Genomic DNA, 47,157 nt, shown 5'->3' on the forward strand with positions numbered 1-47,157 from the left:
GGGGGGGTTAAAAAGACTAAAGAAATTTAATCTTAATTTAATCTTTTTGAAGCGCTTTTTAAATCTTTGGCGTAATCGTTTGGGTGATAAAGCGAGCGATTCTTTCTCTTAAATGCAACAAGGGTTCTGAACCTTTCGCTAAAGCTTTTAGGCATAAATGAGAACTAGCGATTTCACTTACGGCTCCATCCACCCCTTCGCTTTCTTCAATGCATTCTCGCACACCAGAGAGCTCTATGGGGCAATTGACAAGCACCAAATTCAAATAATGCGTATAGCCATCAAACATGCACATGTTATTCATATCGGTGGTTTTGGGATCTAAAATCGTATTATCATAATAGATGGGCTTCTCATCTTGTAAAATAGCGATTTTGGTGTGCAAGCGGTTGAATTGGAACAACTCATTGCGCGCCACTCGCCCAGCAACAATGATTTCACTATAAAGCAATTGAGAGCTAGAGCGTAAAGAAATCGTGGTATTGCCCTTAAAATGCGCGTTTTCAAAGGGGATTAACGGGAAAGGCGCGAAGTCTAAAAAAGCGTTTTCCCCCACAACGATATGCATGTCTCTGCTGGCAAACCCGTCTTCAGTGTTATGGATTTTTTCAAAGGACTGCGAAGTGATCCTTAGCTTGCAATTTTGACCGATGTTTAATTGCACATCTTGCACATCGCCTTTCATTAAGCCAGGGCTTACCGCTAAAAGCATGATTTCAGCTAAATCGTCTTTAGGGTAAAAGGGTGCCATAAGCTTAAAGGGGGGCGTGAAAAAATTGTCTTCAATCACGCACCGCCCATCAGTCCCTATTTTGGTTTTTAACCTGAGTTTGGATTCTTGAGCGTAAGTGTTCATCAATCTTCCAATAAAGCGTTGCGCTTAATCCATGCGATCACATCGTCTAGGCCTTCTTTAGCGCGGATATTCGTAAAAATAAAGGGTTTTTCGCCGCGCATTTTTTTAGAATCCCTTTCCATGACTTTCAAGTCCGCTCCCACATAGGGGGCTAAATCAATCTTATTGATGACAAGCAAGTCTGAGCGCGTGATTCCTGGGCCGCCTTTCCTAGGGATTTTATCGCCCTCAGCCACATCAATCACAAAAATCGTAAAGTCCGCTAGCTCTGGGTTGAAAGTCGCTGAAAGGTTGTCGCCTCCGCTTTCAATCAAAAGCAGTTCCAAATTAGGGAAACGGCCATGCATTTCTTCTACCGCTTCTAAATTCATAGAAGCGTCTTCTCTAATAGCGGTATGAGGACAGCCTCCAGTTTCTACGCCAATAATCCTCTCTCGTGGCATCACCGAATTTTTACACATAAACTCTGCGTCTTCTTTCGTGTAAATATCATTAGTGATGACCGCCATGTCATAATCTTTTGACATGTAGCGCGTTAAAGCTTCAATCAAGGCGGTTTTACCGCTTCCTACAGGACCACAAACTCCAATTTTTACCATAAAATTCCTTTCAATTTGAGATTAAAATTCAAGACATATAAAGGCGCGAGTATAAAATCTCATGCTGCATCGCCTTAATGTCGTTTTGAACGCTTGCTGCGCACAAGTGGCTTTCGTCTAATTCTAGGGTTTTTTCTATGAGCTGGTTGAAAGGGTTTTGCAAGCTCAATAAGATTTTTTGCCCGTCGTTTTGAGATAGTGGGACGCTTTTAACGCAGTTGATCACCATGTTAGAAGTTTGCGCATAAAGATAATGCCTTAAAGCCTTTTTCAATTCCATATTCAAACTCGCCGCAAAAACGCCGTAGCTAGTGGCATGGGTGGGATCTTTGGTTTTTTGAGCGTAAGCACTAAAAAATGCGCCCATGTTTAATTCGTTCATGGCTTGTAAGGTTTTAATGAAGCGATTGCCTAGCTTTTGATTGGCTAATCGTAATTCCATGGGGCTTGTGGATAGCATAATGATTTCTTCAACCTCTAAGATCTTTTTTAAATCTTGTTGGAGGGTGCTTTCATAGGTTAATTTCAAGCTCAGCATTTCCGTATAAAGGAACTGGCTAGAGAGATTGGCTTTTAAATATTCTAAAGCGCTTTCTTTATTGCTAACCTTTTTTTGCTGTATGTAAGTTTCTAGCCCAAAAGAATGCGTGTAAGATCCAATGGGGAACACCGCATCATTGACTTGTAAGATCAGAAATTCATTATCCACATGAGCGTTGTTGTCTGTCTTTGGAGTTTTTAGGGGCATACCCACGCTTTTTTTGGTGCTTTTCACGCTCTTTCCTTTATCCATTTGTTATTTTTCTATTTCATGACCACTTTAAAATCGCTCGCCAGTGAGACCTTAAAATTAGGCTCACTATGGGGCATGCTCACGGTTAAGCGATCTTTGGAATCCAATTTTGAACTTAAAACACGATTTTGAACCCCTAGCTTTTCTAGTAACGCTAGTGTGGGCTTTTCAAATGGTGTTTTAAATTCAAATTGAGACTCGCCATAGTATAAAGCCGCATGGCGGTTTCCTATTTCGTAGCATATTTTCGCTACTTCTGCCACGCTCTTAGCTTGGATGTGAATGACTTCAGAATCCAAGATATTAACGGCGATAATTTCCTTCTCTTCTTTGAATAAAATATCCCCTTGAGAGAGACCCAACTTGGGAGCGTCTTTAAGGCGTATGGCTATGTCTTTGCCTTTCCTGGTTTTAAAACGAGCGATTTTTTTCCTCGTTTCAAACCATTCCAAATCCACATAATCCACGCTGAAATCCAAGGGGTTTAAATCCCTTAGATTGCCTATTAAACGCTCTATGATCATCTCACACCCAGTGTTGGATAAAGAGTAACCAAGCAGGGATCCAAGCGGTTAAAATGCCCTCAATGATAGCAAGCCATGGAGTGAATTTCCCTAAAGGGATTTTCAAGATGTTTTCAATGAAAGCGGTAAGCCACAAAACACCCCAAGCCAACCAAATGATCGCCCACCAATCGCCTTCAGTGATGCCTAACACTTTGTGGTCATCAAGCATATCGCTATAGTGGGATAAAATCGCAGCAGGAACAGTGTTGATCGCTACGAATAAGCTATACCAAGAATACGGCCTCCAATCCAAACCAAAAGTGTGGTTGATAGCCGCATACAAGTAGGTAAAACCAAACAATAACCCAGTCGCTGGCCCATAGAAACTAGTCAAATGGTGCGATACTTGAGCAATATCTTCGGCACCTTCTACAGGGGCTGTAGGGTGGAGTGCAGAATAAGTGATGACCACCACATTACAAACAATGGAAAGTCCGCCCACAAAAAAGTTCATCACCGCAGTGCTTTTAGGATCGACTTTGGTTAATCCGCAAATCCCATTGCTGATTAAAACAATCCCAACATATAACAATACAAGTCCTAGCATTGCCTTTTCCTTCCAAACAAAAATTTTTACAACAAACGCACCTTACGAATAACTTTTGTTGCTTGAGCTAATCATAAAGAAAAATAGTAAATTGACAAAAAATAAAAACAAAAAAAAGCCCCCAATTTTTTGATAAACAAAAAATCAGAGAGCTAAAAACTAAGGATTTAAGGAGCGTTGCTCCTAAAAAATCCTAGAAAATGCTAAAGAGTTGTGCCAAGCTCACTTTATTGGCTGGTTTAGAAGTTACTTCTTTGCCATCCACGAACACATGGTAAGTTTCAGGATTGACTTCAATGTGAGCGGTAGTGTCGTTGAATTGCATGTCTTTTTTAGTGATGTTTCTGCAATTTTTTACCGGCAACACTTGTCTTTCAAGCCCCAATTCTTCTTTAATGCCTTTGTCATAAGCCGCTTGAGACACAAAAGTGATGTTTGCATCGTATTTGGCTTTACCATGATGAGCGAACATTTCTCTGTAATAAACCGGTTGTGGGGTAGGGATAGAAGCGTTCGCATCGCCCATTTGACTCAATGCAATGAACCCACCTTTAATGATCATGTTGGGTTTTACGCCAAAGAATGCTGGACTCCACAATACCAAGTCAGCCACTTTGCCCACTTCTACAGAACCTACATACTCGCTAATCCCATGAGCGATCGCTGGGTTAATGGTGTATTTAGACAAGTAGCGTTTGATTCTGAAGTTGTCGTTATCGCCTTTTTCTTCTTTCAAGCGGCCAAATTCTTTTTTGTTTTTGTCAGCTGTTTGCCAAGTTCTGGTGATAACTTCACCCACACGACCCATAGCTTGAGAGTCAGAACTAGTGATTGAGAAAATCCCCATGTCATGCAAAGTGTCTTCAGCCGCAATGGTTTGAGGGCGGATCCTTGAATCAGCGAACTGGACATCTTCTTTAATGCTTTTATCCAAGTGGTGGCACACCATAAGCATGTCCATGTGTTCTGCTTCTGTATTCACAGTGAAAGGGATAGTGGGGTTAGTGGAAGCGGGCAGAATGTTGTGTTCGCCGGCCACTTTAATGATATCAGGAGCGTGTCCGCCGCCAGCGCCTTCAGTGTGGAAAGTGTGCATAGTGCGTCCGGCAATGGCTGCCATAGTGTCTTCTACACAACCGGCTTCATTCAAAGTGTCTGTGTGGATAGCGACTTGCACATCGTATTTGTCCGCAACATCTAACGCATGATTGATTGCAGAAGGAGTTGTTCCCCAGTCTTCGTGGATTTTAAAGCCAATCGCACCAGCTTCAATTTGATCGGCTAAGCTCGCATCATTAGATGCGTTACCTTTAGCCAAGAAACCTAAGTTCATAGAATATTCTTCAGCCGCTCTGAGCATCCATTTTAAATTTCTTCTGCCTGGAGTGATAGTGGTTGCGTTAGTGCCATCAGCAGGGCCAGTTCCGCCACCAATCATGGTTGTTACACCGCTTGCAAAAGCTGTAGGGATTTGTTGAGGTGAAATGAAGTGGATGTGTGTGTCAATACCACCAGCAGTTACAATCAAACCTTCACCGGCTAAGGCTTCAGTAGCAGGACCCACGCTAAGATTGTTTTTAACGCCATCTTGCATGTCTTTGTTACCGCCTTTACCAATGCCAGCGATTTTGCCATCTTTAATACCAATATCCGCTTTATAAATACCGGTGTAATCCACGATTAAAGCGTTAGTGATGATTAGATCCAGTTCTTCTTTGCTGGGGTTGTTGGATTGGCTCATGCCTTCTCTTAGAGTTTTACCGCCACCGAATTTAAGCTCTTCGCCATAAATGGTGTAGTCATGTTCTACTTCAGCGATCAAGTCTGTATCGCCCAATCTCACTTTATCGCCTGTAGTAGGACCATACATAGAAACATATTCTTTTCTGCTAATCTTTTTCATTTCTTACTCCTTAATTGTTTTTACATAGTGGTCATCGCTTTTAGCGCCATGAAAACCACGCTCTTTAGCTCTGTGTAAAGCAATTTTTTTGCTTTCGTTGTCTGCTTGCCTATCAACCAACGCGTTAAATCCAAAGATTCTCCTGTTACCGCCAATGTCAATCAATTCTACGGATTTTTCTTCGCCAGGTTCAAACCTTACCGCTGTCCCGCTCGCAATGTCTAAGCGTTTACCGAAAGTTTTTTCTCTGTCAAAGTCTAAGCATCTATTCACTTCAAAGAAATGGAAGTGTGAGCCGATTTGAACCGGTCTGTCGCCAACATTTTTAACTTTCACGCTAACGGCTTTTTTGCCTTCGTTGATAGTGATGTCTTCATTTTTTAAGAACAACTCACCAGGAACTAATTTACCATTGGCCTCAATAGGGGTATGCACGGTTACGAGTTTGGTTCCATCAGGAAACATCGCTTCAATACCCACTTCATGGATCATGCTTGCCACGCCATCCATCACATCATCAGGTTTTAAAAGAGTGCGTCCTTCTTGCATCAATTCAGCCGCAGTCTTTTTACCAGCTCTCGCTTCTTCCATAATATGGGCACTAATCAAAGCTACCGCTTCTACATAGTTAAGCTTAATGCCTTTTTCTTTGCGTTTTTTAGCCAATTCTCCAGCATAGTGGAGCATCAACTTGTCTAACTCTTTTGGGGTGAGTTTCATCTCATTCTCCTATTCTTAAAGTGTTTTTCCTTGAAGACATAACGAAATCAAGGTTGGAGTAATTGTAGCAATGTTTTGATTTACTAAGATTAACAGAAGCGTTCATTAACTAATTATTATTTAAAATAAATTAGTGTTATAGTTTTGAAGCGCTATAAAATCGTTATTAGAAGCGCGTTTAATACCCCTTTAGAATTTATAAAGATCAAAAACTTGCAAAAAAATGAGAATTAGGACTGGGGTAATAATGGTGGCCACGACTGGACTTGAACCAGCGGCCACTACCATGTCAAGGTAGTGCTCTACCAACTGAGCTACGCGACCTTTTATTTTAAAAAGAGTGATTATGCCTTAATTTTGTTTTGTTTTTGCTTAAAAAAGAATTGTTTTAACAATAAAACGCCCACACCCACATCTATCATGACATCAGCGAAGTTAAAAATGGCAAAATCAAACCCATAATGATAATACACATAATCCACTACGCCCCCATGCACAAACCGGTCTAAAACATTAGAAACCCCAGCACCAAACACCATGCCAAACTCTATCGCATGGTTTTTAAAAAGCTCCCTTTGGCGCATTAAAAAGATAAAAAGTCCTAAAATCAAAAGGATTTGCAAGTATTTCAAACCCCCCTCTAAAAAACTGAGCAAGGAAAACGCCACGCCTTTATTGAACACTAAAACAATATCTATTATCAAACTTTCATAGCGAAACCCCTCTAAAATAGCGTATTTAATCGCTTGATCCACGCCAAAAATAAGGAAAAAAACCCCTATAAAAATCAACAGGCTTTTTTTTGTGGTTTTTAGCACAAATGCCCTTCAAAAAACTCTTTTAATTCTTGCATTTTGGATTCTAAAAGTTTTTCATCTTTAGCTTCTAAAAGGATTCGTAATTTGTTTTCAGTGCCGCTATAGCGGATCAAATGGCGGATCTCTAGTTGGTCTAATTCTTTTAAAAGAGCGCTATAACCTTTCAGGCTTTCTAAAGGGGGCTTTTTTTGGACATTCAAATTCACTAGGTTTTGAGGGTATAATTCAAAGGGGTTTAACGCAACAGAGCTCACTTGCTTACTTTCTAACACAAGTGCGCTCACTTGCAACGCGCACACCAAACCATCGCCGGTTTTAGCGTAATCGCTAAAAATGATATGCCCGCTTTGCTCGCCTCCAAAATTGGCTTTATTCAATCGCATGCATTCGCTCACAAACTTATCCCCAATCGCACAATGCCTCAATTCTAAATCTTGGGATTTCAGGTATTCTTTAAGGGCTAAATTGCTCATGTTTGTAGCGACAATCGCTTGAGAAGAAAGGGCGTTTTTAGATTTTTGATAAACCCCTAACACCCCTAAAAGCTTATCCCCATGCACGATATTCCCTAAATTATCCACCACCACTAGCCTATCCGCATCGCCATCAAAAGCAAAGCCTAAATCCGCACGGTATTTTTTCACTTCCTGGCTCAATTGGTTGGGGTGTAAAGCCCCGCATTGCTCATTGATGTTACACCCATTAGGCTCATCATTAATCACTAACACATCAGCCCCAAGCTCGCTAAAAACGACCGGAGCCACCTTATAAGCCGCACCATTAGCCGTATCTAGAACGATCCTTAAACTCTGTAAATTCAAATGTTTGGGGAAAGAGTGTTTTAAATGCACGATATAGCGCCCTATGACATCATCTATCCTTTTAGCGCTACCGACGCTCTCGCCCACTTTATAGCTAGAATGCAGTAATCCTTCATCATGAAAGATTTCTTCAATCGCTTTTTCTTCTTCTTCTTTAAGCTTATAGCCATAAGAATTGAAAAACTTAATACCATTATCTTCAAAAGGGTTGTGGCTCGCGCTTATCATAATGCCCGCATCACAGCGCATGTCTTCGGTTAAAAACGCAATCGCAGGGGTAGGCATAGGCCCTATTTGAATCACGTTATAGCCTATGGAAGTGAGAGCGCTCACTAAAGCGTTTTCTACCATGTAGCCGCTTTTTCTGGTGTCTTTACCGATTAGAATTTTATTCGTTTGAGAATGTTTTTTAAAATACAATCCGGCAGCAACGCCCAAACGCATCACAAACATGGGGGTGAGTTTCACCCCTGCTTTGCCCCTCACGCCATCAGTCCCAAAAATTTTCATCGTTATAAAATACCTTTTAAACTATTTTTAATCAATTTTTAGATAGAATTATGCCAAATTTTACATTACAAAGGGATTAAAACAAGGCTATGGCAAATCATAAGTCCGCAGAAAAGCGAATCAGACAGACCATTAAAAGAACCGAACGCAACAGGTTCTATAAAACTAAAGTTAAAAATATCATTAAAGCCGTGCGTGAAGCGGTCGCCATCAATGATGTAGCAAAAGCTCAAGAGCGTTTGAAAATCGCTAATAAAGAGTTGCATAAATTTGTCAGCAAGGGGATTTTAAAGAAAAACACCGCTTCTAGGAAAGTCTCAAGGCTTAACGCTTCAGTGAAAAAAATCGCTCTCGCTTAGTTTTAGGGCGTTTTTGACTTCTTTAAGCTCAGTAATGGGTTTTTATTATTGGGCTTCTTTTTAAGTTTTGCGTTTTTTAGATTGTTGCATCTTTTATATTCACATCTTTTTATAGGTAGTCTTGCATGTCCATTCTAGCTGAAAAGCTTTCTTCCATTCTCAAGCGATACGACGAACTCACAGCGTTGCTTTCTAGCACTGAAGTGATTAGCGATATTAAAAAACTCACCGAATTGAGCAAAGAGCAAAGCTCCATTGAAGAAATCTCTATAGCGAGTAAAGAGTATTTGAGCGTTTTAGAGAATATCAAAGAAAATAAGGAGCTTTTAGAAGACAAGGAATTGAGCGAACTGGCTAAAGAAGAGTTAAAAATTTTAGAAATCCAAAAAAGCGAGCTAGAAACTGCCATTAAACAACTCCTCATCCCCAAAGATCCTAATGACGATAAAAACATTTATTTAGAGTTAAGGGCCGGCACAGGGGGCGATGAAGCGGGCATTTTTGTAGGGGATTTGTTTAAAGCGTATTGCCGTTATGCGGATTTGAAAAAATGGAAAGTAGAGATAGTGAGCTCTAGCGAAAACAGCGTAGGGGGCTATAAAGAAATCATCGCTTTGATTAAGGGCAAGGGCGTGTATTCAAGGCTCAAATTTGAAGCAGGCACGCATCGAGTCCAAAGAGTCCCCGAGACAGAATCTCAAGGGCGTATCCACACTTCCGCTATCACAGTAGCGATCATGCCTGAAGTGGATGATGTGGAAGTTTCTATCAACCCTAGCGATTTAAAGATTGAAGTGTTTCGTGCTGGCGGGCATGGGGGGCAATGCGTCAACACCACAGACTCTGCGGTGCGCATCACGCACCTTCCCACCAATATCAGCGTGAGCATGCAAGATGAAAAATCCCAGCATAAAAACAAGGACAAAGCCCTAAAAATCTTAAAAGCGCGCCTTTATGAAAAACAAATTGAAGAGCAGCAACTCGCTAACGCCAAAGACCGAAAGGAGCAGGTGGGTAGTGGGGACAGGAGCGAAAGGATCCGCACCTATAATTACCCGCAAAACCGCTTGAGCGAACACCGAATCAATTTAACTCTGTATAGTTTAGAAGAAATCATGCTTTCAGGGAATTTAGATGAAGTGATCAACCCTTTAATCGCCCACGCCCAAAGCCAGTTTGAATGAGATTTTTACACGATACGACAAAAGCGATAAAACGCCCAAGCCTTTTTTAATTGATATTATTATAGCCTTATCACGATAGCCACCCGCTACTACCAAAAACCCTAACATGCTTCAAATTTTCGCCCCACACAAAAATAGCGTAAGAGCTTCCATAAAATCTAGTTAAATATAATTTTAAATTATTTATATATATAAATACATTTTTAAAAAATAAAACGATTTATTTAACCCATTCTTAACGAAAAATTCACTTTTTTGTGATATAACTCCAAAGCTTAATATTTGTAAGAGCGAATTGTATTCTGTAGAAGCGAATGTATGAGGACAACTCTCAAATTTTGATAGCTCCCTATATTTTTGCACCATAGCATGAATGCAATAAAAGAATGCAATAAAAAAAGAAATCCTTAGGATTTCTCACATTAAGGAGTTTTAAATGAAAAAAGTTTTTTTAGGTATGGCATTAGCCTTTAGTGTGTCTATGGCAGAAAAAAGCGGCGCGTTTTTAGGAGGAGGGTTTCAATATTCTAATTTAGAAAACCAAAACACCACCCGCACCCCAGGCGCTAACAATAACACTCCGATAGACACTTCAATGTTTGGCAGCAATCAAACAGCTCCAGCCAAAGAAACGCAGAGCGCTTCCAAACCGGACACTAAAATCAATCCAAGTGCAAGCTGGATGAAAAAATAAGGGAGGAAGTCATGAAAAAGTCATTCAAAAAATTAGGCTTTTTCTCTTTAGCAACGAGTAGCGTGCTTTTAGGGAGCATGAACGCTACCGATTTACAAACCTACGCAGCCTTGCAAAAACCATCGCATGTTTTTGGTAATTATGCTAAAAAGGATAAGGATAGTAAATTAACAAGCGATTCACCAACGCAACAACAAGCCCAAACTCAAGCCCAAAACACCGCTTCAAGCGACAAAACAGAAGCAACAACGCTTGAAAACACCGCTTCTACTGACAACACAACCGCCACAACTGATGAAGCTTATACAACAAGCACTGACACTACTGTATCTGGTGCGGCTCAAAAAGTAGAAACCGATAACATAGCCGTTCAAACAGCTGAACAAGCTTTAAAAAGTGCTGTAGAAAAAATTCAAGCTGATGCTAACGCTAAAGATTTTAATGAAACAACATTTAAAACCGATCAAGCAGCCGAGCAAACCGCTGAAAAAGCTTTACAACAGGCTGAGAGCAAACTCAACACCGATCAACAGACTTTAAACACAGCGTTACAAGATCAGACGAAAACACCAACCCCATCAACCCCACCAACTAAAGAGGAACCAAAACACACCGCTTCAAGCGGCACACCAGCTCCATCAACCCCACCAACTAAGGAGGAGCCAAAACACACCGCTAGTGCACCAACCCCAAGCGCTAGTGGCGTGGCAAGCCAGCTAGTTAAAGACACCACTACGGTTAATAGTCTTAAGAGCGTGAGCGTGAGTGGCATGAACACCACTTTAAGTGGGGTAGAAACCATGTCTCAACAGAGCGCAACGATTGGCAACCTTTTGAATAGTAGCACCGATTTAAGCAGTGTGATTCCCAACGCTCAAGGGCTAAGTAGTGCGTTTAGCGCATTAGAAAGCGCTCAAAACACTTTAAAAGGCTATTTAAATTCTTCTAGCGCGACGATTGGGCAATTGACAAACGGCTCTAATGCGGTTGTGGGCGCGTTAGATAAAGCTATCAATCAAGTGGATATGGCTTTGGCCGATCTTAGTGCAACTGATACGCAAAAAACGCAAGCCGTTGCGCTTGCAGCTGCTAGTGATAGCGCAACGACAACGACAGATGCCATCAATTTCTTAAACGCGCTAAAAACCAATCTAATGGCTCAAAAAGACGCTTTCATGAATGTGCATAAAAACATTCAAACCGCTGTCGCTCAAGCCCAAGCAACCTACACGCCAAGCGTGATCAACACCAATAATTACGGGCAAATGTATGGGGTAGATGCGATGGCAGGGTATAAGTGGTTCTTTGGTAAAACCAAACGCTTTGGCTTTAGATCTTATGGATATTACAGCTACAACCATGCGAATTTAAGCTTTGTAGGGAGCCAGCTTGGAATCATGGAGGGCGCGTCTCAAGTGAATAACTTCACTTATGGCGTGGGCTTTGATGCACTCTATAACTTCTATGAAAGTAAAGAGGGCTATAACACAGCAGGGTTGTTCGTGGGCTTTGGATTAGGAGGGGATTCGTTTATCGTTCAAGGAGAGAGCTACTTAAAATCTCAAATGCACATTTGCAACAACACCGCCGGCTGTTCAGCGAGCATGAACACGAGCTATTTCCAAATGCCTGTGGAATTTGGTTTTAGGAGCAATTTCTCTAAACACAGCGGGATTGAAGTGGGCTTTAAATTGCCTTTATTCACCAACCAATTCTATAAAGAAAGGGGCGTAGATGGATCGGTAGATGTGTTCTATAAAAGGAACTTCTCTATCTACTTTAACTACATGATCAACTTCTAAGCCTTTTTCTTCTTTTCAATAGAGGGTTTTCTCTCTGTTGGTTTCTTTTTTCTTTTTTTGCGGTGTTTGTTTTGTTGTGTTGGGGGGTTAGGTTTTTGTTTAAGAAAGTTTTTTAAAACTAAAGAAGCGTTTAAAACAGAACCTTTTGTTTTTTAGGTTTTATTTTTTACTTTGGCTTGTTTTCAAAAGTCATTTTGATTTCTAAAAATAGTCTATAATGCTCGCAAGAGATATTTTTTAAGGTTATCAATGAAAGCTATAAAAATACTTTTTATAATGACACTCAGTTTGAACGCTATCAGCGTGAATAGGGCGTTGTTTGATTTAAAAGATTCGCAATTAAAAGGGGAATTAACGCCAAAAATAGTGAATTTTGGGGGTTATAAAAGCAGCACCAAAGAGTGGGGAGCTACTGCTTTAAACTATATCAATGCGGCTAATGGCGATGCGAAAAAATTCAGCGCGTTAGTGGAAAAAATGCGTTTTAACTCCGGCATCTTGGGGAATTTTAGAGCGCATGCACATTTGAGGCAAGCCCTAAAATTGCAAAAGAATTTGAAATATTGCCTTAAAATCATCGCTAGGGATTCTTTTTATAGTTACCGCACCGGTATTTATATCCCCTTAGGCATTTCTTTAAAAGATCAAAAAACGGCTCAAAAAATGCTCGCTGATTTGAGCGTGGTAGGGGCGTATCTTAAAAAACAACAAGAGAATGAAAAGGCTCAAAGCCCTTATTACAGGAGCAACAACTATTACAACTCTTACTATAGCCCTTATTATGGCATGTATGGAATGTATGGAATGGGTATGTATGGCATGTATGGTATGGGCATGTATGATTTTTATGACTTTTATGATGGCATGTATGGGTTCTACCCTAACATGTTTTTCATGATGCAAGTTCAAGATTACTTGATGTTAGAAAATTACATGTATGCGCTCGATCAAGAAGAGATTTTAGACCATGACGCTTCTACTGACCAACTTGATACGCCTACTGATGATGACAAAGACGATAAAGACGATAAATCCTTACAACAAGCAAATCTCATGAGCTTTTATCGTGATCCCAAATTCAGCAAAGGCATTCAAACCAACCGCTTGAATAGCGCTTTAGTCAATTTAGACAACAGCCGCATGCTCAAAGACAATTCGCTTTTCCACACTAAAGCCATGCCCACTAAAAACGTGGATGCGATAACTTCTCAAGCCAAAGAGCTTAACCATTTAGTGGGGCAAATCAAAGAAATGAAGCAAGATGGGGCGAGCCCTAATAAGATTGATTCAGTGGTCAATAAAGCTATGGAAGTGAGAGACAAATTAGACAACAATCTCAACCAACTAGACAATGACTTAAAAGATCAAAAAGGGCTTTCAAGCGAGCAACAAGCCCAAGTGGATAAAGCCCTAGACAGCGTGCAACAATTAAGCCATAGCAGCGATGTGGTGGGGAATTATTTAGACGGGAGTTTGAAAATTGATGGCGATGACAGAGACGATTTGAATGATGCGATCAATAACCCTATGCAACAAACGCCTATTAACAACATGGACAACGCCCATGCAAATGACAGCAAAGATCGAGGGGGTAACGCACTCATAAACCCTAACAACGCCACCAACGATGATCATAATGATGATCACATGGACACTAATACCACTGACACCGGCAACGCAAACGACACACCCACTGATGATAAAGATACTAGCGGCAACAATACCGGCGATATGAATAATACTGATACCGGCAACACCGATACCGGTAACACTGATGATATGAGCAACATGAACAACGGCAACGATGATATGGGTAACGCTAATGACGACATGAACAACGGCAACGACATGGGCGATGACATGAACAACGCCAACGATATGAACGATGACATGGGTAATGGCAACGATGATATGGGCGATATGGGGGATATGAACGACGATATGGGTGGCGATATGGGAGACATGGGGGATATGGGTGGCGATATGGGGAATTGAGATTAACCCCCAACATCAAAGAGTGATAGCCAAAACTTAATATTTTTATTTATAATTCTTTTAAGGGGGATAGGGGGATACTTTGGCGATGAATACCCCCCCCTTTAACTCCCAAACCAACTCCCCTTAAGAACGCTTTTTAAAATCCAACCAAAGCTTTTTATCATCAAACTAGTGCAAAAAACTCCGTTCTTTAGGGTGCAAGATGTAAGCACTTAGGCTATATTCAAGCTAACAAAATACCTCTAGTCTTTTTAGGGTAAGAAATGCCCATGCAGACCTTAAAGAGCCTTTCGCATTAGCGTTCGTTAGGGTGCTTTAGTTAAAAAAACCCCTTGCTTTAGGCGGTTTTATATTTTAGACACTCAAAATTAAAAGCAGAAATCAAAATTTCTTCTTGCTCACATCTTCTAAAATATTTTGGGAGATCCCATCAATTTTAGTGCTGACTTGTAAAGAATAATTAGCGATAGTTAAATTATCCTGCACATCTTGTTGCAAGGCGTTAATGGAGTTGTGGATGTTTTCTACGCCCTTATTTTGCATTTTGATAGACTCAGCGTTATCGGCGATGCTTTGAACTAAAATATTGATATTGGCTTCAATCTCGCTGAGAGATTTTTGCGTCCTTTCAGCGAGTTTCCTCACCTCATCAGCCACCACCGCAAAGCCTTTGCCATGCTCGCCAGCTCTTGCGGCTTCAATAGCGGCATTCAGGGCTAATAGATTCGTTTGATCGGCAATATCTCTAATCATATCCACCACGCTTTTAATGTCTTCGCCTTGAGAAATCATCTCTTGACTTTTAGAATCAATCGTTGTAATAATATTAGTGATTTCTTCTAAGGATTGGGTGGTGTTTTTCAGGCTTCTTTCTTGCTTGTGGGCGGTTTTGGTCAAATTGTCCACGCAAGTTTTTAAATCTTTGGATTCATGATTGAGCGCGTTCGCAAACCCTAAAGAAGCTTTAAGCATGCTAGAAATTTCTTGCCCTAAAGTGTTGAGCGCTTTTTCCATGTTGGCTTTAGGATTTTGGATGTGGTGGGTGAAATCCAGGTTTTTATAATGCTCTAAGGCGTTATTTAGGGATTCAATATTGGCGCCAATTTGGTTACGAAAATACTGGATAATGCTATTAATCGTGTTTCTTAAAGCTTGCAAATCTTTGTTTTTAGGCACGCATGCGATTTCTTGCGTGAAATCCCCACTTTCCACAAAATTAGCCACTTCAATGCTGTTTTGAATGGCTTTATTATCGGCTTGAATGTTTTCTTGGGTTTTAAGGATATTTTCATTAATGGAAGCTTGCATCTGCCCGATTTCATCATAAGCGCTTGGGGGCGTTAGGCTTATGGCATGGTTATTTTTGGGGTTATTGAGCAAGTTGAAAAAATCATTTAGGGTGTTATTGACCCTACTGATGCGTTTGGTTATGAGGCTAGAAATGATGATAAAGACTAAAAAGGCTAACACCAGCACGCCTAAAATCAAAGTGGTGATAATAATGAATTTGGTGTTTGTCGCTTCTTTAAAGACTAAAGATTTATTGACATATTTTCCGATTGCCCAACGCCAATGATTGCCGTTATTCCCTTTTTCTTCAAAAAAATCAAAGGGCTGTATGGCTAAAAAGGTTTCTGTATCCCCGCTCAATGAATGGTAGCTCAAAGTGCCCGCTTCGTTTTGATTGTAATACTCCACAGCTTTAGCGACTCTTCTATCCGGATTGATAGCGCTTAAAATCTTATCTTGGATCTCACGATTAGGGTTGATTAAAAGCCTGCCGTCTTTCCCCATTAAAAAGGTGTTGCTCTTTTTCTTGCCTACCACATCGGTATAAAAAGCGTCAATGTTTAAAAAGAAATTCAGCGCACCTATAACATTTTGATTCTTACCCATTAAGGGGAGGGTAATATCCATGCCATAGATTTTATTGCCATTAACCTCTTTATAATAGGGATCTGAACGGGTTATACTTTTGAGCGAATGGATTTGATTAATCATGTTTTCATTGAGCGTGGTATTAGGGTAGGCGATTTTTGAATCCATGTTCATGGCAGTGATGACTCGTCCGTTATTATTCGTATAAATCGCGCTAACCAATAACACATGAGAGTTTGCCAGCAAAAACTCAGAGAGCATGCGCCTTTTTAGGGTGTCGTTGATAGCGCTATTTTCATCGCTTAAAAATTTTTCAAGGGTGTTAGCGCCAATAAAAATGCGTTTAATGATGCCTTGAATTTTAAAACTGACTAACTGAGCCTTTTTTTGCAACAATTCTGTGGCTTGGCTTTGCAACACGCTTTCAACCTTGTAGCTGATAATAACGCCCATAACAGCACTAATGACAATAACAACCGCACACACCATCATGACAATTTTAGAACCAATTCTTGTAGATTTCATTCCCTTTGCCCTTTTAAAACGAATTGATAGAGAATGATTATTATACATTATTTCACAACTCCAATCAAACCACACGCAAAAAACCCTAAAAAACACAAAAGCAAAAATCTTTTTTAAGAGCCTACACAAGCGGGCTTATTTGAAAAAACCGAATGATTTTGGGCGTTCAAATACCCAAGCGGGGGGGGTTAATCTTTTTGTCACACAAAAAAGCTAAAAACCTAAAAAAGACTGATGCGAGTTTTTGGGGCTTTGGCGTGTTTTTTTGGTGGTGGCGTAGTTATAGCTTATTTTGAAATTTTAATAAAACAAGAGAGAAAAAAAGCAGAAATGAAAGAGAGCCAAAGCCCCCCCAAAGGAGAGACAAAAAGAAATAAAAATTACCTTTTAGAGAATTGCGGGCTTCTTCTGGCCTTTCTTTTACCATATTTTTTGCGTTCAACCACCCTTGAATCCCTAGTGAGCAAGCCCTTAGGTTTTAAAATGGCTCTAAAAGCAATATCATAAGCGTTCAAAGCTTTAGAAATGCCATGCCTTAAGGCTTCCGCTTGCGCTGAGTAGCCCCCACCAAAAACCACCGCTTTAATATCCACAGATTGTTCTTGTTTGGTTAAAAGTAGGGGTTGCATGACCTTCATTTTAATGGCTTCATGCCCGCCTAACCATTGATTCAGGCTCTGCTCATTGATACTCAATCCGCCTTTACCCGGAGTGAGCCACACTTTAGCGATAGCGGTTTTTCTTTTACCGGTAGCATAGATTTTTCTCATTTATCGTCCTTTTTGCTAGTTTGTGCGGTGTGAGGGTGCTTATCATCACGATAAACTTTGAGTTTTTTAATCATCGCTTTCCCTAATTTCGTTTTAGGGAGCATGCCCCTAACGGCTAAGTGGTAGAGCTTTTCAGGGGCTTTTTCTAGCATTTCTTGGAGAGTCTTGCTCTTGGTGCTGCCAAAATAGCCTGAATGGGTAAAATACTCTTTATCCTCTAATTTCATGCCTGAAAATTTAACCTTATTGGCGTTGATAACCACCACAAAATCCCCACAATCCACATTAGGGGTGTAAAAAGGGCGGTGTTTGCCTCTTAAAAGCACAGCGATTTCAGTGATCAAGCGGCCAAAAACTTTGTCTTTAGCGTCTAAAACGACCCAATCACGAACGATGTCATTGACTTTAGCAGTCTTTGTCATGAGAATCCTTTGATAAAATTAAAGCGAATATTATAAGGAAATAAGCTTAAATATTGCTGAATTTAAGGAAAGTTTAAAGTTTGAAGATAGGGTTTTTTAAAAAATTTGTTTTATTGCTTTTGATTTTATTGTAAAACCCATTTCTTAAGCAAAACTCATTTTCTTAAAGGGATAGGGGGGTATTTTACAATAACCCTCCCCTACAACCCCCAACTAAAGACCCTCTAACCCCAAAAGACTGCTTTTAAAGAGGCTATCACTTGCTTTTCGCAAGCTCTTTTATTGTATTTATTTTAAAAAATACCTTTAAGCTTTTTTTAATTTTGTTACTCATGCTTAATAAGCCAAAGTCTTTATTTTTGCTTTTGGTTAAGCCTTTCTTCTATCTTTTTGATTTGTTGGCTCATTTTAGCGCTCGCGTTGATTTGATTGATGAGCATGTAAAGGTTTATCATCATCAAAAGCACCACCACAATCCCTAAAAAAAACACGATTTGAACGGCCTTTTTAGCGATTTCTCGGGCTTCTTGTTCGTTTTGCATGCGTTTTAATTTTCCAATTCTTCTGGGGATAAATCTTTATAAAAGCGTTCTAATTCAAAGCTCTCGCCCAAATACGCAGCGATTTCTTGGGAATCCACAAGGGCGTTTTGCAAGCAACTCGTCGCGCCTGGAGAAGGGGTCATGTTAAAAGTGATGCCCTTATGGGTGCAAATCTTTTTTTCGCCTAATTCCAGCTTTCGCTTGGTTCTGTCTAAAACTTGCGGGCGCACTTCGCCAAAACCATGAGCGTATTCTAAATCTTCTAGACTAAGAGAGGGGATGATTTTTTGAGCGTCTTTTAAAAATTTCCTTTTACCGATAATGGGCAATTCAAAAACCATGTTTTTAAACACATAATTACGGATTTCTTTATCGCTCATCAAATCAAACGCAATTTTAAACACATCTTTATTCAAATCCATTTTCAACAATTCCAAGCTAATACCCTTGAGCCAGCATTTGTTGCGCTCTAATTTAGGCATCGTTAAAGCGGTAGGCCCGATTCGTGTTTTTCCTTTAATGACAGCATCAGGGTCGCCATGCACGGCTGCAAAAGGGAGCTTGGGGTTTTGAACGGTATAAACCTTACCCCTTAATAAATCCGGCACAAAATAAAAGCTGCCCGCCACAGGCAAGCACCCTAAATCCAGGCCATAGCCCATGCTCTGAGCCAAAGGCAAAGCGTAAGAGCCGGCATTGACCAGCACGAATTTAGCATACACTTCTTCAGCATCTTCAGAAATTACGGCGTAAGTGTCGTTGCGTTTTTCAATCTTTTTCACTTTGAAATTCAAAAACACCTGGTTGTTAGGCCTTAATTTTAAAGCTTCTTCAACGAAGTTTTCACTCAACTTCGCAAAATTCATGGTGCTCCAATCTTTTTGATAACCATGCCCGACAATATTTTCATGCCTGTCTGTGCCATTAGCCCCTAAAATCACATTAGGCTCTAATTCTTTAATCTTTTGCTTGTCAAATTCTTCTAACCCCACAAAGATTTCTTTAAAGGATTCGTAGCGTTTTTTCATGAACTCGCATTCTTCATCGCCCACGCCTATAGCCATTTTCTGGGTTTCAAAAATTACTTCATTTTGCAAGCCTTTATTCAAAGCGTATTGCCTGGTCTTATAAGCGCTCAAACGCACTTTTTTAGCTTTTTCGGGAGTGTAATTCGTTTCAATAGAGCCATCATGAATGGTTTGCGAATTAGCCTTAGCGCTAGAGCTGATTTGAGCTAATTTAGAGCATTTTTCCACGATAGCCACGCGTTTTAAAGAGCTGTATTCGCTCAAAGTATAAAAGGTCGCGCACCCTGAAACCCCACCTCCAATAATAACGGCATCAAATTCCATACTCATTGTCTTTCTCCAAATGTTTTAAATTGATAAATCGTAATCATAGTATAAGAAAATCAATTCGCATTCAAAGGGCTTGAAGTTTTATTGACAAAATCTTTCAAATCGCTCATTCCAAGCACCCTGTCAATCAATAATTTCTTTTTAGAAAACGCCCCATTATGTTCTTCGGCTAACCATAATGAAGTGATCACCACGCCCCCTATTTTATGGCTCAAGGTTTTAAAATGCTTTTGGGTTTGCACCGACCAAATGCTGTGAGCGACTATCGCTTGATGGTTGTATGCGCCTAAATAGAGCATGATATGCCCTTTTAAATAGATGAGCGTTCCAAAAGGCGTGGCGTTTTTAAGGATATAGTCTTCTTTTTCTTTAGCTTTCATGGAGCTTAAATCCACATAATTGTTCGCGTAACGGCTTTGCGCGTAGGAATTTCTGGGGAGCAAAATACCAAAATTAGCAAAACTATCTCTGGTGAAAGCCGAGCAATCCCTATTACCCAATAGCCCCCCCCAGCCGTATTTTTGCCCTAGCATGGTGTCTATAAAATACGCCATGTTCTCGCTGTTAAAAGCCTTAGGGAAAACAAAAAAATCCTTTTCATCTAAGATCACGCTTTGTAAAGCTGCATAGCCCTTAGCGTCTCTCAAAAAACCATAGGCTTTCAATTCCTTTTTTTGGGGTTTTTGAGATGCGTTTTGACTTTGGGGGATGAGAGCGAACAATTCGCCCACCCTAGCATTGGTGTAAAAATCCCCATAGTCTGTATAAAGGGGGATTTTATCTTTTATAGGCATGACATAATCTTTAAGATGGGTTAAAAGCTCTATGTCTTTATCGCGCATGTAGGCTAAATCGCTAACTTTGATCCAACCATAAACAAAACTGCTTTGAATGTGGGCGTAAGTTTTGTCCGTGTTGAAATGCGTGACTAAAACCGGCGTGCCTTGAAAAATCAGCGAATTTTGATACCTGTCAAAAGGATAGCCTTTTGGAGAAAGATAAAAAGGTTTGTTAGTAGGCACAGCCCTTACATCGCTATCTCGCGCTACAACAGCCCTAATCTTAGCGCTCGGGTAATGCTCAATATCCATGCTTTTAATAAGCTCATCATTGAAAGCTTTTGCGTTGGGTTTTAGATCTTCGCCATAACCGGTGGATTTATTCATCTCCTTAAGGATCCAAAACACTTCTTTTTTATTGCTTTTGACTTTTGCATCTAGCCATGGGGAATACCACGCTTTGAGGTAGCTCTCTTTTAGATTTTCTCTTAACGCTTGGGGGTCAATGCTTTGGTTATTATGACTGCCATTTTGAGAGCTTGCAAGATAGCTTGAAGCCTCTTGGGGCAAGGATAAATCTTTGAGCGTGAAATCCTTTTTCATGCAACCCACAAACAAAAACAAGAAAACTACAAGAAAATAACGCATGCTTTAGAGAACCTTAATGTCAAATGCGCAAATAGTTTCTTAAAATGCGCCCGTATTGCGGGCTTCTCAATTTTTTGATCGCAGAGCTTTCAATCTGGCGCACCCTTTCTCTAGTAACATTCAATTCCTTGCCGATTTCTTCTAAAGTTCGATCGCTTTCATCGTCTAAAAGCCCAAAACGCATGCGGATCACCGCTTTTTCTCGCTCATTCAACTGATCCAAAACGCTTTCAATTTGCGCTTTTAAATCTTCTCGCATGATGTGATCAATGGAGCTAACGATATTCTTATCTTCCACGAAATCCCCAAATTTGCCGTCATCATCATTGCCGACTGGGGTTTCCAAACTGATAGGCTCTTTAGTCACCTTAATCACATTCTTCACTTTATCTAACGAAAGCCCCACTTCTTCAGCCACCACTTCCAAATCAGGCTCTTTGCCGGTTTCTTGAATGTGTTTGCGCATGACTTTATTGATGCGATTAATCGTGTCAATCATGTGAATGGGGATGCGGATAGTGCGGGCTTGATCGGCTATGGCTCTGCTGATAGCTTGTTTGATCCACCAGGTCGCATAGGTGGAAAACTTGAAGCCCTTTTCATGCTCAAACTTATCCACCGCCTTCATCAAGCCAATATTACCCTCTTGAATCAAATCCAAGAATGGTAAGCCTCTGCTCGTGAATCGTTTAGCGATACTCACCACTAATCTTAAATTGGATTTAGCCATTTTGTTTTTAGCGCGATCGGAAATCAATTTCCCTCTTTTGATTTGCTCTAAAATTTCTTTTAGCTTGTTGGGGGCTAAATCAAAGCCTTCTTCGCTCGCTTCTTTAGTCAAAAAAAGCTTTTTAAGATCCATATACACGCTCACCATAGTCGCTTCTGGCACTTGAGCGATAATATCTTCTTTAGTCATGTTAGTGATATTAGCAAGGATTTTTTTATGGTTAGCGATGAGAGTGTCATTGAATAAGGGTAGTTTGTATTCCAAGCGTTTCAACTCTTTTTCAAACCCATCGCCGCTTTTTAAAGTGGTTTCCATCGTTTTGACTAATTCATTAATCAGTTTGCTAGTAGGTTCTAAGTCATAGAGTCTGTCTTTGAGCGTTTGGCGTTTGTAAGCTAGGGTCAATAAACGCACCAATTCGTCTTCTTTTTCATCTATGGGGGCTTCAAGGGCTTTAAGCCATTCTTTTTTAGCTTTGTCTAGAGCTTTAAAGCTTTCTTGAACCTTTTCTACGCGCTTCTTGTCTTTTTCAGAAACGACTTTTTTCCTTTCTTCGTTTTCTTCATCTTCTTCGCTATCGTCATCTTTTTTAGAATCGCTCACGCTATTTTCATCGTCATCATCAAAGCTCCTGAAAAGCTCTTTAACCCTTCTTTCACGATTGATTAAAGCGTCTTTATACGCATAGATAAAATCAATCAAATACGGCACCGAGCAAATCGCGTCTAAAATAATGTCTTCGCCCAAGCGGATTTGCTTGCTCAATTCAATCTCTTCATCTTTGCTTAAAAGTTTTATATCCCCCATCTCGCGCAAATACATGCGCACCGGGCTATCGCTTCTGCTCCACTCTAAAAAATCCTTTTCTTTCAAAAAGTCATAGCCATCTTCTAATTCTTCATCTAAAACTTTTTGTTTTTCTTCGGTGTTTTTAATCTTGTCAATCGCATTGAGTTTTTTAGCGTATTCTGAAGAGCTGACCAATTTCTTTTGGTATTTTTGGCACAATTCTTTGATTTTTTTGATTTGGGCTAGAGTGGGGACTTTCGCGCTGATTTGAATGATAGACTCATAAGAAACGCAATCGCTTAAGGAATTAGCGAACAACTCTTCTAACGCTTCATTAAAACTAAGCTTTTTAACAGGAACAGGTTCTTTCGCTTTAGCTTCTTTGATTTTGCTTTCTTTGGTTTTATTTTCTTTAATTTTGCTCTCTTTGGCTTTATTGTTTTCTTTAATTTTGTTTTCTTGTTTAATTTCTTGTGTGGCTTCTGCTTTGGCTTCTGTTTTAGCTCTTTTGGGGGCTTTTTCTTCGTTAGCTTTCTTTTTCATTGGACACTCCATAAATAAAGAACCCATGCTTTCAATCAAAAGCCAGGTCTATAAGATAGGATACACCTAATCCTTTGCTATTTTACTAAAAAATAGCTTAAATTCTAATTATAAAATGAGTTTAAAATAAAATTTAAAACCCCCATTCTTTAAAAATAGGGTTTTAATGGTTTGCGTTTGGTAAAAACAAGCCCTAAAGCTTATCCACCATGCTTTTTAAGAATTTCGCTGAAGTTTGAGCGCTTTTTTCTAAAAACGCATCAAAGCTCATGTTAGCTTCCTCATCAGCGTTATCGCTAATGCTCCTTAGCACACAGCATGGCACGCCAAATTTTTGGCACACAAACGCCACGCTCGCTCCCTCCATTTCCACCGCGCTCGCCTTAAACTCGCTAACTAAAAATTCTTTCCTTTCTTTGCTATGCACAAACTGATCGCCTGATGCGATGACGCCTTCTTTGAGCGCGATATGCTGCTCATTAGCGACTTTTTTAGCCAAAGCGTTCAAACTTCCGCTCGTTTCAATAAAAATCGCGCTTTCGGGGATGAACCCTAAAGGGTGATCAAACGCGCTCAAATCCACATCATGCTGGACTAATTGAATAGCCACCAACAAATCATTGATTTTTAAATCTTTAACCAAGCTTCCAGCCACCCCGCTAAAAAGCACTTTTTGAACGCCAAACGCTAAAATCATGCTCGTTGTGGTTAAAGTGGAATGCACCTTGCCAATTTTGCTATAAGCGACAATGATTTCCTTATTATGATAAACGCCTTTATGGAAAACATTCCCCCCTAAAGGGATCTCTTCAAAACCCACGCCAAACAATTCTAAAATAGGGGTTATTTCTTCTCTCATCGCCCCTAAAATGCCAATTTTTTGCACCATTTTCTCCCAATCACACGTATTCTTCTAAAAATTCAATGGCTTCATCAAGTCCTTTATTATCCCCCACGCTTATGGTAGGCTTATTGCTCAATCGCTTGTTAAGCCCCTTTAACACACTCCCACAGCCTAATTCAAAAAAGACATCCACTCGGTCATTATTGGATTTCACGCAGTCTTGATAACGCACCGGTTGAGTGAGTTGCAAGCTCAACAATTCAACGGCTTTGGCTTTGTTGTGATACGCTTCATTAGTCGCATTGGAGATGATTTCAAAATGGAATTTATCTTTCAGGCTTTTTTCTAGCAATTCCTGGAATTTAAAAATCATAGGCTCTAAAAAAGGGCAATGGCTCGCCACGCTCATTTCTAAAAAAACCACTCTTTTAGCCCCCATTTCCTTTAATGTCGGCTCTAGGGCTTTCAGATCGTCTTTAATCCCGGCTAAAACCACTTGCATGCCGCCATTGAAATTCGCGCACCACACATTTTTAGTTCTTTGACACAAGCTCAAAAGGCTTTCTTCAGAAACGCCCAAAACGACCATCATGGAAGCGTCTTTATTCGCGCACGCTTCTTGCATCATTTTACCTCTTTGGTGCGTGAGTTTAAGGGCTTTTTCAAAATCCAACGCCCCGCTCAAAGACACCGCACTCACTTCGCCGAGCGAATGCCCTAAAGCAAAAACGGGTTTTAACCCCCCATTCACTTGCTTGTTGAGCAATTGGTAAGCGATACAGCTCACCAAATAAATGGCAGGCTGGGTGTAAGCGCTCTCTTTTAAAAGCTCGTTTTCTTCAAAAAGCGTTTTTTTCATATCCACTTTAAGCGCGTTAGAAGCCCTTTCAAACAATTCTTTAGCTAGGGTGTGACTCTCATAGAATGATTTTCCCATTCCTATACATTGCGAGCCTTGCCCTGGAAATAATAGCGCGTATTGCATTGGTGTTATCCTTTAAATTTTATTAATCCATAATTTGAGATTGTAATATAAAAGCCCTTAGTTTTGTTTAGAAACCATTAAAGTTTAAGGTTTATTTTAACTTATTTTTACTATAATTCTACTTTTTAAAGGACAGGTGGGTGAGTTGGCTGAAACCACATCCCTGCTAAGGATGCGTAGCCGTCAAGGTTACCGAGGGTTCGAATCCCTCCCTGTCCGCCAGCCTTTTTGCCTTTAAAAACTTTTTGTTTAGAATGTATTAACGAGACACCATAGTTTCTAAGCATTCCTTTTACGACACTCCTTTTACAGATTTTACAAATACAAATTTTAGGTTGGGTGAAGAGAGACACCCAGCCTAAACCCTATCAATCCACTGCGGTATTTTCAAACATTTTGAGTATAATCGTTTCTGATCATAATCACAAAAAAGAAAGAACATGACTTACATAGAATTAGGTAAAAAAGTTTTAGAACAAGCAGAGAGGCCTTTGAGCGTTAAAGAAATTTTTGAGAAAGCTTGTGAAATGGGATTGGATAAAGAATGCAACGACGGAAAAATACTTTCTCATAGTCTTGGAAGTCAGCTTGGTGAACACGATATTTCTAACGATAAGAAGCAATTCTATGTTGCACGCAAAGAGGGAGGAGCCTTTTTCTATTGGCTCAAATCTCGTGAAAGAGAATTTCCTCCACAAAAACCCTAGATGCTAAAGAAGAAGATGATGAACAGAGCGAGTGTTCAGGCACAGCCAAAAAACAAAAAACCTCTTTTGATGAAAGGGATTTGCACCCACTGCTTGTGAAATTCCTTGATGAAGATCCAAATTTCAAGCTTCTATGCAAAACCATCCGCCATCAAGAATGTAAAAAAGGCAAAGGGGGCGAATGCAAATGGAATTATCCTGACATCGTGGGCGTGTATTTTCCCTATAATAAATATTTTCCCTATAATGGATATAAAGAAGAAACTTTGAAATTTTTACACCATACCGGTCAAAAAAGACACAAGCTTTTTTCCTTTGAGCTTAAAAAAGAGCTTAGTTTTTCCAATTTAAAAGAGAGCTATTTTCAAGCGGTGAGCAATTCTACTTGGGCTAATGAGGGGTATTTGGTGGTTTTTGGGATTAAAGATAAATATAAAGATAAAGTTTTGGATGAATTAAAACGACTCAACCAAAGCTTTGGTATAGGGGTTATCAAGCTAGAATCTGAGATTTCAAACTCCAAAATCTTGTTGCCAGCTAAAGAAAAAGAGATTGATATACCCACACTTAACATGCTTATAGAACAAAGTTCGAAGGATTTTAAGCCTTTTATGGAAAAGATTAACAAGCAAATTGAAAAAGGACTTGATACGGCAGTGGATATGGGGGAGTTTTTTGATGAAGTGCTTGATGATGAAGCAATGCAAAAATACATTGAAAAGAAAGGCATTAAAGCAGAATAAAAAATGGGAGCGCTTTATCTTTCTTACCCCATTTTTAAAAGCGCAGACGAGCTTTTCACCCTTTATCAAGGGGATTGCAATGAGGTTTTGCCCCAATTTGAAAATGCTTTTGATTTGATTTTTGCCGATCCGCCTTATTTCCTTTCTAATGACGGCTTAAGCATACAGAGCGGTAAAATCGTGAGCGTCAATAAAGGCGATTGGGATAAAGAAAATGGGATTAACGATATTGATGAGTTTAATTACCAGTGGATCAACAACGCCAAAAAGGCTTTAAAAAATACAGGGAGTCTTTTAATCAGCGGGACTTACCACAATCTTTTTTCTTTGGGGCGTATTTTACAAAAATTGGATTTTAAGATTTTAAACCTCATCACTTGGCAAAAAACCAACCCTCCTCCCAATTTCAGCTGCCGTTATTTGACGCATTCGGCTGAGCAAATCATTTGGGCGAGGAAAAGCCGCAAGCATAAGCATGTTTTTAATTATGAGGTTTTAAAAAAGATCAATAATGATAAACAAATGCGTGATGTGTGGAATTTCCCAGCGATTGCTCCTTGGGAAAAAGTTAATGGCAAGCATCCCACTCAAAAACCCATCGCTTTATTAGTGCGCTTGCTTTTAATGGCGAGCGATGAAAATTCCCTCATTGGCGATCCTTTTAGCGGGAGCTCCACCACAGGCATTGCGGCCAATCTTTTGAAAAGGGAATTTATCGGCATAGAAAAAGAAAGCGGATTTATCAAAATATCCATGAACAGAAAATTAGAATTAGACGCTCGCTATAAAGAAATCCGATCTAAAATCAAAGATTTAAATCTTATAAGCCCTTTTTTTTAAGCCGCTTTAAGCGTTATACTTTTGGGATTTTACCTCAAAATGGGATTCTATCTTCACCCATTCCTTACAAAGGATATTTTCATGCCCAAAAAGCCAGTGTTTAGGGCCAATGATGATTTTTTCTGGATTGTTTATCAAATAAGCCGCCCACCAACTATAAGTGCTGTTAGCGATAATGCCATGCTTGCAAGATTGCATGAGCAGCATGTCCCAATACGCCTCTTCGTCTTTATCCCTAGTGGTCATGTCCATAAAAGGGTAGCCAAGATCAAGATTTTGCGTGAATTCTAAATCTTCGCAAAACACAAAAAGCTCCATGTTTGGCACGCGCTTTGCCATATACTCAAGCGCCTTTTTTTGATAATCAATACCAAGCTGACAGCCAATCCCCACATAATCCCCTCTTCTTATATGCACAAACACGCTGTTTTTAGCGGCTAAAATCAAAGAAAGCTTGCGGTGGTATTCTTCCTCTTTTTTTTTATTATTTCCATTTTCGGGGGGGGGGGGGGGTAGGGGTGAAGGTTTGCTTGATTAAAGGGGATATAGCATCAAAATATCGTGGATCTTGGAAATAGCCAAAAAAATAAGTCAAGCGGCTTGGCTTTAGTAATTTAGGCTCGTATTCAAAAACGATTTCTTGACTCACCCTATCAAACCCCATGCATTTGAGCGCGTCTCTTACTAACTTGGGGAGGTGTTGCATTTTAGCTATAGCGATTTCTTTTTCACTCGCATAGGGTAAATCAATAGGGAAAAGCTCTAATTGCATTTTCCTATTGCTCCAATCAAAAGAAGTAGTATCCAATAGCACGGGCGTATTAAGGTGTTTTTGCAAACTTTTAGCGAAAGCGTATTGAAACATTTGATTCCCAAGCCCCCCACAAATTTGCACCACCTTAAAAGCCATTCAATCCCTTTATATTGTCAAATGAAACGCTCATTTTAGCTCATTTTAAAGCCCTTTTTCAATAAAAACCCAAAAAGTGGGGTAACGCTTTCAAATCATTTGAATTTTTTATTTGAAAAAGACGCGTATGAGGGTTCTAGCAAGCGTTCTTGGTATTCTAAAAGAATCCTGTCTTCGCTATTGAGCGAGTAGGCTTCATCGTATTTGCGCTTGATGATGCCTTTTAAAATGGTGTGCTGGACTTGGTATTTATCTTCTTTAAGCATTTCATCGACTAAAGCGTAAAGCTGAATGTCTTGAATGAGTAAATCTGAAATTTTAACGCTCTCTTTATCAAACAATTCTTCATTAGCGCAATATTCATTCACTAAAATAAGCACTCGGCTATACACATCCGATGCGATTTTAACGTTTAGGGTCCTATAAATGTAATCTTTGATTTTTTTGAGTTGCTCTTCTAAATCTTCACTGGCCTTGCTCGCTAAGGCTAAAATACTTAAAATTTGAACTAGAGTCATCATTTTATGGCTTAAAGAGCGGGTGCGCCATTTAATGAGAAGGCGCATGAAATAAGACATTTTGATAGAAAGGCTACAGGGGAGGGTGTTTTTCTTGGGTTTTGACATGCTTAGTTTCTTTTAAAAAAGGATTTTGTGGTTTAATTATATAACTTTAAAATTAAATCTAGGAGTATAGAGATGAAAACATTCAAAAAAGGCGTGGTATTAGACGCTAAAAGCGTGGGGTTAAAAGCGCTAGAAGTTTTAAAAGAAGTAGCGGATTTTGATTTTTATGGGGTTACTTCGCCCAGTCAAATCATTGAACGATCAATTGAAGCTGAAATTATGGTATTGAATAAAGTCGTTATCACCCAAGAGGTTTTAAGCCAATTGCCCAAACTCAAACTCATTTGCATCACCGCTACAGGCACGGATAATGTGGATATAAAAAGCGCGAAAGCTTTAGGCATAGAAGTCAAAAATGTGAGCGCTTATTCTACAGAATCCGTAGCCCAGCACACTTTAGCGTGCGCGTTGTCTTTGTTGGGGAGGATCAATGATTACGATCGTTACTGCAAAAGCGGGGAATATAGCCAAAGCGATATTTTTACGCACATTAGCGGTATGAAAATGGGGCTTATTAAAGGGGGTCAATGGGGGGTTATTGGTTTAGGAACTATCGGTAAAAGAGTCGCCAAACTCGCTCAAGCTTTCGGGGCAAAGGTGGTGTATTATTCCCCTAACGATAAAAAAGAAGAGTATGAGCGCTTGAGTTTAGAGGAATTGCTTAAAACAAGCGATATTGTCAGCATTCATGCCCCCTTAAATGAAAGCACGCGCGATTTAATCGCTCTGAAAGAATTGCAAAGCCTAAAAGAAGGGGCGATTTTAATCAATGTGGGGCGTGGGGGCATTGTGAATGAAAAGGATCTGGCTGAAATTTTAGAAACCAAAGATTTGTATTACGCGAGCGATGTGTTTGTGAAAGAGCCTTTTGAAAAAGATCATGCGTTTTTGAACCCAAAGATCCAAAATAAATTGCTTTTAACCCCCCACATTGCATGGGCGTATAGCGACAGCTTGAAAACCTTAGTAGAAAAAACCAAAGAAAATATCCAGGATTTTTTAGCTTCCCAAAAATAAAAGTAGAATTTTATGGAGAGGGTTTGATTGTTTGAGTTTTTTTACTGCTAACGTTTAATGTTTTTGAGTATGGCATGATAAAAAAGCTCAAAGCATTTTTTTAATGTAATGCAAAATAAAAGAGTTTGTTTTAATCAAGCGATGATTTCTTAAATAGAAAAGAAAAGCCTTTGAGTAACCACCCCCAAAGGCTTTTATGACAGAGAGCGATTAAGCCTTAGAAATATCAATTTTAAAGGTGTGGATTTCATCTTCTAAAAAGACTTTAACCACCACCACGCCCGGGGTTTTAAGGTTTTTGGTATCCACCACCACAAACCCTCCTCTAGCCTTACCTTCAACGTTAAGGGTGTTGTTTTTAAGATAATTGATCGCTAAGATTTTTAAAGCCTGGCGGCTTTCTTGCATGACCTCTTGCTCTTCTACATCATCCATCATCATCATGCCAAAGCCCGGCCCATACATGCCCATTCCCCCATACATCATGCCGTTATAAGCTAAAAAACTCCCTTGCCCATAATAAAACATAGGCGGGGTGATCATATTGATATTATCAATAGGGGCGGTCGGCACGCTGATATTAAAGCTTTGTAAAATGCCTTCAAAATCAAAACTGGATTTCATCACCTGTCTCAAGCTTAAGACCGGTAAATTCGTTTGGTTGATAGACACTGAAATGGCTTTACGGCTAAACACCACAGGATTTCCCTCTATAACTTGCGCCGCTACATACAGCACTAAGGGGGATTCATTCAAACCTTTCAATTTGCTTTGAGCGATTTCTAGCTGGACTTTAGACTTGGCTTGCGTGGAGGTCATCACTTGAATCCCATTATTATAGGAAGTAACATGTTCAGGCGTGATCTTATAGCTCGCACAACCACTTATCAGTAAGGCTATCGCTACTAAAACGATTTTTTTCATTAAAACCCCTTTCATTCAAAGTTTAATCTTCGTTTAGAATTTCCTTATTATAGTGTAGTTTGACTTAAAATTAAGATTTTATTAGGAATAAGGGCTTAAAAAAGATTTAATGTAGGCTTTCTAACCACAAAAGAATAGAAGATTTGATCTCATTGAGTTTTAAAACTTCTTGGTGCTTGATCCCTCTTTCAAACAAATCATCAAGGCGTTGGCTATCTGGGGTATTGTAGCTGTTTTTAAGCGTTTCTAGGGCGGCTTTATCGTTATCGTTTTTCTTTTGCTCGTTTAGGGCTAAAAGGGTGGTTTTAGGGAATTTTTCATAAGAGGCGGTGGCGGAAACAAGGGTTTTTTCGTGGGTTTTCAAGCTGGCGTTTAAAGCGGTGGCGGTGTGAGGGTCAATCAGGTATTGGTGCTCTGCATAAACTTCTTGGATTGTTTTCAAACAGGCTTCATCTGAGCAGCTCGCGCAAGAAAAATGCTCCTGTAAAAGGGCTAATTCTTTAGGCTTTAAGGCATAAAATTTCTCTTCTTCTAAAGCTTGCATCAATTCTAGCGTGCGTTCAAACCCATAAAGGCTAAAAAGCACCCTTTCCACATTAGAGCTTTTTAAAATATCCATAGCCGGCGAGAAAGTTTGCTTTAAAGAGCGATGAGTTAAATCGTAACGCCCTGTCTCTATAAACTCCCTTAAAACATCATTGCTGTTGGTTACGACCTTGATTTTAGCGATATTCAAGCCCATTTTTTTGGCATAAAACGCCCCTAAAGCGTTCCCAAAATTACCGCTAGGTATGGCTAGGGTGATTTTTTCTTTAGAATTGATCGCGCCTTTTTTATACAATTCCAAAAAGCCCCAAATATGATAGACGATTTGAAAAGCGATGCGCCCAAAATTCACGGAATTAGCCACGCTTAATTTCAATTGGCGCATCTTTAGGGCTTCGTTAAAATCGTCGTCTTTTAAAAGGTTTTTGAGCGCGTTTTGCGCATCATCAAAATCCCCACTCACCCCAAAGACCTTTAAATTGCTAGCGCTTTGGGTAACCATTTGGAGTTTTTGGACTAAACTCGTGCCGTCTTTGGGGTATAAACACACCACAAAAACATTAGGCATGCCCGCCAAACTTTCTAAAGTCGCAGGGCCGGTATCCCCGCTTGTGGAAACGAGCATTAAATACTTTTCATTTTTTCCTACCGCTAGATTAGAAAACAAGCTCGCTAAAGGTTGCAACGCCATGTCTTTAAACGCCAAACTAGGCCCATGGTAGAGCTCTTGGACAAAAAGCCTTTCATTGAGCGCAAAAATAGGGGCTGGATTTTTAGGGTTATCAAAATTTTCATAGCGTTTTAAAGCGTCTGTCAATAAACCCTTAGGAATCTCTAAACCCAACCGCTCAAACACGCATTCCACTAGCTCGTTATAGCTCAGATTCAAACAATCTTGCCATTGTAATGTTTCAAAATGCTCTAAAGTGTAAAGCCCACCTTTTGGGGCGTTGGGGTTTAATACCGCTTCAATAAAATCAATCTTTTTTTCTTTCAAAGAACGCGTGGGGACAAAAGGCATAATGATTCCTTTTTATATTTGGATAATTTCAAGTCGTAGCATACCCTAAAAGAGCGAATGTAACCTTAAACGATTTTTTAACGAGAATGATTGATCGTTTTTTTAATTTAGTATTTAGTTTAATTTTGGATTTATGCTTATAATACTATAATGCGGTTTAAAATTTTGCCGCAAATGGGCAAAAAATTCATCATAGTAAGGTTGTGTTTTGTCTAAAGGTTTGAGTATCGGTAATAAAATCATATTGTGCGTGGCGTTGATTGTGATCGTGTGCGTGAGCATTTTAGGGGTGTCCTTAAACAGCAGGGTGAAAGAGATTTTAAAAGAAAGCACTCTGCATTCTATGCAAGATAGTTTGCATTTTAAGGTTAAGGAAGTGCAAGGGGTTTTGGAAAACACTTATACGAGCATGGGCATTGTCAAAGAAATGCTCCCTAAAGACACCAAAAGAGAAATCAAAATCCACTTGTTAAAAAACTTCATTTTAGCCAATTCGCATGTCGCTGGGGTGAGCATGTTTTTTAAAGACAGAGAAGACTTAAGATTAACGCTTTTAAGGGATAACGATACGATTAAGCTAGTAGAAAATCCGTCATTAGGGAATAGCCCTTTAGTGCAAAAAGCGATGAAAAATAGAGAAATTTCTAAAAGCTTGCCTTATTATAGGAAAATGCCTAATGGGGCGGAAGTTTATGGGGTTGATATTCTTTTGCCTTTATTGAATGAAAACGCTCAAGAGGTTGTAGGGGCTTTGATGGTTTTTATTTCCATTGACAGCTTCAGTAATGAAATCACTAAAAACAGGAGCGATTTATTTTTAATTGGCGTTAAAGGTAAAGTGCTTTTGAGCGCGAATAAGAGTTTGCAAGACAAACCTATCGCAGAAATTTATAAGAGCGTGCCTAAAGCCACCAACGAAGTGCTGGCAATTTTAGAAAACGGCTCTAAAGCGACTTTAGAATACTTAGATCCCTTTAGCCATAAGGAAAATTTTTTAGCCGTTGAAACCTTTAAAATGCTAGGCAAAACAGAAAGTAAAGACAATCTTAATTGGATGATCGCTTTAATCATTGAAAAAGACAAGGTCTATGAGCAAGTAGGATCGGTGCGTTTTGTGGTGATTGTAGCGAGCGCTATCATGGTGTTAGCCTTGATTATAGCGATCACTCTCTTAATGCGAGCGATCGTGAGCAGTCGTTTGGAAGCCGTTTCTAGCACCTTGTCTCATTTCTTTAAATTATTGAACAATCAAGCCAATTCCAGCGGTATTAAATTGGTTGAAGCGAAGTCTAACGATGAATTAGGGCGCATGCAAACAGCGATCAATAAAAATATCTTGCAAACCCAAAAAATCATGCAAGAAGACAGGCAAGCCGTCCAAGACACCATTAAAGTGGTTTCAGATGTGAAAGCAGGGAATTTTGCGGTGCGCATCACGGCTGAACCCGCAAGCCCTGATTTGAAAGAATTGAGGGACGCACTAAACGGAATCATGGATTATTTGCAAGAAAGCGTAGGGACTCACATGCCAAGCATTTTCAAAATCTTTGAAAGCTATTCTGGTTTGGACTTTAGAGGCCGGATCCAAAACGCTTCGGGTAGGGTGGAATTGGTTACCAACGCTTTAGGGCAAGAAATCCAAAAAATGCTAGAAACTTCGTCTAATTTTGCCAAAGATTTAGCGAACGATAGCGCGAATTTAAAAGAATGCGTGCAAAATTTAGAAAAGGCTTCAAACTCCCAACACAAAAGCTTGATGGAAACTTCTAAAACGATAGAAAATATCACCACTTCCATTCAAGGCGTGAGCTCTCAAAGTGAAGCCATGATTGAACAAGGGCAAGACATTAAAAGCATTGTAGAAATCATTAGAGACATCGCTGATCAAACGAATTTATTAGCCTTAAACGCCGCTATTGAAGCCGCAAGAGCGGGCGAGCATGGCAGAGGCTTTGCGGTGGTGGCTGATGAAGTGAGAAAGCTCGCTGAAAGGACGCAAAAATCGCTCAGCGAAATTGAAGCCAATATCAATATTTTAGTTCAAAGCATTTCAGACACGAGCGAAAGCATTAAAAACCAGGTTAAAGAAGTAGAAGAAATCAACGCTTCTATTGAAGCCTTAAGATCGGTTACTGAGGGCAATCTAAAAATCGCTAGCGATTCTTTAGAAATCAGTCAAGAAATTGACAAAGTCTCTAACGATATTTTAGAAGATGTGAATAAAAAGCAGTTTTAATGCTCATTCATATTTGCTGCTCAGTGGATAATCTTTATTTTTTAAAAAAGGCCAAAGAGGCTTTTGTGGGTGAAAAAATTGTAGGGTTTTTTTATAACCCCAATATCCACCCTTATAGCGAATACTTGTTGCGTTTAGAAGACGTGAAACGCACTTGTGAGATGCTAGGAATTGAATTGCTTGAGGGCGATTATGAATTAGAAAAATTTTTAGACAAAGCTAAGGGTAAGGAATTGTTAGGGGAAAAAAGCGAACGCTGTTTTGAGTGCTTTGATTTGCGCTTAGAAGCGAGCGCTTTAAAAGCCTTTGAATTAGGGGAAGAAAAATTCACCACCACCTTACTCACAAGCCCTAAAAAAGACCCTAACCAGCTCATCGCTAAGGGACAACACATCGCACAAAGGCACCATTTGGAATTTGTTGTGTTTAGAAACGATAATTTTGAACATTTCAAAAGCGAGTTGGATTTAAACTTGCAAGCTTTGGCGAGAGAAAACGAGCTTTATCGGCAAAATTATTGCGGTTGCCAATTCGCTTTAAAAATCCAAAAAGAATCCCAAAATAGAAGCCCCTTTGAGCTTTATTCGCCTTTAAAACGCCAGATTTTACCCGCAAGCATTGAAGAAAGAACGCAAGTTTTTAGAACATTAGAAGCAGCTAAAAAGGACGCTAATAAGCCTTTTTTAGCCCAAAAAACGATCGCAACTTACCGCTTATTGAATGGGGGCGTGTGGCTTTCTAAAAATTCAAACCCCTTGAATTGTTGCATTCTAGCGCGCTCTAAAAGTAAGGCTAGAGTTAGGATCAACGATTTAAGGTGGGTTTTTTCTCAGCGTTTAAGCGCTCTAGTGGGTTATAGCCAAAGAGATGAAACCTTGTTTTTAACTTTAGAAGGCCTTAATACCCTTATGGCGAAAAACTACGATAATTTAAAAGAGTTAAACCTTAACCCCTTAAATTATGAAGAAGAGTTGTCTTTAAGGGCGTTAGTGAGCGGGAGCGAGAGTATTAACCCTATTATCGTGCTAGAAGAACGCACAGAAAAAACCCTTTTTGTAGAAATTAAAAGCATTTTTCAAGAAGAAAAGGTGTTTTATTTGCTCTAAGCTAAATTTTAAAATATAGCGTTGCGTGTAAGTGGGGGTCATACTCAGTCAAAACATGCAAGTAATTTAAAGTCAATTTAAGATAATTAGGCACAATAGCCGTAAAAAGTTTAAGGCTGTATTTGAAAACTCTATTTAGTATTTATCTCTTTTTGTCGTTGAACCCACTCTTTTTAGAAGCTAATGAAATCACTTGGTCTAAATTCTTAGAAAACTTTAAAAACAAGAATGATGACGACAAACCTAAACCCCTAATTGTTGATAAAAACAATGAAAAACAGAAAATCCTAGACAAAAACCAGCAAATCTTAAAAAGGGCTTTAGAAAAAAGCCTTAAATTCTTTTTCATTTTTGGATACAACTATTCGCAAGCCACTTTTTCAACTTCTAATCAAAGCTTGACTTTTGTAGCTAATAGCATAGGGTTTAACACCGCTACGGGCTTAGAGCATTTTTTAAGAAACCACCCTAAAGTCGGTTTTAGAATCTTTAGCGTCTATAACTATTTCCATTCCGTTTCCCTCTCTCAGCCTCAAACCTTAATGGTGCAAAATTATGGGGGCGCGTTAGATTTTTCTTGGATTTTTGTAGATAAAAATATTTATCGTTTTAGGAGTTATTTAGGGATCGCTTTAGAACAAGGGGTGCTATTGGTGGATACGATTAAACCAGGTGCTATCACAACGATTATCCCAAGAACCAAAAAAACCTTTTTTCAAGCCCCTTTGCGTTTTGGTTTTATCGTGGATTTTATCGGCTATTTGTCCCTGCAATTAGGGATTGAAATGCCCTTAGTGAGGAATGTTTTTTACACCTACAATAACCATCAAGAAAGATTCAAACCACGATTTAACGCTAATCTTTCTTTAATCGTTTCGTTTTAGCCCCCTTTTCCCCTTTTAAATAAGCCCATGATTTTCCTAGGGTATTTTAAAAGCATGGAAAAAACATTCGCTCTAATGCCGTTTTCTTTACATGCTCTTATGTTTTCTTTATTCCTTAATAAAAGGCTTTTAAACCCGCTCGCGCTAACCCCACCGGTGCGCATGATAACTAACACTTCTTTCAAATAAGAAAAGCTTATTTTTTGCACCACAAACAAGCGGATGATCATCTCAAAATCCGCTGAAATCTTATAATCGGTTTTGTATAAGCCGTAGCGTTCATGAATGGCTTTTTTGACAAAAAGCGTGGGGTGCGCTGGCACCACGCCATAAAGCAAGGTTTTAGGGCTAAACTCTCCGCTTTCATAATAGCGCACCACTTTTTCTAAACAATCAGGTTTGACAAACACCAGATCTGCATACACGCTATCGCAATTTTTGTTTTCAAACTCATGCACCACTTTTTCTATTACAAACTCATCTTTGTAAAAATCATCGCTATTCAATAAAGCGATAATATCCCCACTCGCACGCCTTATGCCCTTATTCATAGCGTCATAAATGCCCTCATCTTTTTCACTCACCACGCAAGCGATTTTATCCTTATATTTTTGAATGATTTCTAAAGTGCTATCCGTGCTAGCCCCATCTATAATGATGTATTCAATGTTTTTATAAGTTTGATGAAGCACGGAAAGAATGGTGTCTTCAATGGTTTTTTCGCTATTAAAACACGCTGTGATCACAGAAACTTTTAACAATCCAACCCCTTTTTGATAAACTCCCCCCTGATTTTTAGAGTAAGAATATACAGAATCTTGATAGTTATTTTACATAATCTTTGACATTAAAATAAGGTGGGATTGTGATTCACCAAAACATCACCGCAACAAGAATTTATCCTTATTATACTGCAAAGCTAGAGGGTCTGGACGCAAATCTAATTGTTCTGGCAAGAATGAGATTTTTAAGTTAAATCTAATCTACAAGATGATTACTCTGTTATTGTACCAAAAATCTACAAAACTAACCTTAAAGAATGTTTTATTTTTTATTAAAGCTCACATTCTTTTTTCTATTCTTCCCTCTTTTTTCTTTTTTTTGAAAGCACTAATACATGATCTAATGTTACTTACTAAAAACAAAAACTTCTTTCCCTTTATTACAATATAATTATGCGGAAAATTTTTTCCGCTTTCTGTTTAATTATCGTATTCATGGGAGCTCAAAAGCTTAAAATAATCTTAAATTTTTAGGCTATTAACGGCATTTTACTTCGTTATTGTTGCAAAAAAAGTCTCATTCTTAACCCTACAAAATGATTTTTATTGATTAAAAATAATTAAGGGAGAAAGATGAGTGATTGTAAAATGAATAGGGTTAGTAGGGAATTGTTTGATAATATCAAGTCATTTTTACACTATAAGCTTAAAACAATGATACGCATTCAAAGCGTGAATGATTTACAATTGGTCTTAAAATGGCAGGATAGAGTTTTAGAGTGCCAAAGTCTTATCGCATTGAAAAAACTCAATCGCAAGCTTTATAATCAAGGTATTAGGCATACGATTATGATGCAAGGCTTGTTTTTGTTCTTTGAATATTTTGATAATAGGATTAAGCTCAAATCCTTGCACAATCTGGCAGAAGAACAGGTTATAGACTTCTTATTTGGATTAGCCAAAAACAGGAAGCCAAGCTCTATGGCTAAATATGTGATGGTTTTAAGACAATTCTTTGATTATTTAGACAAGAAAAGAAACTATAGCTTTGATTTTGAACTTAAAAATCTATCGTTTGCCAAGAAAGAAACGCATTTGCCTAAACATTTGAATAAAAATGATTTTAAGGCTTTTATCCAAGCTCTTCTAAAATACCATCCCAAAACCAGTTTTGAAAAACGCAATCAGTGTATTTTACTGCTTATCGTATTAGGGGGGTTAAGGAAGTTTGAAGCCTTAGATTTGGAGCTAAAAAACATTGCTTTAGAAAATAACCACTACCGCCTTTTAATCAAAGGTAAAAACAGCAAAGAAAGACACGCTTATATTGAAAAAGAGTTTTTGCAAGTTCCTTTGAATGCGTGGCTAAGCGATATTAAACGATTAAAGAGTTTTAAGGGGCGTTTTGTGTTTAAGAAAGCAAAAAATAACACCACACAAAAAACTTGCTCTTTAAAGGGTTTTATCGCTAAAATTTTTAAACTCTCTAATATTGATGTAAAATCTTATGGATTAGGTTTGCATCTTTTTAGGCATAGTTTTGCCACTTTTATTTATGATGAAACACAGGATTTGGTTTTAACTTCAAGAGCGTTAGGGCATAGTTCTTTGCTTTCTACTAAAATCTATATCCATACCACTCAAGAACACAATAAAAAAGTGGCTCTTGTGTTAAAAGGATTGTTAAAAAATCATTTTTGAAATGTTGTAAATCTTGCATGATTTCTCTTAAGGTTTTTTGAAAAATTATCACTAAAAATAATTTTCAAAAATTGCCCTAAAAAGCTTTTGTCATTTGCTAGCTCTATGAGACTTGGGAAGTTCAATTGTCTCCACACCCACTCTAACACCAGGATGTCCTGGCATGTCTCTCATGTTAGCCGTAGTGCTGTTTATCGTAGATTTTGCGTCTTTATAAGCTTCTAGCGTTCTACCAAATGCTGAACGACCCGCACTCTTAAAACTTCCAGCTATGGCTCCAGCTCCAGCGCTAGCCATTTGCACACCTTGATATATGAAGCTTTTAGCATCCGTTAGACCACCTTGTGTGCCAAAGATAGCGTTAATCATTTCGGGGACTTTTTGAATGAATGTCAGTGAAATTCCTATTACTACAATAATGCCAAATTTAGCCACTATTTCATTGCTTCCTCCCACTTTGATTGCGTATTGTAATGCAAAAGAGTTGAATAACACTAATAGCAACAACAAAGGCATGTAAAAAGTTAATGAAATAATTTTTTTCACATAAGACACTAAAAAACCTCTAGTCTGCTGAAAAAACCCTAGCGGTAGCATGAAAATAACCAAAGACAAGTAAATAATTTTTTCTAAATAAGTCATAAAAACATAACAGAAAACTTTGAATAACAAAAACAATTCTAATCCTAAAATAACCAATAATAAAATAGCTGCAATAAGAGTTTTTAGTGATAGCCCATTATTAATTGTGAAGTTTTCATATAGCTTATTCAGACCACTTAAAATTTGTCTGACATGGAATGAAATGTTAGCGTTAGTGATGCTGTGGCGTGCGTCTATCTTCTTATATTCTCCTGCACTATTTGTTTGATATTCCTTAACCACATTAGAAATCCCAGCATTTAGCAAGTTAGCAGGCGTGTCAAAAATTTCTGTTACATGATTTTGAAAGGCAAAACTAGAGCGACCATTACCGCTACTAGAACCATCAGATTTAAAAGCGTAATGATACAAAGAAAGATATCCAACAAATACAAAAAGCATCAAAAAGGTTTTGATTTCAAATAAATCATTGTTTTGATAGCGCTTGAAGGAGTATAAAAGGATCAAAAGCACTCCTAAGACCATACCAAAAGGTTGGATAACATTGGCCAAAGGCTCGCCAATTCCCTTTAGGATCTTGCTTGGAAAACGAAATAAAAAACCCAAGAATTTCACTATAAAGCCCATCTGCTTGCACAACTAAAGAATCTTGCTTATTGGAATACAAGTAAGCACCCACTCCTATGACAGCTAAAGCACCAAGCACTAAATGGTTAGAAAGAAAGGGTAGAGCAAGTAGTGGAGCAGCCATGTTATTTAATCTCTAACATTCTTCTATTTCTTTCACCAGCGGCTATTCTCATAGCAGCCGAGCAATCCACTTTATCGCCTCCTTTTTCAAAGCATTCACTATCCTTTTTCAAGGCTTCTTCTACATGGTTTTTATAATATTCTTCCCTTTCTTTCACTTGTGATAGATAATGATCATGTTGCAAATCTTCTATTTTGTATTTTATGACATCCCAAAAAACCACCACTAAAATCCCTAAAATCCCTAACAAAATCCATGAATTTAATCTGCTTTTAAACACACAAAATCCTTTTTAAAATATTTGACTAATTTTAACACAATAACCTTTATTTCAATACGGATTAAACGACTGAATATTATCAGAGCTTGGAGCTTCATTATTGCTATTTGAATTCATGCCACTTGCCTTTCCTACACTACCATTAGGGAAACCATAAGCGTCCAATTTAGCCCTATAGACTTTTTCTATTTCTTGTTGTTTTTGTTTAAGATTTTCTTGATGCTCTTTGTCATCTTTTAGAGCGTCAGTAGGAATAATATCTTCAAAATAGCCCATTTGTTGCTTGAATGCATAGCTTTGCATTTGCGCCATTAAACCTAGCGTCTTATTCATAAAACTTAAATTTTGAGCGATTTCTAAAGCAGTTTCTACGCTTAATTGCTGGAATCGGTGTTTGTAGTCATTGAACACTTTAGCGGCTGCTTCACCTTTTTTACCAGCAATATCCCTACTATAATCTAAATTAAGCTCATCAAATTGCACTTTTAAGCGATTAACATTGAGCATGTTAGGGATGCACTCGCTTTTGCCATTTCTGTTTTCTTTCTTGCAATAACCTTTTTTAACATTCTCATCGTTAAACCCAAAAGTTTTAACGCCTAACTCATTGTCCATTTGACTAAACGCTCTATCTTGGGAAGCTACAGCAAGCTGTTTGACTTTAGCATACACATTTGAAGCGATTTGTCTTTTTAATTCTTCTTTTTCAGCTCTAAGTTTTTCATAAGCCGTATAGTCGTTATTGAGTAGAGCTAAAGTCATTTGGCTGTCTAATAATTGGATTTTTTTAGCCACTTCTAAATTGCCTTTTTGAATGCAAATATATTCTAATAAGGCTCTACCTTTAAGTCCGGCTCCTAAATCGGTCGCCGTGTTGATTTGAGTGTTGCCTATGGCGTTAGCAAAATCCTTTAGAGCCTTTGTGTTAGCGCTTTCTTTCCCCTTGCTCGTGAAAAATTGGTGTAAGTTTTTCTCTGTAGGGCTCGCGTCCTGACTGACATCCCAATTGAGTTCAGGGCATTTTTCAGAGATGCGTTTGGCTGCAATTTGATTGCGTATATCATAGTTTTGTGCATTTTCTTTGATCCTTTCAGTATTGGCTTGAACTTGTTTGGCAAAACTTTGGATTTTTTCTACATACTGCATGGGATTGGGGATGCTTAAAATACTGCCTGTTAGAAATTGATTGGTTTTATTTAAAACATCATTCGCTTTGTTGATGGAATTAAGCGTCTGATTAGCCCTATCTAATGTGTCTTGAGCGAGCTTGATCCTTTCAGTGATAGTGGCTAAATGTTTAGCCCACTTGCTTTCATCCCATGCTCTTTTAGCACCATTCCAAGCGTTCTGCGTAGGGTTATCCACAATCATAGCCACAGCGTTTAAGTGGTTTAAAGCAACCGCCAATAACAGAATAAAGGATTTTTTTAAAAAAATCTTTAACGCTTTCATGCCTTATCCTTGAAAAGGCCTATAAATCAGTCTTTGAGCGCAAGAAATTTTATTATCATGCCAATGATACCAATTCTTACCAATTTTTGTGTTTTCACTCCAAATGTTATATTGAGAGCAAAAGCCTTCATTCTGATTAAGGTAGTAATTAGACCAATCAATATAGCCTTGCGATTGCTTAAGTTCATTATCCTTGTAATAGCCTTGATAAATTTCTACATACTTCAAATAATCATTACTCAAATGCAATTCGTTTTTCAAAACGCTTTGAGTCCTGTTGATGGTGGTTTGAGTGGTGATAAGATTATAGGTTGTGGGGATTTCATTATCTTGGGCTGGGCGTAAATAAGGTTGAGTGGTTTGAGTGGTAGTGGTTTTGTAAGTGGCGTTCCAATCGGTGATACTAGGATCAGTATGGAAATATTGCGGTTGGCAACGATTGACTCCATAAGGTTTTTGGCATTGCTCTCTCTCATCATAATTTTTTCTTTCTATCCTAAAATAATGGCTTATAGTAATATCGCTTAAGACTTTAGAGCTGGACACGCCCATCACATAAGGACTAACAACCGCACCACTTTTAATCCCTGCTTCAAAATTGCAAGGCGTAACTTCTACCCATTCGCCATTAAGCTTGTTATAGCTTTTTAACATTGTCGGTCTTTTGGCTTCTAATTTAGCGTCATTGTATTCCCATTGACCGCATGCAAATTCTTGATATTGTGAGCTTAATTGGGTAGCAATCCCACGATTTAAAATCTGTTGTTTGTTAGGATTGTTAGGATCATTGTAATACTGATCTATTATGGGCGTTAAGGTTTGGGTTTTATCATTTTTTTCATACCTGACAATCCTGTCTTGCACCCTTGCATAATCGCTGCAAGGCACAGCGACATGGATTAGATTATCCATCCCACGAAACACGATTTCAGTTTGGAAGGTTTGAGTTTTCCCCATACCATAACCTTTATCGCTCGTGGTTTGTAAGGCGCATTTGCTGTCATCTTTGTAAAGTTGCATGGCGTATTGAGCGCCTTGTAAATCCACACAACCACCGATATTTTGCGTTTTATTTTCCCTATCTACATAGTAGTATTGCGTTTGCTTGATAGCTTTACCGGCTTCAAAATCGTATCTATAAGCGCATTTAGTGTCATCTCTCAAAGCGTTCATAGAAATACAAGAGCCATCTTTAGCGATAACATCTAGTTTCATCGTGTTGTTAGGGCTCAATTTAGGCACTTTACAATACTGGCTGGAGTAATTGTTTTCTTGCGAGTTAGGGTTAGTGGCGCTATTAGAACTACTGCCATTAGTTGGGCTAGTGGTGTTAGTGGGATTATTGGAATTGTTTGTGTCTCCATTACCAAAAGGAATAGGGAAAAACCCCCCATTCCCTAAACTTCCACCACTTGAGCTATTATTATTAAGATTGTCATACCCTCCTGTGTTATTGTTAGTAGAGCCATGGTTAGTGAAATTATTCTCATAACCCCCTACAGATCCACCGCTTGAAGAGTTAGAGCCATTCACCCCATCCACCCCTAACACGCCATCTGTATCAATACCACTGCCTATTGCATTATTATTTGAATTATTTCTATTATTTCCATTTGCACCATTACTCCCATTTATCCCATCGTTGCCATTTATCCCATAGCCATTACTCCCATTTGCACCATCTTTACCATTGATAGCGTTATTGTTAGGGCTATTAGGATTGTTATCGTAAGCGGAACTATCAGAGCCATTACTAAAAGGCGTGTTAGCATACATAGGGTCATTGGTAGCGTTGGTTTGAGCGGTGTTTTCTAGCTTTTGGTATTCTTCTTTGCTAATACCTAAAATCTTAGCCACTTCTTCAGCGTTCTCGCCTTTTAAAACAAGGATGGTGGATTTTTTAATCTTGGCGTTAGGAGGTATTTTTAAACTGGTTTTAGCGCTGCTAGTCAAAGGAAACGATTGATTGTCTCTTAAAAGACTGGTGATTTCTATATCTATGCTGTTAGTTGCATTGTTTCTAAAATAAAACCCATGAGCTTCCACTTTAAACACCCTCTTGCCTAACACCACTTTGCTTTCCATCGCTCCATTAGGCAAATTAGCGTCAATTTCTTTAGTGGTGATAACACTCAAAGCATAAGCTGGACTAAGTAAACCTAATAAAAACGCTCCTAGAATAAAGCAGAAAAATAAAAAATGGTTATGTGGATAAGTTTTCATTTGTTTTTGCTCCTTTATTTTAATTCTGCTAAAATCTTTAATCACTTGACTACTCGCATCATCAATCGTAAATCACGCCATTTGACATTGTTTAAAAAAGATTTTGTTGGGGGATTTTTGTGTTGATTTTTCATTAACGCTCCATTCCAATATCTTTGGATTTAGTTTTTTTTGAATACAAATAAGCGCTACGCTCACTAGCATTACCGGTAGCGACTTTATAGGGAGTTTTGTTGTTGTAAGCTTGTGCGCTAAATTTTTTGCCAACATAATTGCCATTAGCGTCCATTTGATTTTCAAACATGTCCGCTACAAGCTTGTTGTAATCGGTATTTGAAGTTAGATCCGAATTTGAAAGCGAATGATCTTGATTAGAGTTATTAGTTTTATTGTTAGGCTCTTTTACATTATTTTGTCCTACATTATTTTGAGTGGTGCTATTTTCATTAAAATGAGATAATTTAGAATTATTTTGTGTTAATTCTTCGCTCATAGAGGCGTTTTCTTTGCTCGCTTCTTTGCTTCCAAACTCCCATGATTTGAAAGTTCTTGCGTCTATTTCATTGTTTTCTAAAGCGGTGTTTAAAGCTTGTTCTTCGTTTGCGTTTAAAGGCTGTAGTATTTCTTTTTCTTTTTTAGGTATTTTAAGTTTTTCAGCAATATTTTCATTAAGAATACCCAATGAATGATTATAAGTTCTAACTAAAAAGCTTTCTGTTTTATTGATGGGCAAGTGTGCGACATTTTTTCTAATGGCATACTCAGTGGTCTTATTGATATTTTTATTGTGCAAAACCGCTTCTATTAGGCATTCTTGTAAAAATTCCTTATGACTAGGCCTTAGATTGCTTTTTTTGTTGTTGATTATCAATAAAAGCACTTGCATTTCTTCATTAGTCATGCCGTTTTTAGCTCTGTCTTTTAGAAATTTTTTAAATTCCTTATCGCTAAATCGCTTGTTAGAGCCTTTTTCTTTTTCATTAAAATGATTTTTAGCTTCTTCAATGCGACTTTTTAAAACACTAACGCCTAAAGAGTGGTTAAAACCCAGTGTTTCTTTTGGTTCTTTTTCCTTGCTTTCCAGTTCTTCTTCTTTTGAAGTTTCTTTTTTGTCAAGGGGAACAAGTTTGCCGTTTTCCTTATTATTTTCATTGTTTTGCAATCCGCTTTCTCTTTTTTGATCTCTAATAGGAGCAATCTCTTGTTTTTCTAAATTCTCTAAAGAGTCAGTGAATGCGTTTAATAATTCGCTTGAGTTTTCATCATTGTCAAGGCTGGGATCATAATCTCTATTGGTTTGATAAAATTCTAGTTGCTCTTTAAAAGAGAGGCTGTTTAACTCTTGCATGAATTCTTTGACTAACTCGTTATCTTGGGCTTTTATCATCTCATTTTTATCCTTAGCGAAAGCCAAATCTTTTATAAAGGCTTTCATCATGTCTTTAGATTTATCATTAGAACCAAACATCTCATACCAATACAGAAAAATGCTTTTAAGGTCTTTTAAGTTTTTTCTTGCTTTATCTATCATGATGAGTTACCTTTCAATACCGCTAGAAGCTTTATTTTTCTTTTGATAATAGCTTTGAGATTGAGAGCGCGTTTGGGTTTGTTGCTTTGTTTCATTTGCTAATTGATTGTATTTTTCATTTTTAAGCAGAGTGTAGCTACGCATCCTTTCTAGCAAAGCTTCATTCCTATTATCTAGAGACAAATCTTTATGCAAGTCTTCGTAAATAATGTTTGTCTTGTCTCTTTTTTCTTGCGAATAATCTTTTTGATGGAAGAGCCTAGTCTTATAGGCATAGTTTGAGAGCTTGTCCAAGTTTAAAGGTTTGATTTTTTCCTTGTTAATGCTTGGAAACATTTCTACATTATAAACAAACTTGAATTGCACTTGGGGTTCAATATCTCTGTAAGCAGGTTTGAACACCTTTTGACCATTTTCAATGACAGGAAACTGCTTGTGTTTAGGTTTTTTAGTGTTTTTATCAATCACTAATTCGCCATTATTATCCACTAAAGGCACAAGCTCTTTGTTTTTGATAAACATTAAACGAACAGGCGAGATTTCTTTATTTTGAGTGGCTTTAAAAATCGCATCTCTTTCTTCTTTGCTCGCTCCAAGCATTTTAGCTTCCTTTAAACTCACCCATGCATTACTTTTAAACCCCAAGCGGTTCTTTTCCATATCTAAAAGCATGTCGTTAAGATTGCAATAAGGTTCGCCGTTTAAAGCGTTATGTCCTCTTTCTTTGTTAACCACTATTTCAGGCTTGTCCCAAAAAGGCGAGTTTTTTTCTTTCAAACCTTGAATAATCCTTGTTTTAAGATAATTGATTTGACCGGATTTAGCTCTAAGTAAAGCTTCTTTGCTTTCTGAATTATCTGGTTGATTGGGTGTTTTTTGCACCTTATCTTCTTCTGAATTGTGTGAATAGTTTGAATTTTGTGGTGGCTCTTGCTTAAGCCCTCCCCTTTCTAATAAGATGTTTTGCAAATAATCAATCATGCCATTGATTTGTGCATCGCTTAAGTTGTTAAGATTATTCATCTTCTTTTCCTTGTGGGTTTGATTTTGCAAAATCTCTTTGAGCGATGTATTCTTCGTGTTGGGTTTCTATGCTCAATTCATCGCAAAACCCAGCTTCATAGAAGGCGTCTTGTTTTAATGTGTTTTCATTTTCTTGCATAATAGCTCCTTAAAAATATTGATGAGAAAAAACTTGCCATAAGTAAGGTAAATGAAAAAAGGCACATGGATTTTAAAAAATGCTCTAATTTTGAAAAAAATGTGCGTTTCTTTATTTCTCAAATTTGGTTTTACTTATAAAAACCTACTCTAAAGGACTACACATGCAAAAAAAGAAACCCAAAAACCC

The 47,157-nt window shown here is 38.5% G+C and carries 41 protein-coding genes, 2 tRNA genes and 2 pseudogenes; 13 read left to right on the forward strand and 32 right to left on the reverse strand.

Going from position 1 to position 47,157, the window contains the following annotated elements:
* Positions 1-58: 58 nt before the first annotated feature.
* The 10 genes from QU01_RS06235 to glmM form a co-directional block, all read right to left on the reverse strand.
* Complete coding sequence (locus tag QU01_RS06235; protein WP_033762773.1) at positions 59-856, reverse strand: urease accessory protein UreD; 798 nt, start codon at positions 854-856, stop codon at positions 59-61.
* Positions 856-1,455 carry an urease accessory protein UreG gene (gene ureG / locus QU01_RS06240; protein WP_033762775.1) on the reverse strand — a complete coding sequence of 200 codons (600 nt, stop codon included), beginning with the start codon at positions 1,453-1,455 and terminating at the stop codon, positions 856-858. Before ureG ends, QU01_RS06235 begins: the two co-directional genes overlap by 1 nt.
* A gap of 28 nt (positions 1,456-1,483) precedes the next feature.
* On the reverse strand, positions 1,484-2,248 hold the full coding sequence (locus QU01_RS06245; RefSeq protein ID WP_080248383.1) for an urease accessory protein UreF: 765 nt from the start codon (positions 2,246-2,248) through the stop codon (positions 1,484-1,486).
* A gap of 11 nt (positions 2,249-2,259) precedes the next feature.
* Positions 2,260-2,772 (reverse strand): urease accessory protein UreE, encoded by a 513-nt coding sequence (gene ureE, locus QU01_RS06250; RefSeq protein WP_033762777.1) that lies wholly within the window; start codon positions 2,770-2,772, stop codon positions 2,260-2,262.
* Between the two features lies 1 nt (position 2,773).
* On the reverse strand, positions 2,774-3,361 hold the full coding sequence (ureI, locus tag QU01_RS06255) for an acid-activated urea channel protein UreI (protein WP_000901267.1): 588 nt from the start codon (positions 3,359-3,361) through the stop codon (positions 2,774-2,776).
* Between the two features lie 193 nt (positions 3,362-3,554).
* The gene (gene ureB, locus QU01_RS06260; protein ID WP_000724295.1) at positions 3,555-5,264 is read right to left on the reverse strand and encodes an urease subunit beta; all 1,710 of its coding nucleotides are present in this window, start codon (positions 5,262-5,264) and stop codon (positions 3,555-3,557) included.
* A 3-nt stretch (positions 5,265-5,267) separates the two neighbouring features.
* Positions 5,268-5,984, reverse strand: a complete 717-nt coding sequence (gene ureA, locus QU01_RS06265) for an urease subunit alpha (protein ID WP_000779222.1) — start codon at positions 5,982-5,984, stop codon at positions 5,268-5,270.
* Positions 5,985-6,232: 248 nt separating this feature from the next.
* A tRNA-Val gene (locus QU01_RS06270) sits at positions 6,233-6,308 on the reverse strand.
* 20 nt (positions 6,309-6,328) lie between these two features.
* Entirely contained in the window at positions 6,329-6,802 is a 474-nt protein-coding gene (gene lspA, locus QU01_RS06275; protein ID WP_033762778.1) for a signal peptidase II, read from the reverse strand.
* Positions 6,796-8,133 carry a phosphoglucosamine mutase gene (gene glmM / locus QU01_RS06280; RefSeq protein ID WP_033762780.1) on the reverse strand — a complete coding sequence of 446 codons (1,338 nt, stop codon included), beginning with the start codon at positions 8,131-8,133 and terminating at the stop codon, positions 6,796-6,798. Before glmM ends, lspA begins: the two co-directional genes overlap by 7 nt.
* A gap of 89 nt (positions 8,134-8,222) precedes the next feature.
* On the opposite strand from glmM, the gene rpsT reads away from it, so the two are divergent.
* The 5 genes from rpsT to QU01_RS06305 all read left to right on the forward strand — a co-directional run bounded on the left by rpsT (position 8,223) and on the right by QU01_RS06305 (position 14,167).
* Positions 8,223-8,492, forward strand: a complete 270-nt coding sequence (rpsT, locus tag QU01_RS06285) for a 30S ribosomal protein S20 (RefSeq protein ID WP_001273627.1) — start codon at positions 8,223-8,225, stop codon at positions 8,490-8,492.
* 125 nt (positions 8,493-8,617) lie between these two features.
* The gene (gene prfA, locus QU01_RS06290; protein WP_033762781.1) at positions 8,618-9,676 is read left to right on the forward strand and encodes a peptide chain release factor 1; all 1,059 of its coding nucleotides are present in this window, start codon (positions 8,618-8,620) and stop codon (positions 9,674-9,676) included.
* A gap of 436 nt (positions 9,677-10,112) precedes the next feature.
* Entirely contained in the window at positions 10,113-10,370 is a 258-nt protein-coding gene (locus QU01_RS06295; protein WP_033762783.1) for a hypothetical protein, read from the forward strand.
* An 11-nt stretch (positions 10,371-10,381) separates the two neighbouring features.
* Positions 10,382-12,172 carry an outer membrane beta-barrel protein gene (locus QU01_RS06300; RefSeq protein WP_033762784.1) on the forward strand — a complete coding sequence of 597 codons (1,791 nt, stop codon included), beginning with the start codon at positions 10,382-10,384 and terminating at the stop codon, positions 12,170-12,172.
* A gap of 249 nt (positions 12,173-12,421) precedes the next feature.
* Positions 12,422-14,167: a dentin sialophosphopreproprotein gene (locus tag QU01_RS06305; RefSeq protein ID WP_033762786.1), complete on the forward strand. Its 1,746-nt coding sequence runs from the start codon at positions 12,422-12,424 to the stop codon at positions 14,165-14,167.
* A 384-nt stretch (positions 14,168-14,551) separates the two neighbouring features.
* Here the strand turns inward: QU01_RS06305 and tlpC are convergent, their stop codons facing one another.
* The 9 genes from tlpC to fabD form a co-directional block, all read right to left on the reverse strand.
* Positions 14,552-16,573: a methyl-accepting chemotaxis protein TlpC gene (gene tlpC, locus QU01_RS06310; RefSeq protein WP_033762788.1), complete on the reverse strand. Its 2,022-nt coding sequence runs from the start codon at positions 16,571-16,573 to the stop codon at positions 14,552-14,554.
* A 380-nt stretch (positions 16,574-16,953) separates the two neighbouring features.
* Positions 16,954-17,343, reverse strand: a complete 390-nt coding sequence (gene rpsI / locus QU01_RS06315; RefSeq protein ID WP_001227274.1) for a 30S ribosomal protein S9 — start codon at positions 17,341-17,343, stop codon at positions 16,954-16,956.
* Positions 17,340-17,765, reverse strand: a complete 426-nt coding sequence (gene rplM, locus QU01_RS06320; protein WP_000167672.1) for a 50S ribosomal protein L13 — start codon at positions 17,763-17,765, stop codon at positions 17,340-17,342. Before rplM ends, rpsI begins: the two co-directional genes overlap by 4 nt.
* Positions 17,766-18,118: 353 nt before the next feature.
* Positions 18,119-18,307, reverse strand: a complete 189-nt coding sequence (locus tag QU01_RS06325; RefSeq protein WP_001178799.1) for a DUF5408 family protein — start codon at positions 18,305-18,307, stop codon at positions 18,119-18,121.
* A gap of 5 nt (positions 18,308-18,312) precedes the next feature.
* A complete protein-coding gene (locus QU01_RS06330) occupies positions 18,313-19,665 on the reverse strand; it encodes an FAD-dependent oxidoreductase (protein ID WP_033762789.1) in 1,353 nt (450 codons plus the stop codon).
* Positions 19,666-19,718: 53 nt separating this feature from the next.
* Positions 19,719-21,092 carry an SH3 domain-containing C40 family peptidase gene (locus QU01_RS06335; RefSeq protein WP_033762791.1) on the reverse strand — a complete coding sequence of 458 codons (1,374 nt, stop codon included), beginning with the start codon at positions 21,090-21,092 and terminating at the stop codon, positions 19,719-19,721.
* A 19-nt stretch (positions 21,093-21,111) separates the two neighbouring features.
* Complete coding sequence (rpoD, locus tag QU01_RS06340) at positions 21,112-23,154, reverse strand: RNA polymerase sigma factor RpoD (RefSeq protein WP_033762792.1); 2,043 nt, start codon at positions 23,152-23,154, stop codon at positions 21,112-21,114.
* A gap of 193 nt (positions 23,155-23,347) precedes the next feature.
* Positions 23,348-24,043: a 5'-methylthioadenosine/adenosylhomocysteine nucleosidase gene (locus QU01_RS06345; RefSeq protein WP_033762793.1), complete on the reverse strand. Its 696-nt coding sequence runs from the start codon at positions 24,041-24,043 to the stop codon at positions 23,348-23,350.
* Positions 24,044-24,053: 10 nt separating this feature from the next.
* Positions 24,054-24,983, reverse strand: a complete 930-nt coding sequence (fabD, locus tag QU01_RS06350) for an ACP S-malonyltransferase (RefSeq protein ID WP_033762794.1) — start codon at positions 24,981-24,983, stop codon at positions 24,054-24,056.
* Positions 24,984-25,113: 130 nt separating this feature from the next.
* Here fabD and QU01_RS06355 point away from each other — a divergent pair.
* From QU01_RS06355 to QU01_RS06365, 3 genes and pseudogenes are all read left to right on the forward strand, one after another.
* Positions 25,114-25,205, forward strand: a tRNA-Ser gene (locus tag QU01_RS06355).
* Between the two features lie 218 nt (positions 25,206-25,423).
* A pseudogene (locus QU01_RS06360) lies at positions 25,424-26,433 on the forward strand (HTH domain-containing protein).
* Between the two features lie 3 nt (positions 26,434-26,436).
* A complete protein-coding gene (locus QU01_RS06365) occupies positions 26,437-27,273 on the forward strand; it encodes a DNA-methyltransferase (RefSeq protein ID WP_033762795.1) in 837 nt (278 codons plus the stop codon).
* A 6-nt stretch (positions 27,274-27,279) separates the two neighbouring features.
* Here the strand turns inward: QU01_RS06365 and futC1 are convergent, their stop codons facing one another.
* The 3 genes from futC1 to QU01_RS06380 form a co-directional block, all read right to left on the reverse strand.
* A complete protein-coding gene (gene futC1 / locus QU01_RS06370) occupies positions 27,280-27,720 on the reverse strand; it encodes an alpha-(1,2)-fucosyltransferase FutC1 (protein ID WP_033762796.1) in 441 nt (146 codons plus the stop codon).
* A 37-nt stretch (positions 27,721-27,757) separates the two neighbouring features.
* Positions 27,758-28,183, reverse strand: a complete 426-nt coding sequence (locus QU01_RS06375; protein ID WP_033763553.1) for an O-fucosyltransferase family protein — start codon at positions 28,181-28,183, stop codon at positions 27,758-27,760.
* A gap of 95 nt (positions 28,184-28,278) precedes the next feature.
* Positions 28,279-28,809 carry a hypothetical protein gene (locus QU01_RS06380; protein ID WP_033762799.1) on the reverse strand — a complete coding sequence of 177 codons (531 nt, stop codon included), beginning with the start codon at positions 28,807-28,809 and terminating at the stop codon, positions 28,279-28,281.
* Between the two features lie 72 nt (positions 28,810-28,881).
* Between QU01_RS06380 and QU01_RS06385 the strand changes: the two genes are divergently transcribed.
* Complete coding sequence (locus tag QU01_RS06385; RefSeq protein ID WP_033762800.1) at positions 28,882-29,826, forward strand: D-2-hydroxyacid dehydrogenase; 945 nt, start codon at positions 28,882-28,884, stop codon at positions 29,824-29,826.
* Positions 29,827-30,036: 210 nt separating this feature from the next.
* Here the strand turns inward: QU01_RS06385 and QU01_RS06390 are convergent, their stop codons facing one another.
* Both QU01_RS06390 and thrC read right to left on the reverse strand, forming a co-directional pair.
* Complete coding sequence (locus QU01_RS06390; protein ID WP_000725086.1) at positions 30,037-30,750, reverse strand: hypothetical protein; 714 nt, start codon at positions 30,748-30,750, stop codon at positions 30,037-30,039.
* 106 nt (positions 30,751-30,856) lie between these two features.
* Positions 30,857-32,317 carry a threonine synthase gene (gene thrC / locus QU01_RS06395; protein WP_033762802.1) on the reverse strand — a complete coding sequence of 487 codons (1,461 nt, stop codon included), beginning with the start codon at positions 32,315-32,317 and terminating at the stop codon, positions 30,857-30,859.
* Positions 32,318-32,525: 208 nt separating this feature from the next.
* On the opposite strand from thrC, the gene tlpA reads away from it, so the two are divergent.
* The 3 genes from tlpA to QU01_RS06410 all read left to right on the forward strand — a co-directional run bounded on the left by tlpA (position 32,526) and on the right by QU01_RS06410 (position 36,543).
* Positions 32,526-34,553 carry a methyl-accepting chemotaxis protein TlpA gene (tlpA, locus tag QU01_RS06400; RefSeq protein ID WP_033762804.1) on the forward strand — a complete coding sequence of 676 codons (2,028 nt, stop codon included), beginning with the start codon at positions 32,526-32,528 and terminating at the stop codon, positions 34,551-34,553.
* A complete protein-coding gene (locus tag QU01_RS06405) occupies positions 34,553-35,659 on the forward strand; it encodes an epoxyqueuosine reductase QueH (protein WP_033762805.1) in 1,107 nt (368 codons plus the stop codon). Before tlpA ends, QU01_RS06405 begins: the two co-directional genes overlap by 1 nt.
* A gap of 122 nt (positions 35,660-35,781) precedes the next feature.
* Entirely contained in the window at positions 35,782-36,543 is a 762-nt protein-coding gene (locus tag QU01_RS06410) for an outer membrane beta-barrel protein (RefSeq protein ID WP_033762806.1), read from the forward strand.
* On the opposite strand, the gene QU01_RS06415 is transcribed toward QU01_RS06410, so the two are convergent.
* The gene (locus QU01_RS06415; RefSeq protein WP_033762807.1) at positions 36,540-37,304 is read right to left on the reverse strand and encodes a glycosyltransferase family 2 protein; all 765 of its coding nucleotides are present in this window, start codon (positions 37,302-37,304) and stop codon (positions 36,540-36,542) included. The genes QU01_RS06410 and QU01_RS06415 overlap by 4 nt on opposite strands.
* 594 nt (positions 37,305-37,898) lie before the next feature.
* On the opposite strand from QU01_RS06415, the gene QU01_RS06420 reads away from it, so the two are divergent.
* Positions 37,899-38,966, forward strand: a complete 1,068-nt coding sequence (locus QU01_RS06420; protein ID WP_033763363.1) for a tyrosine-type recombinase/integrase — start codon at positions 37,899-37,901, stop codon at positions 38,964-38,966.
* Between the two features lie 90 nt (positions 38,967-39,056).
* On the opposite strand, the pseudogene QU01_RS06425 reads toward QU01_RS06420, so the two are convergent.
* The 7 genes and pseudogenes from QU01_RS06425 to QU01_RS08315 all read right to left on the reverse strand — a co-directional run bounded on the left by QU01_RS06425 (position 39,057) and on the right by QU01_RS08315 (position 46,968).
* A pseudogene (locus QU01_RS06425) lies at positions 39,057-40,320 on the reverse strand (type IV secretion system protein).
* Between the two features lies 1 nt (position 40,321).
* Positions 40,322-40,600, reverse strand: coding sequence for a hypothetical protein (locus QU01_RS06430; RefSeq protein WP_000477189.1), 279 nt, complete (start codon positions 40,598-40,600; stop codon positions 40,322-40,324).
* 51 nt (positions 40,601-40,651) lie between these two features.
* Positions 40,652-42,052 carry a hypothetical protein gene (locus QU01_RS06435; protein WP_033763365.1) on the reverse strand — a complete coding sequence of 467 codons (1,401 nt, stop codon included), beginning with the start codon at positions 42,050-42,052 and terminating at the stop codon, positions 40,652-40,654.
* A gap of 3 nt (positions 42,053-42,055) precedes the next feature.
* A complete protein-coding gene (locus QU01_RS06440; protein ID WP_033763366.1) occupies positions 42,056-44,275 on the reverse strand; it encodes a hypothetical protein in 2,220 nt (739 codons plus the stop codon).
* A gap of 133 nt (positions 44,276-44,408) precedes the next feature.
* A complete protein-coding gene (locus QU01_RS06445; RefSeq protein WP_033763367.1) occupies positions 44,409-45,806 on the reverse strand; it encodes a hypothetical protein in 1,398 nt (465 codons plus the stop codon).
* 6 nt (positions 45,807-45,812) lie between these two features.
* Entirely contained in the window at positions 45,813-46,829 is a 1,017-nt protein-coding gene (locus tag QU01_RS06450; RefSeq protein WP_033763368.1) for an ArdC-like ssDNA-binding domain-containing protein, read from the reverse strand.
* Complete coding sequence (locus tag QU01_RS08315) at positions 46,822-46,968, reverse strand: hypothetical protein (protein WP_195742662.1); 147 nt, start codon at positions 46,966-46,968, stop codon at positions 46,822-46,824. The genes QU01_RS06450 and QU01_RS08315 overlap by 8 nt, the downstream gene beginning before the upstream one ends.
* Between the last annotated feature and the right edge of the window lie 189 nt (positions 46,969-47,157).

This window comes from Helicobacter pylori SA221C (genome assembly GCF_000476855.1).
GTDB lineage: Bacteria > Campylobacterota > Campylobacteria > Campylobacterales > Helicobacteraceae > Helicobacter > Helicobacter pylori_DK.

What these genes read in the sequence shown, in the direction of transcription:
- QU01_RS06325 (WP_001178799.1), bottom strand. Translation starts at nt 18,307, where the DNA reads ATGCAAAACGAACAAGAAGCCCGAGAAATCGCTAAAAAGGCCGTTCAA.
- QU01_RS06440 (WP_033763366.1), bottom strand. Translation starts at nt 44,275, where the DNA reads ATGAAAACTTATCCACATAACCATTTTTTATTTTTCTGCTTTATTCTA.
- QU01_RS06300 (WP_033762784.1), top strand. Translation starts at nt 10,382, where the DNA reads ATGAAAAAGTCATTCAAAAAATTAGGCTTTTTCTCTTTAGCAACGAGT.
- rpoD (WP_033762792.1), bottom strand. Translation starts at nt 23,154, where the DNA reads ATGAAAAAGAAAGCTAACGAAGAAAAAGCCCCCAAAAGAGCTAAAACA.
- QU01_RS06380 (WP_033762799.1), bottom strand. Translation starts at nt 28,809, where the DNA reads ATGTCAAAACCCAAGAAAAACACCCTCCCCTGTAGCCTTTCTATCAAA.
- glmM (WP_033762780.1), bottom strand. Translation starts at nt 8,133, where the DNA reads ATGAAAATTTTTGGGACTGATGGCGTGAGGGGCAAAGCAGGGGTGAAA.
- prfA (WP_033762781.1), top strand. Translation starts at nt 8,618, where the DNA reads ATGTCCATTCTAGCTGAAAAGCTTTCTTCCATTCTCAAGCGATACGAC.
- ureI (WP_000901267.1), bottom strand. Translation starts at nt 3,361, where the DNA reads ATGCTAGGACTTGTATTGTTATATGTTGGGATTGTTTTAATCAGCAAT.
- QU01_RS06450 (WP_033763368.1), bottom strand. Translation starts at nt 46,829, where the DNA reads ATGAATAATCTTAACAACTTAAGCGATGCACAAATCAATGGCATGATT.
- ureA (WP_000779222.1), bottom strand. Translation starts at nt 5,984, where the DNA reads ATGAAACTCACCCCAAAAGAGTTAGACAAGTTGATGCTCCACTATGCT.
- ureE (WP_033762777.1), bottom strand. Translation starts at nt 2,772, where the DNA reads ATGATCATAGAGCGTTTAATAGGCAATCTAAGGGATTTAAACCCCTTG.
- thrC (WP_033762802.1), bottom strand. Translation starts at nt 32,317, where the DNA reads ATGCCTTTTGTCCCCACGCGTTCTTTGAAAGAAAAAAAGATTGATTTT.
- QU01_RS08315 (WP_195742662.1), bottom strand. Translation starts at nt 46,968, where the DNA reads ATGCAAGAAAATGAAAACACATTAAAACAAGACGCCTTCTATGAAGCT.
- QU01_RS06385 (WP_033762800.1), top strand. Translation starts at nt 28,882, where the DNA reads ATGAAAACATTCAAAAAAGGCGTGGTATTAGACGCTAAAAGCGTGGGG.
- QU01_RS06345 (WP_033762793.1), bottom strand. Translation starts at nt 24,043, where the DNA reads ATGGTGCAAAAAATTGGCATTTTAGGGGCGATGAGAGAAGAAATAACC.
- QU01_RS06335 (WP_033762791.1), bottom strand. Translation starts at nt 21,092, where the DNA reads ATGCGTTATTTTCTTGTAGTTTTCTTGTTTTTGTTTGTGGGTTGCATG.
- rpsI (WP_001227274.1), bottom strand. Translation starts at nt 17,343, where the DNA reads ATGAGAAAAATCTATGCTACCGGTAAAAGAAAAACCGCTATCGCTAAA.
- tlpC (WP_033762788.1), bottom strand. Translation starts at nt 16,573, where the DNA reads ATGAAATCTACAAGAATTGGTTCTAAAATTGTCATGATGGTGTGTGCG.
- QU01_RS06295 (WP_033762783.1), top strand. Translation starts at nt 10,113, where the DNA reads ATGAAAAAAGTTTTTTTAGGTATGGCATTAGCCTTTAGTGTGTCTATG.
- QU01_RS06330 (WP_033762789.1), bottom strand. Translation starts at nt 19,665, where the DNA reads ATGAGTATGGAATTTGATGCCGTTATTATTGGAGGTGGGGTTTCAGGG.
- QU01_RS06365 (WP_033762795.1), top strand. Translation starts at nt 26,437, where the DNA reads ATGGGAGCGCTTTATCTTTCTTACCCCATTTTTAAAAGCGCAGACGAG.
- ureG (WP_033762775.1), bottom strand. Translation starts at nt 1,455, where the DNA reads ATGGTAAAAATTGGAGTTTGTGGTCCTGTAGGAAGCGGTAAAACCGCC.
- rpsT (WP_001273627.1), top strand. Translation starts at nt 8,223, where the DNA reads ATGGCAAATCATAAGTCCGCAGAAAAGCGAATCAGACAGACCATTAAA.
- QU01_RS06235 (WP_033762773.1), bottom strand. Translation starts at nt 856, where the DNA reads ATGAACACTTACGCTCAAGAATCCAAACTCAGGTTAAAAACCAAAATA.
- QU01_RS06420 (WP_033763363.1), top strand. Translation starts at nt 37,899, where the DNA reads ATGAGTGATTGTAAAATGAATAGGGTTAGTAGGGAATTGTTTGATAAT.
- ureB (WP_000724295.1), bottom strand. Translation starts at nt 5,264, where the DNA reads ATGAAAAAGATTAGCAGAAAAGAATATGTTTCTATGTATGGTCCTACT.
- QU01_RS06375 (WP_033763553.1), bottom strand. Translation starts at nt 28,183, where the DNA reads ATGGCTTTTAAGGTGGTGCAAATTTGTGGGGGGCTTGGGAATCAAATG.
- rplM (WP_000167672.1), bottom strand. Translation starts at nt 17,765, where the DNA reads ATGACAAAGACTGCTAAAGTCAATGACATCGTTCGTGATTGGGTCGTT.
- QU01_RS06245 (WP_080248383.1), bottom strand. Translation starts at nt 2,248, where the DNA reads ATGGATAAAGGAAAGAGCGTGAAAAGCACCAAAAAAAGCGTGGGTATG.
- QU01_RS06390 (WP_000725086.1), bottom strand. Translation starts at nt 30,750, where the DNA reads ATGAAAAAAATCGTTTTAGTAGCGATAGCCTTACTGATAAGTGGTTGT.
- QU01_RS06435 (WP_033763365.1), bottom strand. Translation starts at nt 42,052, where the DNA reads ATGAAAGCGTTAAAGATTTTTTTAAAAAAATCCTTTATTCTGTTATTG.
- QU01_RS06405 (WP_033762805.1), top strand. Translation starts at nt 34,553, where the DNA reads ATGCTCATTCATATTTGCTGCTCAGTGGATAATCTTTATTTTTTAAAA.
- fabD (WP_033762794.1), bottom strand. Translation starts at nt 24,983, where the DNA reads ATGCAATACGCGCTATTATTTCCAGGGCAAGGCTCGCAATGTATAGGA.
- QU01_RS06305 (WP_033762786.1), top strand. Translation starts at nt 12,422, where the DNA reads ATGAAAGCTATAAAAATACTTTTTATAATGACACTCAGTTTGAACGCT.
- QU01_RS06445 (WP_033763367.1), bottom strand. Translation starts at nt 45,806, where the DNA reads ATGATAGATAAAGCAAGAAAAAACTTAAAAGACCTTAAAAGCATTTTT.